The organism is Klenkia soli (assembly GCF_900103975.1).
Lineage (GTDB): Bacteria > Actinomycetota > Actinomycetes > Mycobacteriales > Geodermatophilaceae > Klenkia > Klenkia soli.
The window spans coordinates 1-57,671 of record NZ_FNIR01000009.1 but is presented as its reverse complement, the minus strand read 5'-3'; the positions used below and the strand labels follow the sequence as shown (position 1 = coordinate 57,671).

The 57,671-nt window shown below is 70.5% G+C and carries 46 protein-coding genes; 23 read left to right on the top strand and 23 right to left on the bottom strand.

Annotation, left to right across the window (positions count from 1 at the left end; all coding sequences use genetic code 11):
• Window positions 1-50: 50 nt before the first annotated feature.
• From BLS67_RS14645 to BLS67_RS14615, 7 genes are all read right to left on the bottom strand, one after another.
• Complete coding sequence (locus BLS67_RS14645) at window positions 51-1,031, bottom strand: glucosyl-3-phosphoglycerate synthase (protein WP_091246540.1); 981 nt, start codon at window positions 1,029-1,031, stop codon at window positions 51-53.
• A gap of 102 nt (window positions 1,032-1,133) precedes the next feature.
• Window positions 1,134-1,526 carry a hypothetical protein gene (locus BLS67_RS14640; protein WP_091246538.1) on the bottom strand — a complete coding sequence of 131 codons (393 nt, stop codon included), beginning with the start codon at window positions 1,524-1,526 and terminating at the stop codon, window positions 1,134-1,136.
• Window positions 1,523-3,718: a phage holin family protein gene (locus BLS67_RS14635; RefSeq protein WP_091246537.1), complete on the bottom strand. Its 2,196-nt coding sequence runs from the start codon at window positions 3,716-3,718 to the stop codon at window positions 1,523-1,525. Before BLS67_RS14635 ends, BLS67_RS14640 begins: the two co-directional genes overlap by 4 nt.
• Entirely contained in the window at window positions 3,715-4,314 is a 600-nt protein-coding gene (locus tag BLS67_RS14630) for a DedA family protein (RefSeq protein ID WP_091246535.1), read from the bottom strand. Before BLS67_RS14630 ends, BLS67_RS14635 begins: the two co-directional genes overlap by 4 nt.
• Window positions 4,311-5,093: an MBL fold metallo-hydrolase gene (locus BLS67_RS14625; RefSeq protein WP_207500610.1), complete on the bottom strand. Its 783-nt coding sequence runs from the start codon at window positions 5,091-5,093 to the stop codon at window positions 4,311-4,313. The genes BLS67_RS14630 and BLS67_RS14625 overlap by 4 nt, the downstream gene beginning before the upstream one ends.
• Window positions 5,090-7,651, bottom strand: a complete 2,562-nt coding sequence (locus BLS67_RS14620; protein WP_091246534.1) for a diguanylate cyclase domain-containing protein — start codon at window positions 7,649-7,651, stop codon at window positions 5,090-5,092. Before BLS67_RS14620 ends, BLS67_RS14625 begins: the two co-directional genes overlap by 4 nt.
• Entirely contained in the window at window positions 7,648-10,299 is a 2,652-nt protein-coding gene (locus tag BLS67_RS14615) for a putative bifunctional diguanylate cyclase/phosphodiesterase (protein WP_091246532.1), read from the bottom strand. The genes BLS67_RS14620 and BLS67_RS14615 overlap by 4 nt, the downstream gene beginning before the upstream one ends.
• A 165-nt stretch (window positions 10,300-10,464) precedes the next feature.
• Between BLS67_RS14615 and BLS67_RS23845 the strand changes: the two genes are divergently transcribed.
• A complete protein-coding gene (locus BLS67_RS23845; RefSeq protein WP_165617603.1) occupies window positions 10,465-10,611 on the top strand; it encodes a hypothetical protein in 147 nt (48 codons plus the stop codon).
• A gap of 46 nt (window positions 10,612-10,657) precedes the next feature.
• Here BLS67_RS23845 and BLS67_RS14610 read toward each other — a convergent pair whose 3' ends face one another.
• The 3 genes from BLS67_RS14610 to BLS67_RS14600 all read right to left on the bottom strand — a co-directional run bounded on the left by BLS67_RS14610 (window position 10,658) and on the right by BLS67_RS14600 (window position 13,108).
• A complete protein-coding gene (locus tag BLS67_RS14610) occupies window positions 10,658-11,401 on the bottom strand; it encodes a hypothetical protein (RefSeq protein WP_091246529.1) in 744 nt (247 codons plus the stop codon).
• A gap of 202 nt (window positions 11,402-11,603) precedes the next feature.
• Window positions 11,604-11,804, bottom strand: coding sequence for a hypothetical protein (locus BLS67_RS14605; protein ID WP_091246526.1), 201 nt, complete (start codon window positions 11,802-11,804; stop codon window positions 11,604-11,606).
• Between the two features lie 143 nt (window positions 11,805-11,947).
• Window positions 11,948-13,108, bottom strand: coding sequence for a hypothetical protein (locus BLS67_RS14600; RefSeq protein ID WP_091246524.1), 1,161 nt, complete (start codon window positions 13,106-13,108; stop codon window positions 11,948-11,950).
• A gap of 239 nt (window positions 13,109-13,347) precedes the next feature.
• Here BLS67_RS14600 and BLS67_RS14595 point away from each other — a divergent pair, with 239 nt between their 5' ends.
• From BLS67_RS14595 to nrfD, 5 genes are read left to right on the top strand one after another with little or no spacing between them, the layout of a single operon-like run.
• Complete coding sequence (locus tag BLS67_RS14595; protein ID WP_091246522.1) at window positions 13,348-13,557, top strand: hypothetical protein; 210 nt, start codon at window positions 13,348-13,350, stop codon at window positions 13,555-13,557.
• A 51-nt stretch (window positions 13,558-13,608) separates the two neighbouring features.
• Window positions 13,609-14,169 carry a dehydrogenase gene (locus BLS67_RS25060; RefSeq protein WP_091246520.1) on the top strand — a complete coding sequence of 187 codons (561 nt, stop codon included), beginning with the start codon at window positions 13,609-13,611 and terminating at the stop codon, window positions 14,167-14,169.
• A 12-nt stretch (window positions 14,170-14,181) separates the two neighbouring features.
• Window positions 14,182-16,875 (top strand): formate dehydrogenase, encoded by a 2,694-nt coding sequence (gene fdh, locus BLS67_RS14585; protein WP_091246519.1) that lies wholly within the window; start codon window positions 14,182-14,184, stop codon window positions 16,873-16,875.
• Window positions 16,872-17,957, top strand: coding sequence for a 4Fe-4S dicluster domain-containing protein (locus BLS67_RS14580; protein ID WP_207500608.1), 1,086 nt, complete (start codon window positions 16,872-16,874; stop codon window positions 17,955-17,957). Before fdh ends, BLS67_RS14580 begins: the two co-directional genes overlap by 4 nt.
• Window positions 17,954-19,141, top strand: a complete 1,188-nt coding sequence (nrfD, locus tag BLS67_RS14575) for an NrfD/PsrC family molybdoenzyme membrane anchor subunit (protein ID WP_242654098.1) — start codon at window positions 17,954-17,956, stop codon at window positions 19,139-19,141. The genes BLS67_RS14580 and nrfD overlap by 4 nt, the downstream gene beginning before the upstream one ends.
• A gap of 185 nt (window positions 19,142-19,326) precedes the next feature.
• Here nrfD and BLS67_RS14570 read toward each other — a convergent pair whose 3' ends face one another.
• Window positions 19,327-20,214, bottom strand: a complete 888-nt coding sequence (locus tag BLS67_RS14570; RefSeq protein ID WP_207500607.1) for an endonuclease domain-containing protein — start codon at window positions 20,212-20,214, stop codon at window positions 19,327-19,329.
• Window positions 20,215-20,370: 156 nt separating this feature from the next.
• Between BLS67_RS14570 and BLS67_RS14565 the strand changes: the two genes are divergently transcribed.
• Window positions 20,371-20,712, top strand: a complete 342-nt coding sequence (locus BLS67_RS14565) for a hypothetical protein (RefSeq protein WP_091246517.1) — start codon at window positions 20,371-20,373, stop codon at window positions 20,710-20,712.
• Window positions 20,713-20,729: 17 nt separating this feature from the next.
• Here BLS67_RS14565 and BLS67_RS14560 read toward each other — a convergent pair whose 3' ends face one another.
• Window positions 20,730-22,517, bottom strand: coding sequence for a hypothetical protein (locus BLS67_RS14560; RefSeq protein WP_091246515.1), 1,788 nt, complete (start codon window positions 22,515-22,517; stop codon window positions 20,730-20,732).
• A 2-nt stretch (window positions 22,518-22,519) separates the two neighbouring features.
• On the bottom strand, window positions 22,520-23,356 hold the full coding sequence (locus tag BLS67_RS14555) for a hypothetical protein (protein WP_091246514.1): 837 nt from the start codon (window positions 23,354-23,356) through the stop codon (window positions 22,520-22,522).
• A gap of 199 nt (window positions 23,357-23,555) precedes the next feature.
• Here BLS67_RS14555 and BLS67_RS14550 point away from each other — a divergent pair, with 199 nt between their 5' ends.
• The 5 genes from BLS67_RS14550 to BLS67_RS14535 all read left to right on the top strand — a co-directional run bounded on the left by BLS67_RS14550 (window position 23,556) and on the right by BLS67_RS14535 (window position 31,597).
• Window positions 23,556-23,960 (top strand): YbaB/EbfC family nucleoid-associated protein, encoded by a 405-nt coding sequence (locus BLS67_RS14550; RefSeq protein WP_091246512.1) that lies wholly within the window; start codon window positions 23,556-23,558, stop codon window positions 23,958-23,960.
• 2 nt (window positions 23,961-23,962) lie between these two features.
• Window positions 23,963-28,975 (top strand): WXG100-like domain-containing protein, encoded by a 5,013-nt coding sequence (locus tag BLS67_RS24760; protein WP_091246511.1) that lies wholly within the window; start codon window positions 23,963-23,965, stop codon window positions 28,973-28,975.
• Between the two features lie 203 nt (window positions 28,976-29,178).
• The gene (locus BLS67_RS24755) at window positions 29,179-29,952 is read left to right on the top strand and encodes an LPXTG cell wall anchor domain-containing protein (protein WP_091246509.1); all 774 of its coding nucleotides are present in this window, start codon (window positions 29,179-29,181) and stop codon (window positions 29,950-29,952) included.
• Between the two features lie 119 nt (window positions 29,953-30,071).
• Window positions 30,072-30,929, top strand: a complete 858-nt coding sequence (locus tag BLS67_RS24475; RefSeq protein WP_242654097.1) for a PhzF family phenazine biosynthesis protein — start codon at window positions 30,072-30,074, stop codon at window positions 30,927-30,929.
• A complete protein-coding gene (locus BLS67_RS14535; protein WP_242654096.1) occupies window positions 30,926-31,597 on the top strand; it encodes an NUDIX domain-containing protein in 672 nt (223 codons plus the stop codon). Before BLS67_RS24475 ends, BLS67_RS14535 begins: the two co-directional genes overlap by 4 nt.
• A gap of 77 nt (window positions 31,598-31,674) precedes the next feature.
• Here BLS67_RS14535 and BLS67_RS14530 read toward each other — a convergent pair whose 3' ends face one another.
• Window positions 31,675-32,484 (bottom strand): biosynthetic peptidoglycan transglycosylase, encoded by an 810-nt coding sequence (locus BLS67_RS14530; protein WP_165617602.1) that lies wholly within the window; start codon window positions 32,482-32,484, stop codon window positions 31,675-31,677.
• Between the two features lie 107 nt (window positions 32,485-32,591).
• A complete protein-coding gene (locus tag BLS67_RS14525) occupies window positions 32,592-33,584 on the bottom strand; it encodes a protein kinase domain-containing protein (protein ID WP_091246505.1) in 993 nt (330 codons plus the stop codon).
• A 225-nt stretch (window positions 33,585-33,809) separates the two neighbouring features.
• Here BLS67_RS14525 and BLS67_RS14520 point away from each other — a divergent pair, with 225 nt between their 5' ends.
• Complete coding sequence (locus BLS67_RS14520) at window positions 33,810-34,748, top strand: hypothetical protein (RefSeq protein WP_091246503.1); 939 nt, start codon at window positions 33,810-33,812, stop codon at window positions 34,746-34,748.
• On the opposite strand, the gene BLS67_RS14515 is transcribed toward BLS67_RS14520, so the two are convergent.
• The 3 genes from BLS67_RS14515 to BLS67_RS14505 are packed head-to-tail and all read right to left on the bottom strand — an operon-like array spanning window position 34,745 to window position 44,008.
• A complete protein-coding gene (locus BLS67_RS14515; RefSeq protein WP_131801742.1) occupies window positions 34,745-37,162 on the bottom strand; it encodes an ATP-binding protein in 2,418 nt (805 codons plus the stop codon). The two genes, BLS67_RS14520 and BLS67_RS14515, sit on opposite strands and share 4 nt — an antisense overlap.
• Window positions 37,163-37,173: 11 nt before the next feature.
• Window positions 37,174-40,392, bottom strand: a complete 3,219-nt coding sequence (locus tag BLS67_RS14510; RefSeq protein WP_091246499.1) for a phospholipase D-like domain-containing protein — start codon at window positions 40,390-40,392, stop codon at window positions 37,174-37,176.
• A 4-nt stretch (window positions 40,393-40,396) separates the two neighbouring features.
• Window positions 40,397-44,008 carry an AAA domain-containing protein gene (locus BLS67_RS14505; RefSeq protein WP_091246497.1) on the bottom strand — a complete coding sequence of 1,204 codons (3,612 nt, stop codon included), beginning with the start codon at window positions 44,006-44,008 and terminating at the stop codon, window positions 40,397-40,399.
• Between the two features lie 270 nt (window positions 44,009-44,278).
• Between BLS67_RS14505 and BLS67_RS14500 the strand changes: the two genes are divergently transcribed.
• The 4 genes from BLS67_RS14500 (at window position 44,279) to BLS67_RS14485 (ending at window position 46,861) form a co-directional block, all read left to right on the top strand.
• Window positions 44,279-44,530: an NUDIX hydrolase gene (locus BLS67_RS14500; RefSeq protein ID WP_207500606.1), complete on the top strand. Its 252-nt coding sequence runs from the start codon at window positions 44,279-44,281 to the stop codon at window positions 44,528-44,530.
• Window positions 44,531-44,646: 116 nt separating this feature from the next.
• Window positions 44,647-45,405 carry an SGNH/GDSL hydrolase family protein gene (locus BLS67_RS14495; protein ID WP_165617601.1) on the top strand — a complete coding sequence of 253 codons (759 nt, stop codon included), beginning with the start codon at window positions 44,647-44,649 and terminating at the stop codon, window positions 45,403-45,405.
• A 74-nt stretch (window positions 45,406-45,479) separates the two neighbouring features.
• Entirely contained in the window at window positions 45,480-46,601 is a 1,122-nt protein-coding gene (locus BLS67_RS14490; RefSeq protein ID WP_091246493.1) for a GGDEF domain-containing protein, read from the top strand.
• A 47-nt stretch (window positions 46,602-46,648) separates the two neighbouring features.
• A complete protein-coding gene (locus BLS67_RS14485; RefSeq protein WP_091246492.1) occupies window positions 46,649-46,861 on the top strand; it encodes a hypothetical protein in 213 nt (70 codons plus the stop codon).
• Here the strand turns inward: BLS67_RS14485 and BLS67_RS14480 are convergent.
• Window positions 46,843-47,799 (bottom strand): hypothetical protein, encoded by a 957-nt coding sequence (locus tag BLS67_RS14480; protein WP_091246490.1) that lies wholly within the window; start codon window positions 47,797-47,799, stop codon window positions 46,843-46,845. The two genes, BLS67_RS14485 and BLS67_RS14480, sit on opposite strands and share 19 nt — an antisense overlap.
• Window positions 47,800-48,020: 221 nt before the next feature.
• On the opposite strand from BLS67_RS14480, the gene BLS67_RS14475 reads away from it, so the two are divergent.
• The 4 genes from BLS67_RS14475 to BLS67_RS14460 all read left to right on the top strand — a co-directional run bounded on the left by BLS67_RS14475 (window position 48,021) and on the right by BLS67_RS14460 (window position 51,375).
• Window positions 48,021-48,821, top strand: coding sequence for a GDSL-type esterase/lipase family protein (locus tag BLS67_RS14475; RefSeq protein ID WP_131801741.1), 801 nt, complete (start codon window positions 48,021-48,023; stop codon window positions 48,819-48,821).
• A 142-nt stretch (window positions 48,822-48,963) separates the two neighbouring features.
• A complete protein-coding gene (locus tag BLS67_RS14470) occupies window positions 48,964-49,200 on the top strand; it encodes a hypothetical protein (RefSeq protein WP_091246485.1) in 237 nt (78 codons plus the stop codon).
• A gap of 78 nt (window positions 49,201-49,278) precedes the next feature.
• Entirely contained in the window at window positions 49,279-49,902 is a 624-nt protein-coding gene (locus BLS67_RS14465) for an arsenate reductase/protein-tyrosine-phosphatase family protein (protein ID WP_165617600.1), read from the top strand.
• A gap of 633 nt (window positions 49,903-50,535) precedes the next feature.
• Window positions 50,536-51,375, top strand: coding sequence for a glycosyltransferase family 2 protein (locus BLS67_RS14460; RefSeq protein ID WP_091246481.1), 840 nt, complete (start codon window positions 50,536-50,538; stop codon window positions 51,373-51,375).
• 66 nt (window positions 51,376-51,441) lie between these two features.
• Here BLS67_RS14460 and BLS67_RS14455 read toward each other — a convergent pair whose 3' ends face one another.
• Window positions 51,442-52,437 carry a glycosyltransferase gene (locus BLS67_RS14455; RefSeq protein WP_165617598.1) on the bottom strand — a complete coding sequence of 332 codons (996 nt, stop codon included), beginning with the start codon at window positions 52,435-52,437 and terminating at the stop codon, window positions 51,442-51,444.
• A gap of 137 nt (window positions 52,438-52,574) precedes the next feature.
• Here BLS67_RS14455 and BLS67_RS24980 point away from each other — a divergent pair, with 137 nt between their 5' ends.
• Both BLS67_RS24980 and BLS67_RS14445 read left to right on the top strand, forming a co-directional pair.
• On the top strand, window positions 52,575-53,543 hold the full coding sequence (locus tag BLS67_RS24980) for a glycosyltransferase family 2 protein (RefSeq protein ID WP_091246477.1): 969 nt from the start codon (window positions 52,575-52,577) through the stop codon (window positions 53,541-53,543).
• 36 nt (window positions 53,544-53,579) lie between these two features.
• Window positions 53,580-54,809 carry an O-antigen ligase family protein gene (locus BLS67_RS14445; protein ID WP_091246475.1) on the top strand — a complete coding sequence of 410 codons (1,230 nt, stop codon included), beginning with the start codon at window positions 53,580-53,582 and terminating at the stop codon, window positions 54,807-54,809.
• A gap of 18 nt (window positions 54,810-54,827) precedes the next feature.
• Here BLS67_RS14445 and BLS67_RS24975 read toward each other — a convergent pair whose 3' ends face one another.
• The 3 genes from BLS67_RS24975 to BLS67_RS14430 all read right to left on the bottom strand — a co-directional run.
• Window positions 54,828-56,030, bottom strand: a complete 1,203-nt coding sequence (locus BLS67_RS24975; RefSeq protein ID WP_091246471.1) for a glycosyltransferase family 4 protein — start codon at window positions 56,028-56,030, stop codon at window positions 54,828-54,830.
• Window position 56,031: 1 nt separating this feature from the next.
• The gene (locus BLS67_RS14435; RefSeq protein WP_242654122.1) at window positions 56,032-57,372 is read right to left on the bottom strand and encodes an oligosaccharide flippase family protein; all 1,341 of its coding nucleotides are present in this window, start codon (window positions 57,370-57,372) and stop codon (window positions 56,032-56,034) included.
• 88 nt (window positions 57,373-57,460) lie between these two features.
• On the bottom strand, window positions 57,461-57,671 hold a 211-nt coding region (locus tag BLS67_RS14430; protein ID WP_207500605.1), incomplete at its 5' end, for a GDP-mannose 4,6-dehydratase.

The following is a 57,671-nucleotide window of genomic DNA, read 5'->3' as shown; positions in this document are numbered from 1 at the left end:
TCACCCGACGATCCTGCCCCACGAGGGGGCCGGCCGCCGGGAGGGGAGGGTCAGGCGACGCGTTCGGCGTACTCGCGGACGGCGATCATCGGGGGGCGCTGGTCGACGGCCACCGGGATGCTGGTGGGCACGAAGCCCTCGCCGTCGTGCGCGAACTGGGTGAGCAGGCCCCCGGGCGCGGCCCGGTGCCGGTCGCTGCTGCCGCGCTTGGCCCGGGCCAGGACCGTCGACACGATCTGGCCGGCCATCACGCCGAGGGCCTCGTCGGTCTGGTGCGAGTGCACCCGGGTGCCGAGGTCGACCTGGGCGAGCCCGGGCAGGCCGCACACCTGCAGCAGGTCGACCAGCAACCCGACCTCGACGCCGTAGCCGGAGACGAACGGGACCTGCTCCAGGGCGCTGCGGCGTCCCGCGTACTCCCCGCCCAGCGGCTGCACGAACCCGGCCAGCTCGGGCCACAGCGCGTTGATCAGCGGGCGCGCGGTCAGCTCGGTGACCCGGCCCCCGCCGGCCGCCCGCACCTGGCCGTCGACGCTCAGCGGCCGGGTGTAGCAGCCCTTGACGTAGGAGACCCGGCGGTCGGTGAGCAGCGGGGTGAGCAGGCCGGGCACGTAGTGCGAGACGTCGTTGAGCAGGTCGGAGTCCAGGAACACCACGAGGTCACCGGTGGTGGCGGCCAGCGACTTCCACAGCGCCTCGCCCTTGCCGGGCCGGCTGCCCTGGGCGGGCAGCACGTCGGCGGTGGCCACGACCTCGGCGCCGGCGGCCCGGGCGATCGCCGCGGTGTCGTCGGTGGAGTCGGAGTCCATCACCACGACCTCGTCGACCAGCGGCACGTCGACCACCCAGCGGGCCACCAGGTCGGCGACCAGGCCCCCGACGGTGGCCGCCTCGTTGCGCGCGGGCAGGACGACGCTCACCCGGTGGCCGCCACGGCGCTTGGCCGCGAGCAGACCGGGGACGTCGATCTCCGCCAGCGAGGTGGCGGACGTGGTGCGGTGCTCGAACCAGGCTCCGGCGTCGGGTCGCATGCCGCCCACTGTCAGCCACGCCTGCGCCCCGTGTCGCCCCGGCGGGACCGGGTTCACACGATCTTCACGACCGGCCCGGTGGCGGAAACACGGCGGTGATGATCAGGGGTGCCGGACGACCCGGCTGCCCCCGCAGGACCAGGCGACACGGAGCCCGGCACGGGCCCGCCGCAGCACCTCGTCGTCGGTGCGGTCGCCCCCGACCAGGCACAGCCCGGCGGCGGCCGGGCGCCCGGTGGCCCGCTCGACCACGGTCAGCAGCCGGTCGGCCACGGCGTCCAGGTCGGCGGGGGAGGCGGTGACGTGGACGACGACGTCGTCTCCGTCCCGGGTGAGCAGGTCGCGGGCACGGGTCTCCCGGCGCAGGGCCGCGCCGGCCCGGTCCGGGTCGGTGGTGGCGATCAGCAGCAGCCAGGTGGGCGCGCTGCCGTCGGGCCGGGCACGCCGCGCGGGCGCGTCGGCGGGCGCCAGGGCGGGGTGCTCGAGCAGGGTCACCCCTCGGTGATCGACACCGCGTCCGCAGAGCTTGAGCGCGCGGCCCGGGGGTCGGGGTGGCCCAGGTCGGTCAGCCAGCCGTGCAGCACGCGGTGCAGGTGCTCGGCACCCACGATCTCGCCGGGGTCGGCGAAGGACGCCGGGTAGGTGAGGAACCCGTGCTGCTGGGGTCCGCCCAGCCCGCCGTGCGACCCGACGTGCGGCTCGAAGGCCGAGGCCTCCTCGGTGGCGGGGTCGATCCGGCTGTTGACCATCACGTCGGCGCAGTGCGGGAAGGTCGACGTGCGGGCCACCAGCCGGGCCGCGTGCTCGCCGTAGGGGGCCAGCGGGTCCTCGCCGATGACGACGCCGGAGTCCAGCCGGTGCAGGCCGTCGCGGCCGAGCACGACCGGCCCGAACTCCTCGGAGTGCACCAGCAGGAACCCGACGCCGGGGTGGTCGACCAGGGCGGGCAGCAGGGCCGGCCAGCGCCGCTCGATCTCCTCGATGGGCACCCGGCCGGGCAGGTCGGTGAACGAGACCATGGCGGTGTGGCCGCTGACCACGCAGACCACGCCGGGGGCCACGCGGGCGACCTTGCCCGGGGCGCCGGCGGTGTCGCGGGGGGTGTGCTCGGCGGACCCGGCCCGCTCGACCCGGTCGCGCAGTCGGCGGGCGACCATCCCCGGCCCGCTGGCGGCCTCGGCCAGTGCGGCCCCCACCTGCCACCCCTCGGTCGCCTTCTGCCGCTGCGGGGGCCCCGCCGTCCTCACCGATGGTGCGCCGTCCTCACCACCGTTGGTGTGGTCGGGACCCCGGTGATCAGGTGACCTGATCACCGGGGGGCGGGAGCAGAGGCGGCCGACCAGCTGCTCGACGGTCTCGCCGAACCGGTTGGCGAAGTTCTCGCCCTGGGTCTGGCCGTGGTCCGAGAGGCACACCAGGTGGTAGGGCCGGGGGGCCAGCTGCGTGGCCCGCCGGAGCCGGCCGATCTGCTGGTCGATCGAGCGCAGCACCTCGAGGGTGTCGAACCGCTCGATGCCCGAGTGGTGGGCGACCTCGTCGTAGCCCAGGAAGTCGGCGTAGGCCACGGGCCGTCCGGCCAGCATGTCCTCGAGGAGGGCGGCCACGACGACGTCGCGGGCGATCACCGTCGTCCCCGGGCGGGCCAGCGGGTACAGCCCGCCGCGGTCGATCCGCGGGCGGACGTCGGCCCGCCGCTGCTTGCCGGCCGCGCTGAGCTCGCGGCCGACGTCGACCAGGGAGGCCACCAGCGTGCGCAGGGCGTTCACCGGGTTGGCGAAGTAGGCGTAGTAGCCGGCGCCCACCCGGTCGCGCCCGCGCCGGTCCCGCCGCGCCCCCTTGGGGACGACGACGGCCAGGGAGCTCATGGTCAACGAGACGTGCCGGGCGTCGCCGGTGAACAGGTTGCCGCGGCCGGCGCCGTCCCCGGAGAGCAGGCCGTGGCCGTCGCTGTGCCGGGTCTCGACGAGGGCGGCGTCCTCCGGGTGGGAGACGGCCACGACCTTGTCGCGGTCCTTCTCGTACCAGCGGAACCCGATGATGTCGTGGTTGGAGCCGTGCAGGATGCCGCAGACGCTCGCCCCGGTCTGCGAGCTCCAGTCGGTGTGCCACGAGGTCAGCTCGTGGCTGCCCTCGCGCAGCCAGGCGGCCAGCGTGGGCATCGTGCCGTCGCGGACGGCGCGCTGCGCGGTGGCGAAGCCCAGGCCGTCGATCTGCAGGAACAGCACGCCGGGGACGTCCGAGGCGGCCGCGGCGACGTCCTTGCGGCGGGCGCGGCGGAAGAACAGCTCGTCCTCGTCGACGGCCAGCAGGCTGCTGATCACCGCGGCCACCCCGGCCATGGAGACCGCGACGACGACGCTGGTCCGGAAGGAGGTGACCACGACCCCGGGGATGGCGTAGAAGATGCCCAGCACCCCGGCGCCGAGCACGAGGAAGCCGCCCAGGCCGAGGGTGAAGAACGCCAGCGGCAGCGCGACCCGCATGAGCAGCGGCCAGACCACCCCGGCGAGCACGCCGAGCAGCAGGGCGGCCACCGGCGGCTGCCACCACCCGGTCATCGCGAACCCGGTCAGCCAGCGGTCCAGCAGCAGCAGGGCCCCGGTGGCCAGCCCCCAGACCAGCACCACCCGGGCGACCAGCCGGCCGCCGGTGAGGACCCGGCCGGCCGGGCGTTCGGGGTCGCTCACGACTTCTCCTGCTTGCTCTTCCGGCGCCGGGCGGCGACCAGGTTGGACACCAGCCCGACGACCAGCACGAGGCCGGTGGCCACCAGGGTGGCGACCAGCGGGTTGTCGAAGATGCCGCCGCTGACCACGCCGAGCAGCGCGTAGGCGACCGCCCACAGCGCGGCGGCGCCGAACGAGGCGGGCAGCAGCCGCCGCCACGGGTAGGCCAGCGCGCCGGCGGCCACCAGCACCGGGATGCGGCCGGCGGGCAGCAGCCGGCCGACCACGACGATCTGCCAGCCGTGCGCCCGGAACTGGTCGCGGACCTCCTCGAGCCGCCCCGCGTGCTGGCCGCGGGAGACCCACCGCACCGCGGCCGGGCCGCCGAACCGCGCGACCGAGAACGTGACGACGTCGCCGACGAAGGCGCCGAGGGTGGCCAGCAGCAGCACGACGGCGATGTCGAGCCGGTCGGTGGTCATCGCGACGGCGGCGGCGACCGAGAGCAGCGGACCGGTGGGCACGACCGGCACGATCGAGCCCAGCAGGACGCCGCCGAACAGCACCGGGTAGCCCAGGGAGCTGCTGTCGGTCCACCCCGAGGCGAGCACGCTCATCGCGTCGTCCAGGTCGACGGCAGGTCGACGGGGTGGCCGGGCTCGGTGACCAGCACGGTGGTGGGCAGGCCGGCGGCCGCGACGTCGGCGGCGAACCGGCGCGGCGGCTCGACCAGCAGCGAGCGCATGCGCCGCGTGCGGGCGACCCCGGGCAGCGCGAGCGTGCCCCAGTGCACCGGGACGGCGTAGCGGGGGTGCAGCAACGAGCAGGCCAGCGCCGCGCCCGCGGGGTCCATGTGGCCGGGGCCCAGCGTGGTGCCCCAGCCCCAGACCGGCAGCAGCGCGACGTCCACGGGGCCGAGGTCGGTCATGCCCGGGAAGACGTCGGTGTCGCCGGCGGCGTAGACGGTGACGCCGTCGCCGTTGATCAGGTGCCCCATGGCGGCGGCGTCGGGGCCGTGGGTGGAGCGCGGGCCCCAGCGGTGGCCGCTGTGCACGGCCGGGGTGCCGGTGACGGTCAGGCCGCCGTCGGTGTGCACCTCGCCGGGGGCCAGCTCCACGACCGCGGTGAACCCCGCGGCGCGCAGCCACGACCCGGCCCCGCGGGGGACGACGACCGTGGTGCCCCGGCCGAGCAGCCGCAGCGAGGGCAGGTGCAGGTGGTCGCCGTGCAGGTGGCTGAGCAGCACGAGGTCGACGCCGGCCCAGCTCTCGGGGGCCAGCGGTGGGGCCACCCGGCGCAGCGGGCCGACCCGGCCGGTGAGCAGGGGATCGGTGAGCACCGTCCGCCCGGCGAGCTCGACCCGGGCGGTGGAGTGCCCGAGGAACGACAGGGTCACCCGGTCAGTATCCGCACGTCGGCCGCCGGGGCCCCGAGCTCCTCCCTGGCGCGCTCGACGGGGACGTGCCGCAGGTCGGCGCGGGTGCGCACCATGCGGACCCCGCAGGCCAGGACGGCGTCCAGCAGCGGACCGGGGTCGACGCCGTGGGCGACGGTGGTGAGCCCGAGCACCTCGGCGCTGGCGACGATCGCCCGCACCACGGTGGTCGTCTGCTCGGTGTCGCCGCGGCCGCCGAGGGCGGAGACGTCGATCCGCACGCTGGTGAACGGCACCCGGGCGACGTGGGCGTACAGGGTCTGGCCGAGGCCGAAGTCGTCCAGGCACAGCCGCACCCCGTGGGCGCGCAGCTCGTGCAGGGCCGGCACGAGCTCGGCGGTGCCGGTGAGGATGGCCTCCTCGGTGAGGGCCAGCGAGAGCCGGGCGGCGGGCAGGCCGGAGGCGGCGAGCGCCCCGAGGACGTCGTCGACGAGCCGGTCGGCCTGCACGTGGCCGGCCGGCAGGTCGAGGGCCAGGAGGGCCAGCTCGGGCAGGTCGGCCAGCTGGCGGGTCGCCTCGGTCAGCACCCAGCTCTGCAGGGCTGCCGCGGCGCCCTGCCGGCCGGCCGCCGCCCACAGCTCGGCCGGGGGCAGCAGTGCACCCGACGGGTGCGCCCAGAACGCCTCGACGTGCACCGCGCGCAGCGGCTGGTCCTGCTGCCCGGCGATGCTGCAGCGCAGCACCACCTGCCCGGTGGCGAGGGCGGTGGTCACGGAGCCGCCGGCGTCCCCGGTGTCGGCGTCGTCCGCCCACACCCGGACGCAGCCCTTGCCGGCCCGCTTGGCCGCCCGCAGCGCCGTGTCGGCCTGGCGGAAGGCCAGCTGGCTGCCACCGGCGTGCACCTCGGCGAGGCCGACGCTGGCGCCGATGGCGAAGGTGAAGCCGCCGGTCCGGTGCGGCAGGGCCAGGATGTCGACCACCCGCTGGGCCGCCTCGCGGGCCTCGGTGAGCGTGCCCTCGACGACCACGGCGAACTCGTCGCCACCCAGCCGGCACACGACGTCCTGGTCGCGGACGACGGTGCGCAGCCGCCGGGCGACGTCGACCAGCAGCTGGTCGCCGGCCTCGTGGCCGGCGACGTCGTTGACCGCCTTGAACCCGTCCAGGTCGACGACCAGCAGGCAGCGCTCGGCGGCGGGTCCGGCGAGCTCCTGGAACAGCAGCGCGCGGTTGGGGAGCCGGGTGAGGTGGTCGGTGTAGGCCATCCGCTCGAGCTCCCGCTCGCGGCGCAGCCGGACGGTGACGTCGCGCAGGTGCAGCACCCGCCGGCCGTGGCTGCGGCGCTCGGGCTGGGTGACCTCGAGCTCGGTGGGCCGGTCGGTGCCCGGCACCCGCAGGTGCAGGGTGGCGGCACCGCCCTCGGCGAGCCGGCGGGCGACCTCGTCGCGGTCCTCGGCGAGGAGGAGGTCGAGCAGGCCGCGATCGACGCCGTCCGGGCCGGCGGGCAGGCCGAGCAGGCCCCGGGCAGCGGGGGAGGCGAAGCGCAGCCGGAGGTCCTCGTCGAGGATCACGACGCCGTCGGTGCTGCCCTCGACGAGGTCGCGGAAGTCCTCCTCGTTGCGCACCAGGTCCTCGACCAGCCGGGTGCTGGTGCGGATCCGCAGGGTGCTGCGCACGAGGAGCAGGACGACGACGGCGGACACCGCGAAGGTCGACCAGGGGCCGATCGCCTGACCCCGGGCCAGGGCCACCAGCAGCGCCACCGGCAGGCCGAACGTGGCCGCGACGGTGATCAGCAGGCCGGCCGGGTTGACCCGGGGGCTGCGGGCGACGACGTCGTCGGGGGCCGACGGGTGCCGCGGCGACAGCAGGACGGCGACGACGCCGGCCTCGAAGCAGAGCACGCAGGCCACGTCTCCCAGGGCCTGCCAGAGCAGGACCGGCCGGTCGATGCCCACGGCGAGCATCGCCACGGCCGCGGCGATCAGCACGGTCGCGCCCACCACGGCGGTCGCGGACCCCTGCAGCTCGCGGGTCGTGGCCGTGCACAGCGCCCCCGCGAGACCGACGGCGAGGACGGCGTACCCGGTGTAGCCCACGACCAGCGCGGTCGGCGGGTGCGTCAGACCGGGGGCGCTCAGCACGAACACGTCGGCGACCACCGAGAGCGCCAGCACCACCGTGCCGGCGTCCACCAGGAGCGTGGACCAGCCCGAGGTGCGCACCTGGCCGGCCAGCAGGGCGCAGACCAGCAGCGGGATGCACAGGACGGCGACCAGCAGCAGGTCGCCGACACCGGCGACGCCGAACGAACCGGCCGCACCGCTGCCGGTGATCAGGCTGGCGAGGGAGAACAGCGCCCCGGCCCCGGCCATCAGCCGCCAGGTCAGCGCCGTCCGGCCCGTCATGCCCCGGGTGGCCCGGAACCCGCGGACGGCGCCGACCCCGGCGAGCACCCCCAGCAGCAGGTTGTCGGGCTGGAACCCGGTGCCCGACGGCGGGGTGAGCGCCAGGGCCGGAACGAGGGCGAGCAGACCGACCAGCACGCTGAGCGCGCTGGTGCGGACGGCGCCCCTCACAGCGCGACCTCCCGGACGTCGTCGGCGGCCCCGGCGAGGAGGGCGACCGGGATGGTGTCCAGGGTCGCCTCCAGCCGCTCGAGCTCGGTGGGCCGGGCGAGGAGGAAGCCTTGCACGAACCGGTGCCCCATGTCGCGCAGCAGCTGGAGCTCGCGCGCGGTCTCCACGCCCTCGACGACGACGTCCATGTCCAGGCTGGTGCCCAGGTGCAGGACCGAGCGGCACAGCGCCTGGTGGCGGGGACCGGACTCGACCGACGCCAGGAACTGGCGGTCCATCTTGAGGACGTCGATGGGCAGGCCCACCAGGTAGGCCAGCGAGGACCACCCGGTGCCGAAGTCGTCGACCGCGATGCGGACGCCGAGCCGGCGCAGCGCCTCGAGGTCGTCGGTCACGTGCGCCTCGTCCAGCAGCACCGACTCGGTGAGCTCCAGGACCAGCCGGTCGCCGGGCAGACCGCTGGCGGCGAGGGCGTCGCGGACGTCGGCGAGCAGCTGGCCGCTGCGCACGTGCCGGGCAGCCACGTTGACCGCCACGGACAGGTCGGGCCGGTCCAGCGCGGCGATCGCCGCGGTGGCGGTGTGCAGGATCCAGCGGCCCAGGGTGGTGACCAGGGTCGATTCCTCGGCCAGCGGGATGAACTCGGCCGGGGAGATGGCGCCCCACACGGGGTGCTGCCAGCGCAGCAGCGCCTCGACCGACCCGGCGCGCTGCAGGGCGAGGTCGACGACCGGTTGGTAGACCAGCCGCAGCTCACCCCGGTCCAGGGCGCGGGACAGGTCGGCGCGCAGCGCCTCCTGCCGGTTGGCGGCGATGAGGGCGGCCACCGAGTGCCGGCGGACCCGACCGGGGCCGGCCGTGCGGGCGCTGGCCATGGCCATCGCCGCGCGGCGGAGCACCTGGACCGGCTCGTGGTCCTCGGCCTCGACGGCGGTGGCGCCGGCGGACGCCGACAGCCGCAGACCCAGGACCGGGACGTCGGCGCCGACGGTGGACACCAGCCGGTGGGCCAGCGTCTCGGCGTCGCTGATCGTGCCCTCCAGCAGCACGGCGAACTCCTGCGGCCCGGTGCGGAACAGCCGGTCGCCGGTGCGCAGCACGCGGGAGAAGCGCCCGGCGACCTCGGCCACGACGTCCGCCGGCGCTGCGGTGCCGCGGTGGGCGTCGGCCAGCCCGGTGACCCAGACCTTGACCACAGCGGAGCGGGCGCCGGCCGCGACGACCCCGGCGAGGTCGGCGACCAGGGCGCTGCGGTCGGGCAGTCCGGTGTCGGGGTCGGTTCCCCCGACGGCGGCGCGGAGACCGGCGTCGGCCTGCGCCGGCGGGTCGGTGCGGGTGATGTCGCGGCAGTAGAGCACCAGGGCCCCGACGTCGGGGTCCTGGCGCAGGTCGCGGACGACGCCCTGCACGAGCCGCCACGTGCCGTCCTCCCGGCGCACCCGGGCGGTGGTCGTGCGGTCGCCGCGGTCGGTCTGCGGGGTGAGCAGGGCGGCGGTGAGCGCGGCCCGGTCGTCGGGGTGGACGGCGACCCGGACGTCCCGGCCGGTCAGCCGCCCGGGCTCGCGGCCCAGGATGTCGCCCATGCCCGGGGAGGTCCAGGTGATGGTGAGCTGGCCGTCCAGGATGACCACCGGGTCGACGGCGGAGCGGACGACCGCGCGGAAGTAGGCCTCGCTGCGCTGCAGCCGGCGGGTGAGGTCACGCCCGTCGCGCCAGGAGACGGTCTGCAGGACGACGAGGAGCACCAGGCCCAGACCGGCCAGCGCGGTCTGGGTCAGACCGAGCCGGTCGTGGACCAGGACGCCGAGCAGGAGCAGCAACCCGCCGCCCAGGGCGGTGAGGTGGGGGAGCAGGGCGGCCACCAGCGAGGGCGGGGTGTCCGCCGGCGACGCGGTGGGCGGTGCGGTGTCCAGCAGGGCCGCCGACAGCAGCAGGCTCAGCCCGACGGTGGCGCAGACCGCGGTCATCACCAGCGGGGGTGTGGTGCCGTGGGCCTCGTCGGAGAAGGCCATCAGCACCAGGGCCAGGTTGATCGCGACCTGGCCGAACAGGGCCAGCACGGCGACCCGGCGCAGCTCGCCGGCGGTGCTGGACACGACCAGCAGCCCCATCGCGATCAGCAGGGCGAGGGTGATCCCGGTGGTCACCAGGGTCGCGTCGAAGGCGGTGTCCAGGGTCAGCTCGCGCCCGCTGACCAGCTCGAAGGCCGCCAGCGCGCAGAGCAGGCAGGAGACCAGGAACAGCAGGAGCGAGCTGACCAGCTGGCCCCGCAGCTGCCGCCAGGTGCCGACGGGGATGAGCCTGAGCAGCGGCAGCACCGTGAGCAGCAGACCCGGCAGCGCGCCCATGGTCATGGGGACGACGGAGCCGGGCACGTGCAGGGCCAGTGCGGCCCCCGCGCCGGCGACGACCAACCCGACGACGTACCAGCCCCACACGGCGGGGTGGCTGCTGCGCCGGGCCGCCGGGAGGGCCCAGGCCGCTGCGCCGAGGAAGGCCACGACCGCGCAGGCCGCCACCCCGATGTCGCTCGCGGGGGCCGGCCAGGTCGCCGAGACGGCGATGCCCAGGCACAGCAGCACCGCCCCGACGGCGACGCGACGGGGCGTCGCGCGCATCGGGGGGGCGCCGGGGACCTCGGGGTTCACACGGTGCTGGTCGGTCGCCGCGGCGCCGGTGTTGAGGGCGCCGGTCGGAACTCACCCCATGGAGGAGATCGGGTCCCGGCGTTTCGCGGGCAGGGGGGTGGGGAACCGTGCGTTCACCAGTACGTTGCCTGCACTGTCCCAGCAGTTCCCGGCGAGGTCCCGATGATGTGGCTCTGGCTCCCCTTCGTGTGGTTGGCCCTCGCGTGCGTGGCGGGGCTGTGGATCGGCGGCGCGCTGCGCACGGCCGAGCGGAACGACCGCGTACGGGTCGAGGTGGACACCGCGCTGCAGCGCGAGCTCGCCGACCGCTGACGGCGCGGTTCCCGCAGGCGTTCCCGGGCCCGTGCCCGGGCGGTCGTCAGGGGGTGACGGCGTCCTGCGCGGCGAGCCCGGGGTTGGCGGCCTCGGCCGGCGGCTCCTCGACCACGGGCTCGGGGGCCGGTGAGCTGCTGACCGGGGCGGGGCTGTCGCTGGTCGGCTTGCTGCTGGTGGGCTTGCTGCTGGTGGAGGCCGCGGCGACGTTGCCCCCGCCGCCGACGGGGACGACCGCGGTGCCGGCGGAGGAGGCCGCGGCGGGGGTGCCCCCCGTGACGGCGGTGCCGGGCACCACCACCTGGCCCTGGACCACCTCGGCGGCGGGATCGCCGGGGTCGACCGCACCGGCGACCGCGGGGTCGTCCTGGTGGCCGCTGCCGGCCGAGGTGGCGTGGGCGCCGGGCGCGGCGGGGTCGGCGGCGGGCTGACCGGCGTCGCCGGCGGCGGGTGCGCTGCCGGTGCCGCTCTCGTCGTGGGTCTCGCCGGCCTCGACGACCGGGGTGTCGTCACCGGTCACGGCCTCGTGCACCAGGACGGCGGCCGGGACGGCGAGGAAGCTGGCGATCCAGATGGCCAGCGCGATGGGCACCCAGTGCCGGCGACGCCCGGGCGCCCGCCGGGAGCCGGTGGCCGGGCCGCGCGAGCCGGTGGCCGGGCCGCGGGAGCCGGTCGCGGGACCCCGGGAGCCGGTGGCGGGGCCGGTGCGCGGCGTGCGCGGGACGGGCAGCACGGGGGCGTCGACCAGGGGCCGCTCGACCGTCTCGTGCTCGGCGTGCCGGCCGCCCACGGCCTCGTGCCGATGTCCGCCCACTGTCGTCCCCCGTGAATTGCATGCGTGTCATTCGCTGCTGACGGAGATGGAACGTAGTGACCGCAGTGCGTGACGGACCAGTCCAAATCGGCGTGTCCACTCCGACACGCCGTAAATGATTGCGCTCACATGGGTTGTGGAACAACTACGGACAGCGAAGGCGGCACGAGGGCGACCGTCAGCGGGCCGGGCCCGTCCGGGGCGTGCAGCAGCAGCTGACCGTGGTGGCGGTGGGGTCCGCAGCGATCCGGTCGGCCGCGGCACGGCCGGTGTGCAGCCGCCGGCGGTCGCGCAGCAGCTGCCGACGGTCCACCAGGAGGGCGGCCTGGGCCAGCCCGAGCAGCGCGGCGACCAGCCAGCCCGCGGCCTCCGGGTTCACCCGGTCACCGCCGGCGCGTGGGGGTGGGGCATGCGGCACTCCGGGGACGGCGGCGGTGGACCCGCTCAGCCTCCGGGGCGCGACTGCTCCGTCTCCAGACCTGCGCCGCCCACGTCACCCGCTCTGGTGACGGGCGGTCTCGCTCAGCCGGTGGTGGTGGTGCTCCCGCCCGCCTCGGTGCCGGTGGACTCGGTGGTCGTCGTCGGCGCGGTCGTGGGCACCGTGGTCGAGGCGGTGAGGGTGGCCGGGGTGGTGGCCGTGCTGCCGCCGCCGGTGCCGGTGTTCCCGCTGCTGCCGGTGCCGCTCCCCGTGCCGGTGCCGGAGCCGCTGCCGGACACCGCCGGGGCGCTGGAGCTCGTGCGGGCCGCCGGCGGGGCGGCCACCTGGGGCTGGACGGCGGCCGTGCTGCGTGCGGTGCTCGCCGTGGGCTGGCCGGCGTCCTCGGTGTCGACGACCACCGGTCCGGAGAGGTCGATCGTGCCCATGCCCGAGGTGGGCTGCGCCGGGGTGGTCGCGGCCGGGGTGGCGGACCCGGTGCTGCTGGTGCCGGTGCGGGCCGCCTCGTCGGTGCTGGTGGAGCTGGCATCGGCCCCGAAACCGCTGGTCAGCAGCACGGCGCCGACGATGGCGACCACGCCCACGCCGACCCCCGCGGGGATCCAGCGGCGGCCGGAGGAGCGGGTCACGACGGTGCGGTGGGTCAGCGGGGTGCCGGTCCCGGTGGCGTCCTCGTGGTCGTCGTCGGCCTGGACGGCGAGGTGCCGGCCGGTGTCGGGGACCGGTGCGTAGCGGGTGCTGTCGTACTCCCACCCGTCGTCCACGGACGCGTGCCGGCCGGTCTCGACCAGGTCGTCGTGCCGGGCGAACTCGGCGGAGACGTCGAGCACCGGCTCGACGGTCTCGGCGACGACCGTCTCCGCCGGGGTGGGGACGGCGACCGGCGCGGAGGCGACCACCGCGGCGGGCGACGCAACGGTGGTCGGGGGCAGGGCGACCGCGGGGGTCTCGGCGGTGACCGGGACGGCGATGGTGACCGCGCGTCGGGCCGCGGCGGCCTTGGCGGCGGCGTCGAGCGCCTCGAGCAGGGCCTGGTCGAGCACCGGCTGCCGGCCGGACTCGCGGATCAGGTCGCGGGCGGCCTTGGCGGCGGTGCCGTCGTCCAGCGGGTCCAGGACCGTCAGGCCGGTGTGCACCGCGGAGTCGTTCATCGGGTCCAGCGGGTCGAACCAGCTCGTGTGGTCCAGCGCGGGCGGCGCCGGGGGTGTCAGCGTGGCCGTCCCGGACTGCCGGCCCGGAGGCGGCACCGGTGGCAACGCGCGGCGAGGCGTGATCGAGTGATCGTCCACCGTGGTCCCTTCCCCGTGCGGGTGCCTCCGACGACACCCAGTCGGCGGAGATGGTGACACTCCGGAGGCGACTGGGAACAGTCCGTCCGGGCGTGTCGCGCCGACACGCGGCAGGAGGGGCGCGTGGTGACTCGTGGGGCGACGAGGGACCGGTGCCCCGACCCCCGACGGACGCGGATCGGACGTACCGTGCGGCGATGCGGACCTGGGTGTGTGCCGGTGTCGTCGCCCTGGTGCTCACGGTCTTCGCGGTGCAGCTGGTGACTGGGCCCTACGAGACGGACGGTCCCGTCGTCCTCCCGGTGACCTACAGCCACGGTCTGCACGCCGGCGACGTCCCGGTGCTGGTCGGGTGGGTGCTGGCGATGGTGGCCCTGGTCCTGCTGGCCCGCCGTCCCGCCCGCTGATCCGCCGGGCCGGGAGGGCGCCGGGCGTGCAGCGGTGGCACCATCGGCCGGGTGAAGACCTGGCTCGACTCCTGGCCGGTGTTCCGGCAGCTCACCGGCAGCGATCCGCTCGGCCGGGGGCAGGCTGCCCGGAGCAGGAAGACGGAGCAGGTGACCAGCCGCACGGCGACCGCCGACCGCGTGGTCAAGTCCATCTGCCCGTACTGCGCGGTGGGCTGCGGGCAGCGGGTGTTCGTCAAGGACGAGCAGATCGTGCAGATCGAGGGCGACCCGGACTCGCCGATCAGCCGCGGCCGGCTGTGCCCGAAGGGCAGCGCGAGCAAGTCGCTGGTCACCTCGCCGAGCCGGGTGACGACGGTGAAGTACCGCCGTCCGCACGGCACCGAGTGGGAGGACCTCGCCCTCGACGAGGCGATGGAGATGATCGCCGACCGGGTCATGGCCGCCCGCGAGAAGGGCTGGCAGGAGTTCGACGGCGACCAGCGCGTCAACCGCACGATGGGGATCGCCAGCCTCGGCGGCGCGACGCTGGACAACGAAGAGAACTACCTGATGAAGAAGCTGTACAGCGCCATGGGCGCGATCCAGATCGAGAACCAGGCGCGCATATAGCACTCCGCCACGGTGCCCGGTCTGGGTGCCACGTACGGCCGCGGCGGGGCCACCGGGTTCCAGCAGGACCTGGTCAACGCCGACTGCATCGTCATCGAGGGCTCGAACATGGCCGAGTGCCATCCGGTCGGGTTCCAGTGGGTGATGGAGGCGAAGGCGCGCGGGGCGAAGGTCATCCACATCGACCCGCGCTTCACGCGCACCTCGGCGGTGGCCGACACCCACGTGCCGCTGCGCGCGGGCACCGACATCGCGTTCCTCGGCGGGCTGATCAGCTACGTCCTGGACAACGAGCTCGACTTCCGCGACTACGTGCTGGCCTACACCAACGCGTCGTCCCTGGTCGGCGAGGACTTCGTCGACACCGAGGACCTGGACGGCCTGTTCTCCGGCTGGGACGCCGACTCCAAGAGCTACGACGACGCGTCGTGGCAGTTCGAGGGGGCGTTCGAACCCAGCGCGACGGGTGAGGCCGACGTCGAGCACCCCGAGCGCATCGGCCAGCCGGCCACCGACCCGACGCTGCAGCACCCGCGCAGCGTCTACCAGGTGATGAAGCGGCACTTCGCCCGCTACACCCCGCAGATGGTCGCCGACATCTGCGGCATCGAGCCCGAGGTGTTCCTCGACGTCGCCCGCGCGGTGACCGCCAACAGCAACCGCGAGCGGACGACGGCCTGGGTCTACTCGGTCGGCTGGACCCACCACACGGTCGGCGTCCAGTACATCCGCACGGCCGGCATCCTCCAGGCGCTGCTGGGCAACATGGGCCGGCCCGGCGGCGGCATCCTCGCCCTGCGCGGGCACGCCTCCATCCAGGGCTCCACCGACATCCCGACGCTGTACAACCTGCTGCCGGGCTACCTGCCGATGCCGCACGCCGGCCAGCACACCTCGCTGGACGAGTTCTGCGAGGTCGGCGACCAGATGGTCGGTTTCTGGGGCGGCACCCGCGCCTACATGGTCAGCCTGCTCAAGGCCTGGTTCGGCGACGCCGCGACGGCGGAGAACGACTTCTGCTTCGACCTCCTGCCCAAGATCAACGGTGACCACGGCTCCTACCGCCAGGTCGCCGACATGATCCAGGGCAAGATCCCGGGCTACTTCCTGGTCGGCGAGAACCCGGCGGTCGGGCACGCCAACGGCAAGATGCAGCGCCTGGGTCTGGCCAACCTGGACTGGCTCGTCGTCCGCGACCTGCAGATGATCGAGTCGGCCACCTTCTGGAAGACCGCGCCCGAGATCGAGACCGGCGAGCTGGTCACCGAGGACATCGGCACCGAGGTCTTCTTCATGCCGGCGGCCACGCACACGGAGAAGGAAGGCACCTTCACCAACACCCAGCGCGTGCTGCAGTGGCACCGCCAGGCGATCGAGCCGCCGGACGACGCCCGCAGCGACCTGTGGTTCTACTTCCACCTGGGCCGGATCCTGCGCGACCGGCTGCGTGACTCCACCGACCCGCGTGATGCCGGCCTGCAGGCGCTGACCTGGGACTACCCCACCCACGGGCCCCTGGTCGAGCCGTCGGCCGAGGCGGTGCTGCGCGAGATCAACGGCGTCGGCCCCGACGGCAAGGCCCTGAGCAGCTACACCGAGCTCAAGGACGACGGGACGACGACCGCCGGCTGCTGGATCTACACCGGCGTCTACGCCGACGAGGTCAACCAGTCAGACCGCCGCAAGTCCGGGCGCGAGCAGAACTGGGTGGCCCCGGAGTGGGGCTGGGCGTGGCCGGCGAACCGCCGCACGCTCTACAACCGCGCGTCCGCGGATCCCGAGGGCAAGCCGTGGAGCGAGCGCAAGGCCTACGTCTGGTGGGACGAGGACGCGCAGAGGTGGACGGGTCACGACGTCCCGGACTTCGAGGCGACCAAGCCGCCGTCCTACCGTCCCGAGCCCGGCGCGAAGGGTCCCGACGGCATCAGCGGTGCCGACGCGTTCATCATGCAGAACGACGGCAAGGCCTGGCTGTTCGCGCCGTCCGGCCTGGCCGACGGTCCGCTGCCGACGCACTACGAGCCCGACGAGTCCCCGGTGCCCAACCTGCTCTACCGGCAGCAGGCCAACCCCGGGCGCGAGGTCATCGAGGCGGCCTGGAACCGGAGCAACCCGCCGACCAGCGACGTCTACCCGTACGCGTTCACCACGTACCGGCTGACCGAGCACCACACGGCCGGCGGCATGAGCCGCACGCTGCCCTACCTGGCCGAGCTGCAGCCCGAGTTCTTCGTCGAGGTCAGCCCCCAGCTGGCCGAGGAGCGCGGGCTGGAGAACGGCGGCTGGGCCACGCTGGTCAGCGCCCGCACGGCGATCGAGGCCAAGGTGCTGGTCACCGAACGCATGCGTCCCCTCAAGGTCGGCGGCGGCAAGGTCGTGCACCAGATCGGCGTCCCGTACCACTGGGGCGAGCAGGGCATCTCCACCGGCGACAGCGGCAACGACCTGTTCGGCGTGGTGATGGACCCCAACGTGCACATCCAGGAGTCCAAGGTCGCCACCTGCGACATCCAGCCCGGCCGCCGCGCGCGGGGTCCGGCGCTGGTCGACTTCGTGGAGTCCTACCGGCAGCGCGCCGGGGTACCCAGCGGACGGGTGCCGGTCGGCGGGCGCTCGCCGGTCGAGGAGACGAACATGACCGGTGAGGACTCCGGCGCCGACACCACCCAGAGCGCACCGGACCACACCGCGGAGGGCACCTCGTGATCAGCTCCGCCAGCCCGGCCTTCACCGGCAACGACCCCGAGAACCGGCTGTTCGGGCCGCTGCCCGACGTCACCGGCGAGGCCGGCTACGAGCCCGACCACCCGGCACGGGTCGGGTTCTTCACCGACACCAGCGTCTGCATCGGGTGCAAGGCCTGCGAGGTGGCCTGCAAGGAGTGGAACACGCTCCCGATGGACGACGCCGACGGCACCGTCGACGCCCTCGGCCTGTCCGGGATGAGCTACGACAACACCGGCATGCTCGGGGCGAACTCGTGGCGGCACGTGGCCTTCGTCGAGCAGTCCCGGCCGGTCGACCTGCCGCTGCCCTCGATCGGCGCACCGGCCGCGCCGGGCCAGGGCGTCGGTTCCGGCGGCGGCTGCGGGGGTTCGTGCGGGTCCGGTGAGTCGCCGTCGCACGCGAACGCCGACGGCGTCACGATCGACCAGGCCAGCGTGCTGAACGCGCAGGCGTTGTCGAGCTTCGACCCGCAGACGGCGCAGTCGGGCGACCGCGAGATCCGCTGGCTGATGTCGTCGGACGTCTGCAAGCACTGCACGCACGCCGGCTGCCTCGACGTCTGCCCGACCGGTGCGCTGTTCCGCACCGAGTTCGGCACCGTCGTGGTGCAGGACGACATCTGCAACGGCTGCGGCTACTGCGTGCCGGCCTGTCCGTACGGCGTGATCGACCAGCGCAAGGACGACGGCAAGGTCTTCAAGTGCACGATGTGCTACGACCGCCTCACCGACGGTCTGCAGCCCGCCTGCGCCACCGCGTGCCCCACCCAGTCGATCCAGTTCGGTGACCTCGACGAGCTGCAGGCCCGCGCCGACGCGCGCCTCGCGACGCTGACCGAGCAGGGCGTGACCACGGCACGGCTCTACGGCCGGGACGAGGACGACGGCGTCGGCGGCGCGGGGGCGTTCTTCCTGCTGCTCGACGAGCCCGAGGTCTACGGCCTGCCGCCGGACCCGGTGGTCACCACCCGCGACCTGCCCTCGATGTGGCGGCACGCGGCGGGCGCAGCCGCGATGCTGGTGGGCGTGGCGCTGAGCGGCTTCCTGGGACGGCGACGGTGAGCGGCCGGCACGCATCCGAGGTCCCCGCGGACGAGACGCCCGAGATGGGCCGCACCGGGGTGCCGGCCGAGGCCGTCGACGCCCCGCTGGACCACCGGCCCGGCACCTCGGGCATCGCAACCCCGGGCGGTGGTTGGCGGAGGGCGCAGGGTCCGTCGGCGCAGAAGCGCGAGAAGCGCAAGCGTCGCCGGGGTGGTGCGCGCGACGGCGACCCGACCGTGGGTGACGCGGAGTTCCAGAGCTACTACGGCCGGCAGATCGTGAAGTCTGCCGTCTGGAAGACCCCCGACGTCCCGCTGTACCTGTTCCTCGGCGGCGCCGCGGGCTCCTCGGCCGTGCTGGGTGCGGGTGCGGAGTTCACCGGCCGTCCTGCGCTCGCCCGCGCCGCGCACCTGATCGCCGGTGGCGGGGCGATCGCCAGCGTCGGGTTCCTCATCCACGACCTGGGCCGGCCCGAGCGGTTCCTGCACATGCTGCGGGTGTTCAAGCCGACCTCGCCGCTGAGCGTGGGCTCCTACATCCTGTCGCCGTTCAGCACCGCAGCCGGCGGTGCGGCGGCGTTGTCGCTGCTGGGCCAGGTGCCGGCGGTCCGGCGAGGGCGTGGCTGGCTGCCGAAGCTGGTGCGCTCCACGGGCCTGCGCCGCACGGCGAGCGTCGGCGCGGCCGCGTTCGGCGGACCGATGGCGGCGTACACCGCGGTGCTGCTGGCCAACACCGCCACACCTTCGTGGCACGAGCCGGGCAATCAGCTGCCGTTCGTGTTCACCGGGTCGGCGCTGGCTGCCGGGGGTGGGCTCTGCATGGTCTTCACCCCGGTCGACCAGGCGTCGCCGGCGCGGAAGGCCGCCGTGGTGGGTGCCGCGGTCGAGCTGGCCGCGATGCACAAGGTGGAGCACGACCACGGCGTCGTCAGCGAGCCCTTCCACATCGGCCGGGCCGGCACGCTGCTGCGCATCGCCAAGGCCTGCACCTCGGCGGGGGCGGTCGGCGCAACGGTGCTCGGCGGCAAGCGCTGGGGAGCCGTGGGTTCCGGGGTGCTGCTGGCAGTCGGTTCGCTGCTCACGCGCTTCGGTGTCTTCGACGCCGGGATGGCGTCGTCCAAGGACCCCAAGTACGTGGTCATCCCCCAGCGCGCCCGCATGGCCGCCCGCGAAGCCGCCGCCACGACCGCGAGTGGCGCCTGAGGGTTCGGGATGGGCTGGATCTCAGCCCCGAGACGCCACTCGGTGCGCGCGGCCGCGGGTGGGCGCGGTGAGTGGCGTCTGAGGGTTCGGGATGGGCTGGATCTGAGCCCTGAGACGCCATTCGGTGTGTGCGGCCCGGGCTGGGCTCTGCGAGTGGCGTCTGGGGGTTCGGGATGGGCTGGATCTCAGCCCTGAGACGCCAGTCGGTGGGCGAGGCAGGCCTCGTAGGCGCGGGTGATCGCGGCGACCAGTGCGGGGATGTCCCGCATGTCCGCTCTGGTGACGTAGAAGACCCGCCAGCCCAGCTCCTGCAGCTCGTTGAGCCGGGCCCGGTCCTCGGGCAGGCGGGTGGCGTGGTGCTCCCCGTCGTACTCCACCGCGAACCGGATGTCTGGCCATGCAAAATCGAGCCGCCGCTTCCGGCCGCCCCTCGTCCGGATCCTGTGCTGGGCCTCCGGCTTGGGCAGCTCAGAGGCGTGCAGCGGCAGTCGGAGCCGGGTCTCCTGCGGTGACTCGGCGAGGAAGTCCGCGTCGGCCAGGGCGGCGAGCAGCTGCTGCCGTCCCCTTCCACGGAAGGCTCCGGCGAAGAGCTCCAGCGCCGCCGGACCGGCCACCCGGTGGTGCGCGACCTGGTCCAGCACCACGACGGCCTCCATGTGCGGACGGCGCTCGGCCGCCACCTCGACCGCAGCGGCCGCGGGGTGCAGCCGCAAGAACCCACGCAGGTCCGCGAACACCTGCCCGTCGGGCAACGCACGCCGTCGGACGCGGAGCCCGGGGACCGCGACCCCGCGGTGCCCGGGCGGCACGGTCACCTCGACGCGGTCGCCGGGTAGCGCGCACGGCACCCCGGCGACCTCGAGCGCGCTCACCCCGCTGACCACCGCGCCCGGCAGCAGCACGGTGGCCGCTGCGGCCAGCACCGCGTGCGTGACCTGGACCCCGGCCGCGACGTAGACATCGGGGTAGAGCCGCTTGAACCGACGCGAGCGCAGGACGCCCCGGGTGAGCAGTCCCTCCTGCACCGCGGTCGACCCGCGGAACGGGTGCAGCCCGAGCTGCGCGGTGAGCACGTCGAGCAGGATGCCGCGCCGGGACGGCCGACGACCGAGTTGTCCACAGGCCTGGTCGGGGCGATTGCGACCCCCGTTCCGCGGGTGGCAGCGTGCCGGTACGACGGCGAGGGAACTGCCCGCCGCGTGTCCGAGCCAGCCGCGAGCGGGGGAGCCATGGCGTACGAGTCGGTCCACATCGATCCGGAGGCGGCCGACGCCGCGCTGCGGAACTGGCAGGCCTCGGTCGAGGCGTTGCGGCAGACGGTGACGCAGCGCTCGACCGCGATCGAGGCGGCGGAGGCCGCGCAACCCTGGGGTGGCGACGCCGACGGTCGGCGCTTCGGCGGGGTCTACGCGGAGGGCGCGACGCCGTCCCGCAGCGCTGCGCACTCGGTGGCGAGCCGGTTCGAGAACCTCGGCACGACCGTCCGGACCGCCGTGCAGGCGTCGCTGGCCTCCGACGAGGTGCAGGCCGCTGCCCTCGCCCCGGCGCAGCAGGCCCTCCACCCCCGCTGACCGGTCGGCCGGCCTGATCAGGGGGTGAGCGGGGGGCGGTGCTGGCGCCGGGCGGCGTCCCACTCGGCCCGACGCCGGGCGCGGTCAGCGTCGCGCCGCTCAGCCGGTGTGGGCGAGGGGGCGGGGTGTGGCGGACGCGCCCCCAGGTCAGGGGCGGGTGCCAGCAGTCCAGGATCGAGCCCTCCGGGACGTAGTTGCTGCACGCGCGGTCCGTTGCCGGACCGGTCCCACCGACGTGGCGCGCGGTGCGCCCCGGACGTGGGGGGACTCACGGGCCCGCGGCCGGGCAGCTGCGCCCGGCCGGCCGGGCCACCGCCCGGTGAGTCGGTCGCGACGGTGCGCGTCGTCCGCCCCCCGAGCTGGGGGGAGGTGCTCGCCGGACGCCGGGGCGCAGGCGGTGGCGGGGTGCCCGGTCCGCCCGTCCGGCCGGGTAGGCGGGGGACCGGCGTCGATGCCGCCCCGCGCGGGTTGCCGGGCCCTCGTGCCGCACCCGGTGGCGGTGTCGCCCCGCGTGGGCCGCTGGGCTCTCGTGCCGCACCCGGCGATCCCGGAAGTGCCGGGGAGCGCGGGGCACCCGGAGCTGCCTCGGCACCGTGACCACCGGAAACCCCGTGACCACCGAGAACCCCTGGAGCACCGGGAATGCCGCGAGCTCCGGGAACCCGGGGGAGGCCGGGCGGAGGCTGGGCGCCGGGCGCCCGGACGACGCCCGGGACTCCCGGTGCGCTGGGGAGCCACGCCGCAGCCGGAGCCGCACCAGCCGCGGCCAGGACCGGCGCACCACCGACCGGGCCGGCCTGCCGCCCCGGCAGCGCCGCGAGACCGACCGGGAGGGCGCCGGGTGCCGATGCACCACGGCCGCCCGGACGCCCGGGCTGCTGGCTGATGCCGACGACGCCCCGCGCGTCGGACACGGTGGCCAGGACGGCAGCCGGGGACCGGAATTGGGGGACCGGCGCGACGGCCGGGGTCGGGAACAGCGGGACCGGAGCAGCGGCCGGGGTCGGGAACGGCAGGAGCGCCGCGGCGGCCGCCTGGGCCGGCGCGGGCACGGCGGGCACGGCCGGTGCCGATCGGGTCGTCGGCGCTGCGGGGACGGCGGGGACCGGGGGAGCGGTGGCGCCGTCCGGCAGCCAGCTCCCGTTCGTCAGCGCGACGAGCGCGGCGTCGGACGGGACGGCGGCGTTCGTCGGGCCGGCGTAGACCGGGCCGGTGACCGTGAACGACAGCGCCGCCTCGGAGAACCGGTTGGCGAGCGGGTTGACCACCTCGTCGAGCACCTGCTGGGTGTAGGTGCGGACGTTGACCTCGACGGCGGGTGCGCCGGCGACCTGGGACCGCCACTCCTGGCGCTGCTCGGCGGTGAGGTCGGGCGGCGGGGTGAGCAGCTCCCCGGTCGCGTGGTGGAACTCGGCCCACAGCTGCTGGAGGCGGGACTTGCCGGAGCGCAGCGCGGTGGCGAGGTCGGACACCTCGTGGGCCCGGTCGACCGCGACGTAGCCCCACGCGTCGAACGACGTGGCCGCGGCGGTGACCCGGTCGACCAAGGCGGTGGCGGCGTCGGACTGCCAGGCGTCGGCGAGCGCGGTCGAGCCGGACCGGAGGGCGGACGCGCCCCCGAAGAACCGCTGGCCGAGGGCCTGCCAACCGGCGGCGGCCTGGTCGAGGGCGGCGTCGTCCTCGAGCATGAGCCGCTGGTAGATGTCGCGGATGTCGAGCAACCGGAAGTCGCCGCCGGGGTCGGCGTCGTACTCGACCGGGGCCACCGGGTAGCCCCCGGTCTGGTCGGTGCGGACGGGCGGCACGCTCAGCCACCGCCGCCGGCGTAGGGGTAGGTGACCACCGGGGACGACGTCGCCTCGGTGTAGTCGGTGGGGGCGACGTGGGGGACGTCGTCGGGATCGGCCTGCACCACCTCGCTGTTCCCGTGCTCGTCGACGTCGACCACGTAGCGGATGCCATCGCGCCGGGTGAGCCGCTCGGCGTCGGCCACGGCCTCGTCGAACTCCGCGCGGGGGTCGTAGTAGTCCTCGGCGGAGCCGCCGTGCCCGCCGGCGGAGACGAAGGCGTCGTGGGAGTCCACCTCGTCGACGTACCGCCCGATCCGGGTGTTCGCCGGTTCCTGGGGGTCCCCGGGCCCGTGGTCGACGGTGCTCCCGCCCGTCGCACGTGGGCCGACCTGCGCGGTGACCGACGGTGCCGCGCCGTCCAGCAGACCGGTGAGCACGGCCACGGCGCCGTCGGCGGCCTGGCGCACGGCGGCCTCCGCGTTGCGGGAGGCGATGCTCGGCTGCCCCGGCGGTGGGGTGAACGCGGCGGTGACGGCGGCCATCTGGTCGGCCTGCTCGGCGTCGCCGGCGCGGTAGGTCTCGGCCACCTGGCCGGCGACGTAGGCGAGGGCGAGCAGGCCGTCGCACGTGTCGCGCAGGAACTGCCCGGCGGCGTCGGCGGACGCGGCGTAGCTGCTGCCGGCGTAGGCGATCTCCCGCATCCCGCTGATACCGGGCGAGGCGGCGGTGACGTCGGCCTGGGCCTGGGCGGTGGCCGCGCCGTAGCCCTCGCCCCGACCGCCGACCAGGTAGGTCACGAGGTGGTTGCCGAAGGCGAGGAGGGCGTCGGTGTCGACGTGCGTGCTGTCGCTCATGGTCGTCGTCCTCCCTCGGTCCGGTTGGCTGCGGTGGCGACTGTAGGGGCTGTCGAGCACCTCCACCGGAGGCCTGTGGACAACCGCATACCCGCAGCTCCACGCCGCTTTCCTGGCCGGCGACGGCGGGCCCGGTCCGACGGCGGGCTCTACGGTGGCGCCCCATCCGCCACCCCCGGCCGAGGAGGAGACAGCAGCCATGACCGAGCCCGCCCGCCGTCGGCTGGACGACGTCCGCGCGTACGCCGACCAGCTGCAGGTCGACCTGGCGGCGCTGGTCGAGCAGGGGCCCGAGCTGGCCCGGCGCGCCCGCGCGGTGGTGGCCACCGAGACCTCCCCGGACGGCCTCGTGTCGGTGACGGTCGGCCCGCAGGGGCGAGTGGTCCGGCTCGACCTGGACCCCCGCGTCTTCCGCGACCGGGACGCCCGCCGGCTCGCGGACCTCATCACCGAGACCATCGAGCACGCCGTCTGGACGGCCGAGGACCGCGTGGTCGAGCTGCTGTCCGGCGTGGCCGACCGGGAGCAGGTGCGGGCCGTGCTGAACGGGGACGACGAGCGGGTGGTCGACGTGATGCACGACCAGCTCCTCGGCCGGCGCTGAACGTGCAGAACCCGGACGACGTCGTCAGCCCCTTCGTGTGGCTGGACGGCGACGGGTTCTGGAACGACCTGCTCGCCGTCGTCTTCTCGGGTTCGACGTGGCCCGAGGGCAGCGAGAGCGCCGTCCGGGAGCTGGCGGAGGAGTGGTCCGGGCTCGCCCAGGGCCTCGCGGACGCCGCGGACACGCTGCAGACCGCCGCGGTCGACCTGCTCGCGGCGTGGGACGCCCCGGCGTCCGGGACCTTCGACGACCTGGCCCGGAGCCTGCTGGGCTCGCCGGACGTCGGGCTGCCCGGGCACGTGCAGAACGCTGCGGCCGTCGCCGGGCAGGTCGCCGGGTTCGGGGTCGACCTGCAGTACGCCAAGGTCTCGGTCAACATCGCGGTCGCGGTCGCCGCCGCGGCCGTGGTGATCGCCCTGGTCATGGCCCCCGTCGGGGGTCTGTCGCTGACCACGCTGGGGCCGGCCGCGCAGCTCGGGCGGCAGGCCGTGCTGCGGGCGCTGGAGCAGCTGGCCACCGCCGCCGGGCGCCGGGCGGTCGTGCGGGACATGGGCCGGGCCGTCGCGGACGCCGCCCTGACCGGGGTGGGCCGGGGAGCGGGTCACTCCGCCACCCACCACCTCGCCCACGAGGCCGTCGAGGAGGTGCTCGAGGAGCTCGTCGTCGACGTCGGCACGCAGACGTACCAGGTGTCCGACGGCACCCGCCCCGACTGGAACGGCCTGTCGACCGTGATGGCCGCAGTGGGGGGAGGCGTCGGCGGCGCGGTCGGGGCCGGTGCGGTCGCACCAGTGTTCACCCGGCTGCGCTCGACCCGACGGTTCACCGCGATCGCCGGGCTGGGCGCGGACGGGCGGTTCCTGGCGCGCAGCGGGAACGTCGGCCTCCGGCTCACCGGCGGGCTGGCCGCCACCGCGAGCACGAACGCGGTGGCCTCGCCGGTGGGTGGCGTGGCGGCGAGCCTGCTGACCGGCCAGGGGTTCCCGGCGCTGGACGCGTCGACCTTCGGCATGGCCGCGATGGCTGCGCTCGGGCGGTACGGCACGGTGAGCCCGACCAACCCGGCGGTCCTGACCGCTGCGGTGCACCCGGCGCAGACCTTGGCGCGGGTGCACGTCGACGCCCTCGCCGGGCACACGCTGCAGCAGGCCCTCCGGCCGGCTGCGGACCCGGTGGAAGGCAAGGCCCTGCGCGGGACGGCGGCGCACGCCGTCCCCGACCGGGCGAGCACAGGCACCCCGCCCGCACCCGTCAGGACGACGGTGCCGCCCGCCGGTGGAGGTCCCCAGGTCGCGGCGCCGGGACCGGCCGGGACCCCGTCCGCGACGGCCCTATCAGCGACCGTCACCGTGGGGCCGACGTCGGGTGGCTCCCCGGCCGGTCCCACCTCCCTGGGCACCCAGGCCGCTACCCCTGCAGGCACGACACCCTCGGACGTCGGCCCCTTGGACGTCGGCCCCTCCGACATCAGGCCCACGGATCTCAGGCCCACGGATCTCAGGCCCACGGACGTCAGGCCCACGGATCCGGCGCCCCTGCAGTCGTCCACCCCGCAGTCCGTGCATGCCGACCAGCCCGGACCGCCAGCCACCACGACCAACGGCTCTTCCCCGCCCCGTGGTGCAGGCCCGGCCAGCTCGGACACCTCCTCGCCGGATCTGGCCGACCGTGCGGGTGGAGCACCCGGGGGGAGCACCCCGGCCTCCCCGCCAGCGTCTGCTGAACGACCCACCGCGCCGGGTTGGGTTGCCGCCGACCCGGCGCCACCGCCGGGTCCGGCAGCCGCCGTAGCGGGCGGGGCGTCGGCAGGAGACGCGGCGGCCGAGGTCGTCGGCAACGGGCGTGGGCCGGAGGCTGCAGTTGGACAGGACGGCGGTCAGCCACCGGGGGGTCCGCCATCGGCGGAGCAGGCGCTCTACGACGGCATGCCCGAGGCGCTGCGGCGGTACCTGGTGGAGGCGGTCGCGCACGGTCAGGTGTGGGCCGACCTCGTGCAGGACCAGCTCGTCGAGGTCGTCGGCCACCTGGCTGCGCAGGGACTGCCCGTGGCGGAGGCCGTCGGGCTGGCCAACGCGGTCAAGAGCCTGCAGTCGGCGGCCCGCAAGATCCAGCCCTCCATCCAGGGTGGGTCGACGTTCGCCTCGACCATCTGGTCGATGGACGACCTCGTCCGGTTCTCCCTGCAGATCGAGCCCGAGCGCTACGGCGAGTCGGTGCTGGAGGCGCTGGCGGTGTTCCGGACCCTGGGGTGGTCGGTGCCTGCGGTCCCCGCGCCGGGGCAGCAGCACGACGACTGGCGCAACACCTGGGCGATCGGCAACCGGCACCACGGCCTGCTGGTCGTCATGACCCACGCCGTGACCGGCCAGCGGGTGGAGATGCAGTTCCCCACCCCGCAGTCCTGGACCGTGGGAAAGCAGACGCACGAGCTCTACGAGACGATGCGATTCCCCAAGGGCGATCCATTCGACCGGGTCGTAGCGCTGGGCAGAATCCTCGACATCGTCCGGCGTGAGGCTGTCGAGGACCGCTTTCCCTTGGGGCTGGACCTTTTGGGGCCCGCGAAGCCGAACGGGCCCGAACGGATCTTCGCGAAGGAGCCGCAACTGGCGATCAAGTTCAGGGGGTTGACGCATCGCAAGTACGGGTCGCCGCTGAACGCCCTGCTCCACGCCAAGATCACTCCCGCAAGTGCGGGGCTCATCGTTGCTGCTTTGAACAGTGAATCGGCCCAGGCGCCGTCAGTAGAAGGAGAGGTCAGTGATGACGGACCCCAACCACCCCGGATGGCCGCTATGGGAGAGGGCGAGGGCGAAGGATCGGGCCAGCTGGGAGAAGTTCCGGGCGATAGATCAGATTCACGGGCGATCGACGGCCCCGTACACCGAGCTCCCGGAGGACCCGGGACAGGAACGACTGGATCTGCTGGTGCAATACGAGGCCCAGGAGCGCGAAGAGGAGAAGGTCTTCGACTACCAGATCGCGACCTGGCGAAAGCTCGGGACGAAGCAGATCCTGGCCAGCCACTGGGTGGTGGACGGGGGACAGGAGACGATCCTGTTCGACGTCCCGAGTGGCACCTGGATCTGGGACCCGATGAGCGCCAGCGAGATCGCGCACCAGGCGGACGAGGACCCGTACGTCCTGCTGGAGCCGGCGACCCGGGAGGAAGCGGAAGAACTGGCCCGGCTGAAGGGGACGACGCTGCCCACCCCGGAACGACTCCTGGAGATGTGCCGCAACCAGGAAGGCCGCGCGCTCGGCATGTCGGCGACCCCGGACGACCGGCAGAGGCTCCGCGACCAGCAAGGCTGAACGGTCCGCTGGCGGTCGGCGCCGATGCCGCACTCGCGCTCGAGCACGTGCTGGCGGAGTCCCGGGCCGACGTGCTCTGGGAGGGCCTCGAGGGCACCCTGCCGGGTCGGGTCCTGCTGCTGGCCGACGGCTCGACGGTCCGGGTGAGCACCGGCCCCAACCCGTGGGCCCGCACCGATCCCGACCGGCCCCTGCAGATGTGGACCGTCGGCGCCTTCCACCTCGACGACGGACCCCTCACCCCCGCGGCGTCGGCGTTCCTCGGCGACCTGGTCACCGCCTTGACGCGGCCCGGTGGCGGCGGACCGTCGTCGCACTGGCTGGCCCAGCGGGCAACGCTGGACGCGCGCACCCACCGGATCACCGAGCCGGGGGTGGCCCGGCCGATCGCCGCGGGCTCCGCCGTCCTCGTCTGGGACGCGGCCCAGGGCTGGGTCGAGGCACCCCGCGCCGGTGGCCTCGCCCGGGTGGTCGACGAAGGCCTGGTCGCCGCGTCGCTGTTCACCCACCGGGCGGACGTCGTCGAGGGCGCCGCCCACGTCCTCGAGCTGATCCAGCGGACCGAAGCCGCCGATCACCACGAGACCAGGGCGCGGCGCCGGGCAGAGCTGCGCTGGGCGGGCGAGGAGTGGGTCGCCACGGCGGTCGCCCCGACCCTGGCCGAGCACCTGGGCCAGGCGGTGCGGGTGCTGGCGGGGTCCGAGGACCGGCAGCTGGTCGAGCTGGCGGACGGCCGGCTCGCCGTCGTCACGGTGGCCGGTGCCGAGAACGACGCGCTGAGCGGGAGCCGCCCCGGGCTCCAGCAGGCCGGCACGACCGCCGACATCGGCCAGCTGCGCAACGAGCTCGCCGATCGGGGAGGGCACGGGCGCGAGGTGCTGCAGCTGACCCGGCAGCTGCAGCTGGGCGTCGTCCGGCACTTCCGCGTGCAGGGCGTCCTCTCCGCCGACGGCTTCGTGGGCATGCGGGTCACCGAGTTCGAGGTGACCCGCCCGGCGCACGACGCACCCGGCGTCCTGCGCACGCGGGTCGAGCCGCACCGGCACGTGGACCCCGGCCTGTCCGCGCGGGAGGCGATGCGGCGTGCGGTGGCCGGCTGGACCCCCACCTCGGTCACCGAGGCGATCACGAACGCGCTCCGGTGGTTGCCCTTCGTCAACCCGCACCACGACCGCTACCCGGTCACCGCGCGGATGCCGTGGAGCAACAACTGCGGCGACTGCTCCCGCGCGGTGGCCGACCTGCTGCACGGTCGCGACGCCCGGGCCGCGTTCGGCGACAACGGGGCGCGGGTGCTAGACGACCACCGGTTCTGGGGCACGAAACCGGGTGAGCTGGACGAGATGTGGCGCTGGGCCGGGGTGCGGCCCGGCTGGCGCGCGTGGGACCACGAGGCCCCGGTCTTCTCCCCGCAGTTCACGGCGTCCGCGAACGAGCGCATCGGACGTGCCCTGCAGGTCCTCCCCGAGGGGACGGTGGCGATCGTGCTCGTCAACTGGGCCGACGAGCAGGGCCGGCCGACGGGCGGTCACTGGTTCAACGCCGCCGTCACCGAGCACGGGGTGGAGTGGCTCGACGGCCAGACCGCTGGGCACGGCGCCTGGCCGCCGCCCGTCACTCGCCCCTACGCCGGCTTCGCCGTCATCACCCGCGCGGCCGGGACGGCCCCGTGGGTCGACCTCGGGCAGCAGAACCCCTGAGGGTTCGTGCACGAATCGTCACGCTGCGATCAGGCTCGCTGGTGCGGACGGTCCCGTCACAGGACTCCGGCACCGAACACCCCTGGAACCCTCAGCCAACTGTGAGCCTCCCCGAGGACGTCCCGCCGGAGGACGTCACCGGCCTGCCGCAGCGGCGGGCCCCGGCGCTGGGAGCAAGTGTGCGAGTTCGGCAGTGTGCAGTGGTGGGTGCGGCCCTGATCGCGGCGTGGACCGGTGGGACCGGGATCGCGTCGGCGACCGAGGACACGTCGCCCGTCGACACCGGCTCCGGCTGTGAAGCCCCGATCCTGGCGGCCGCCGAGGGTGACCTCACCGACGTCGAGGGCACCTCGGACGACGAGGGCACCGTCGAGGGCGACCCGATCCACCCCGAGCCCTGCGACACCGGCACCGACCCCGACGCCGAGGTGTGGGTCGACGTGCTGCCCGACGGCGACTGCGCCGACCCCGAGACCTTCACCTTCGTCGTCAACGCCACGGGCCTCGAGGCCGGCGTCACCTACACCCTGCTGCTGGGCTCCGAGGACATCGACTTCACCTACCCCGACGGCCAGCCGGTCTTCGTCGAGGACATCGAGGCCGACGCGCAGGGCGCCATCAAGGGCTACTCGTTCACCGAGACCGAGGGCGCCGACTTCTCCGCGCCGTCCACGGGGATCAGCTTCGCGTTCGCCCTCGCCGAGGGCTTCGGCACCGACGACGGGGAGTTCCTCGGCTTCGGCGAGGCCGGCTTGAAGGCCTGCGAGACCGAGCCCGTCGTCGTCCCGGCCGAGCCGACCCACCCCGTCGCGACCCCGGTCGCGGCCGCTCCGGTCGTCGTGACGCACCCGGCCGCCGCGCAGCCCGCCGTGCTGGCCAACACCGGTTCCCCGGTGACCACCGCGGCGCTGCTCGGCGGTGGCCTGCTGGTCGCCGGCACCGGCGCCCTCGTCGCCACCCGGCGCCGCGCCTCCTGATCCACCAGCACCGCCCACCGGCCGTCGTCCCCCCTCGGGACGGCGGCCGGTGTCGTCGTGACCCCCGGACCGCGCTGAACCGGGGCGGTGGTCGGCGACCGGCCCCTAGGCTGCCGGCCGTGACCGAGGTGCTGCGCATGACGGCGTTCCCCGACGGCGACGAGGGCGGCAACCCGGCCGGGGTGGTGCTCGACGCCCGGGGTCTGGACGACGCCGCGATGCTCGCCCTCGCAGCAGAGGTGGGGTTCTCCGAGACCGCCTTCGTGGTCGACCCGGCCGCCGTGGGTGACCCGCGGCACCTGGTGGTCCGCTACTTCTCGCCCCACGCCGAGGTGCCCTTCTGCGGCCACGCGACCATCGCGACCGCCGTGGCGGTGGCCGGCCGGGCGGGCGCCGGTCCGCTGCGCTTCGACACCCCGGCCGGCACCGTGCACATCGGGACGACGGAGCAGGACGGCGCCGTGGTGGCTGCATTCACCAGCGTGCCGCCGGCCGTCCGCGAGCTCGACGCCCCGGTCCGCGACGAGCTGCTGGGCCTGCTCGGGCTGACCCCGGCCGACGTGGCCGAGGGCCGACCGGTGCTGGAGGCGTTCGCCGGCAACTGGCACCCGGTGGTGGTCGTGGCCGACCGGGCCCGCTTCCACGGCTTCGGCTTCGACCCCGCCGCCGTCCGGGCGCTGATGGACGCGCAGGGATGGACGGGCACGGTGACCGTCGTCCACGAGCGGGGGGACGGCGTGGTCGAGGCGCGCAACCTCTTCCCGGTCGGCGCCATCACCGAGGACCCCGCGACCGGTTCGGCGGCGGCGAGCCTGGGCGCCTACCTGCGGCACCTGGGCGCGGTGGCACCGCCGGCGCGGTTCACCGTGCACCAGGGCCGGCACGTGGGCCGGCCGAGCGTGCTGCTGGTCGACGTCCCCGCCGAGGGCGGCATCACCGTCAGCGGGACGGCGACCGTGCTGGGGGCCGGCTCGTGAGCCAGCCGGGCGCCGACGTCCCCGACCACCGCGGTCGTACGGGTCTGCACCTGACGGGGCGGGAGCTGGACCGCAATCCCGACGTGGTGGTGCGCGACGTGGAGCTGCTGTGCGCGGGCTGGCACGTGCTGCGGAAGACGACGTTCGACCACCGGCGGGCCGACGGCACGTGGAGCACCCAGCAGCGCGAGACCTACGACCGCGGGGACGGCGCGGCGGTGCTGCCCTACGACGTGGAGCGCGGCACGGTGCTGCTGACCCGGCAGTTCCGGTGGCCGGTGTACGTCAACGGGCACCCCGACGGTCTGCTGGTGGAGGCCGCGGCCGGTCTGCTGGACGACGAAGACCCGGTCGCGGCGATCAAGCGGGAGGCGGCGGAGGAGCTGGGGGTGCAGCTGCGCGACGTGGAGCTGGTGATGGCGCCGTGGATGAGCCCGGGGTCGGTGACCGAGCGGCTGCACCTGTTCGCCGCGGCCTACTCGGCGGCCGACCGGTCGGGTGCCGGTGGTGGGCTGGTGGAGGAGGGGGAGGACATCGAGGTGCTCGAGCTCCCGTTCACCGAGGCGCTGGCCCAGGTTCGCGAGGGCTGCATCGACGACGCGAAGACCGTCCTGCTCCTCCAGTGGGCCGCTCTGTCGGGTCCGTTCAGCTCAGCCGCCGACGTGTGAGATGCCCTGCCGCGGCAGGGCATCTCACACCCGGTGCGAGTTGCGGGTACTCAGCCGGCCCTGACCGGGGGCCCGGATCACGGCACGGCGTAGCCCTCATCCACGAGACGGTCTCGCACGACGAGCGGCATCTCGGAGCAGTCGTTGTCGCTGGGCGGCTGCTCGTGGGCGAGTCCCACAACTCCGAGGTCTTCGCTCAGCTGGTAGCCGCCGTTCCGCGCGAACCACTCCGGGGCGAGGGCCACAGCTCGGTTGTAGGTGCTGTAGCTGGTGTCTTCCCCTGCGGCCAGCGCCTCCGTGAAGTCCATGCCTCCTTCCATCCCGCGACGGACGTGGGAGGGTGACGGGAGCAGACCGACGAGCATCGCCGCCTGGTCCAACTCGAGGTAGCTGGGAGGCTGGGAGAACCAGTACCAGCTGGCGGCGCAGATCCCGAACAGCTGCGGCCCGAACTGCGCGTAGTTCAGATATAGCTCCAGGATTCGGGCGTCGGTCAGCAGGAACGACAGGTGCGCGGCGAGGAACGCCTCGACGCCCTTGCGCCACGATGTCTGCTCACCGTCCAGGAAGAGGTTCTTGGCCAGCTGCTGCGGGATGGTCGAGCCGCTCGGGTCCTCCCCACCCTCCAGGTAGACTTGTGCCCGGTCGATGAAGTCGGACACGTCGAAGGGGCCGTTGCGGTAAGGCAACTGGGCGTCCTCCTGGCTCACTGCCACGACGATCAGGTTGCGGCTGATGTGCTCGATGTCCACGAACCCGCCGTACGTGTAACCAGGGGACTCGTCCATGTACGAGCTAGACGCCGGGTTCGACGACTGGAGTCCTTCCACCGCGACCACTGTGGGTGCCTCGACGGCGACGACCAACGCGGCGAGCACCTTGAGCATCAGCCGGGTGCGTCGCAGCCGGCGACGCCGCGGCCTGGTCGTGGTCTGCCGTGCCTGGTCGGCGTCCGAGCTAGGCCGCGTCGGGTCTAGCTCGGTATGAATCTTCGTCATGAGATCTCCTCGGTGTCGTATCGCCTGACCGTCGTGGTAGGGGCGCAGTCGGGGGTGGGCGGGAACACGGGACGGCGCCCGGGGTCGAGGAGTGCGAGTAGTCCCGCTGCCGCGCCACGCGCATCGGGCTCCGGGTGCAGCGACCGCTCCACCGCGGTCCGCAGAGCACCGGTCAGCGGCCAGAGGTCCCGGGCACCGGTCGTGAGGGCGCGGTAATATGCGCGGTCGTCGAGCAGCAACGTGGGGTCCACCGGGTGCCGGCCCGACGCGGACCGAGCAACCACGAGCCCCCAAGCGAAGACGTCGCTTGCACTGCTGAGTGCGGTGTCGACGCGGAAGTGCTCGGGGCTGGAGTAGTGCTTGGTTCCGCGCTGGACCAGGAGCCCGGTGTCGTCCTCGCCGGTCATGCGCCCGAGCCCGAAGTCGATCAGCCACAGGCGGGCGTCGTCCACAACCAGGTTTCCGGGCTTGACGTCACCGTGGATGATCCCCTGGGCGTGCACGTCCGCCAGGGCTCGGAGTAGCTCGATCGCCACCGTCTCGGTGTCCTTCGAACCGAGACGCCCGCCGCCGATGGACAACAGTTCCGAGAGCGGAAGTCCCGGGACCAATTCCTGTGCGTAGTACGGGGTCGTGCAGCGCAGATCGGCCGCCAACACCTCGGGGACAAGCTTGCTCCGCACAGACGTTGCGACAGCAACCTCCTGCGAGAACAGTCGGCGGGCCGTCCGGTCGGCCGAGGCAGGCAGCACCTTGACGACGGCGCAACCAGCCGTTCGACCGGAGCCCGGGCTGGTCTTCCCCACGAAGACGTCACAGCCCTGCCCGCCCGGTGGCAGCCGGTGAATCAGCCGGATCCCGCCGATGAAGGCGGGATCGTCCGCGACCAGTGGCAGGATGCGCCGACCCCTGATTGCACGGTCCGGTATGGACGACGGCCCGGCGGCGCGGGTCTCGGAGTGTGCATGTAGTGCAAACCGCGGTGCCATGCGTAACCTCCCTGAACGGTCGGTGCTGTGGCAACGACGATCCCGGCGGAGCGCTGACCTGCGAGGGAGCTGTACTGACTTATGCCTGACACTGAGCAGCCGGACGGTCAGCGGCGAGTACCGACTCAGCCCGGGGCGCCACCGGCCGTTCTAGAGTTCTTTGGTGCCGCCACCTCGGTTACCCGCGATGGCCAACGCACGGACTTGGCGCCTCAAGTCGCGTGCGTGCTGGCGGTCCTCGCCCTCCGGGCGCCGGACCGCGTCCGGCAGGAACTGCTGCGAAGCTCCGTCATGCGCCCGGACGTCGCACACGGCGCGCTGCAGACCGCCGTCACGAGGGCTCGGAGGGTTGTGGCGATCACCGACGACCCGTACGGCTTCGCCGAGCAGGTCACGTCGGACCTCGTCCGGTTCCGCGACGCCTATCAAGAGGCGATCACCGACCCGTCTCCGGAATCCGTTCAGCGAGCTCTGGCCCTTTGGGGTGCCGGGCCCCTACCCAGGTTGCGGGCTGTCCCAGAGGTCAGAGAACTGGTGGGTTTGCAGGAGGAACTCGTCCGCCTGCAGTTGAGGATCCGGCGCCGGCGTCTGCTCATCGTGGACGACCAGATCGGTGACCGGCTCCGCGCCCTCTTCGGGGAGCACGACGCAACGGTGATCAGCTCGCTGCAGCAGTTCTGGGATCTGAAGGACGACCTTGGGATCTTCGATCTAGCGCTCGTCGACCTTCACCTGCAGGTGGACAACGTCGACCAAGAAGGTCTGGTGATCGTCGACCACCTGGCCCGAGAGACGTCTCTGCCGGCCATCCTGATGACCGTCCAACCTGCACCGGGAACCGACCTGCAGAAGGTGATGCGCGACTACCACCTGGTCAGCTACGTGGTTAAGGGAGCTGCGAACACCGCTCTGCGCGATGCCGTCGGAGATGCGCTCAGCACTGATCCCGACGCCGCACTCCTGAAGCGATTGGGAGACGGGCTCCCTGACCGTGTGCGCAAAGCCGAGAAGCGGCTGACGGCCCGCGGAGCAGCTCGCGCGGAGTTCGCCAAACTGGAGATGGACGTCGAGCGATTGTGGTCAGTGTTCACCAAGGGGTCACTGCCCCTGGTTCAGGAGACAGTCCGAGCTTTCGACAGCCTGTATGGAGACCCGCGGGTCTAGTGCGCCAGGGGTAGTGTGATGCGTAGGTGAGCCCCCTTCCACGTGGGTGATCTGCCGAGGATCTCCAAGTCCCCCTGCATGGCTCGCAGCCAGTAGGCGGCCCCCAGCAGGCCGATGCCGTGGCCGTGTTCCTTGGTGGTCATGGGTAGGTCGGCTGCGAAGCTGCGCCGGACCACCTCTGGCACGCCCTCGCCGTCGTCCTCGATGTCGATGAACGCGGACGCGCCATCGGGGCTGGGCCCGTAGCTCACCACCACCGTTCCCGCTCCGGCACTGGCGGGCCGCGCACCGGCCGATTCCGCTGCGTTGCCGATGAGCGCGGTCAGCGCCTGGAGCAGCTTGTTTAGGCCCCCGCGCACCTCGAGTCCGGCCACATTCTTACCCGTCAGTATGTCGCACGAGGCCGCCTGACGGACCTGGCGCATGGCGCTTTCGCAGACGCGGCCGAGGGACAGCGTTTCGCTCTCCTCGTCCCATGCCCGCTTGGTCTGATCCGCGCGGGCTGCCACCTCCTTCTCGGCTGCTGCGTCCGGAACGTCCGTGAGGTGTCTGGTCAGGTTGTCCCAGTTATGCCAGGCGAGTTGCAGAGCTACTTGGGCTAGTCGGGCATCCGCAGCGTCGACCACCTCGGCCCTGGCCGACGCCACCAGCTCGCGCAGTGACGATGCGGCGATGTTCTGAGGTGCCCGCCGGGCCAGGAGCCGCTCGACTCCACACGAGCACCAATTCAGTCGGCCGACACCAGCCGGCGGTCGGCCCAGCAGGTGTCCAGCACGCTCCAGCTCTCGGAACACACGCGAGAGGTCGATGATCCCCGTGCTTGTCATGATCTCGACGATCCCGGGCAGTCCGGCTTCATCCTCGACCGCAAGCAGGCCGATCTGCAGGGTGGTCTCGTCCAGGACGTCATCAGGCCAGGTGAGCATGGTGAAGAGGACGAGGCGCGCTGCCGGCGTGAGAGAGTTGTGCACTGTCCGTTCGACGTCGTCCCGGTGTGCCGGGCTGGTCATCAGCGTCGAGGTGTCAAAGTCTGAATGCTCGGCCCGCGCCCGGGCAGCCTCGCGCACCATGGTCAGGCGCAGCACCCCCGGGTGGTTGCCGCAGCGCTCGAGCAATGCGGCGACCTGGCTCTGCCGCGGCCTGAAGCCAAGGAGGTACAGCGCCCACCACACGTGGACCTCGACGTCCTGGTGGGTGTCGCCGTCGAAGATGCCCTCGCTGAGGAGCTCCTCGGGGTCCGCCTGGCTGGCTATCGTCCGTAGGAACGCCAGCCGACGTCCCTCCTGGCTCAGCGGATATCCCTGCTCGTCGTGGACCAGAAGAGCGAGCACGGAGCTGATGTCCAGAACAGGTTCGGCCCGCCCCGAGGGCGCAGTCAGCCGCATGGACACCCGAACATCCATCGCACCGGGTGCTGCGTCCGGCGCGGTGTCGGCCGTTCGGAGCATCACTGAGCCGCTTCGGCCGACGAACGTCAACTCTGGGAGTTGTGGGTCCTGAGCCAAGCGGATCCGGCACGCCGCGTCTCCTGAGTCCTCGGTCCGTTCTGTCAGGAGGTGGCCGCCGACAAGACCTGTCACGGCGTGCAGCCAACGCAGTCGTGCGCCGGACTCCTCGGCGAATAAGGCTTGGAGGGCATCCACCACCTCCCGCGCCGCTCGGTCACCCGGCGCGGGGATGTACGCCGAGAACTGCGCGGGGCGGGAGGACGCCGCAGTGTCCCCGCGGAACCAATAGCCAATCTGCGCTCGCGTGGAGCTGGGCCACGGCCAGCTCTGATCGACGAGTCCGAGCGGCAGCGTTGGGGTGAAAGTCGTGGGGTCCATCTGGAGTGCGCGGCGAGCGGCGAGGTACTCACCCACGTCGAGCAACTCCTCCACGTGTCGCACCCAGCGGTCCCCGGCCGGCCGGCCCGCCGTTGCGAGATCTCTCCGGAGGACGTCGTCCACCGCGCGCTCGTGGACGACAAGGGCGGTCTCGTGGTCGGCCAACTGCGCTTCTGCGGCAGCCAGGGAAATCTGACCGTGCGGTACGACAGACTCCGCACCGTCGACGGGATGACCCACTCTGTCGCCACGGTCGACGAGGGCCTGCACCCGGGCCGCGAGCCCGTCCACGGCGGCATCGCGAGCTCGGAGGACGATCCCCAACAACTCCGCCTCCCGACCTTCGTCGAGCATGCGTCGGTCAGCCAGGACCTCCACCAGCCGGCTAGCTGCCTGGAACTCGCCGGTCATGACCAGATAGAGCACGGCCTCCTCGGGGCCGAACGACTCGGTGAGGCCGACCAGGAGCCGCGGGGCCAGCCTCCCCAAAGCTTCGTCGTCATCCACCTGTGCCGCAGCGACGGCCTGGCAATGGTCGGGGAAAAGGTCTGGGTGCTGCCAGGGGACCTTGGTCAGAAGGTCGCTCACGACGCCATCACTCACAGGATTCCCTCCAGGGCAGCCGCCATCGACCGTGCGGTCGCCTGCGTCAGGTGGCCGTTGATGGAGTCCGGCGCCCGAATCGCAAGCTTCGTGATCAGTGGTCCGGCCTTTGCCAGGAACTGCCCGACCTCCGGGCTCTCGCCTGTTGGCTGGGTCGACCCGCCGATCTCGGCCACGTTGTTTACAGCGCCCAGGATGGCCGCCACCTTGGCCACCATCGACGTGCGCCGGTTGCCGACGATCTCCCGAGCCCCGGCTCGGTCAGCGCACCACGCCAACCACCCGTGCGGATCCGATGTCACCTGAGCTGCCCGCCACCGGCCAACCCCCTCGACGTCGTGACCGTGCGCCAGCAGCTCGAGCTGTGCCAGCGGACCACCGTCGCCGAAGGCCCAGGTCTTCAGCAGGTCGCCACTGATGAAGCCGGGCGGGAAGTTGCGCAACCGCTGCAATGCGCCGTGCAGCACTTCCCAGGCTGTGTCGGCCTCTTCCTGGGTGCGCGCGGCCGCGGCAGCAGCCCGCAGTCTGCTCACCGGCAGAGGCGCCGATGCCGCTCGGGACAGCGCCAAGGCGGCCCGCGCGAGCTCCCCCACGTCCCCCTCAAGCTGGGGCGACCACGAGTCCAGAACCTCGTGCGCTGCGACGTGCCCACGGAGCACCAGATCAGAGACCGCCACGGTGGCCAGGGCGTCCCGCTCGGCACCGTCGAGACCGTCCTCAATCGCGGCGTTCATAAGCTGCTCCGAGCTGTCCCCGGCCGCCCATGCGGCTGCTGCTCGCACCAACGCCCGCCGCGGACGGACACCGTCGTCGTCGACCACAGCCCGGATGGCTAACGCGGCCAAGAAGTCGTGTCGCATCCAGACCAGCTCCAGTAGTCGCTGCCACCAGGGGACGGGCACGTCAGTTCCGGCCAACAGGACTGCTGCGCAGAGCCGCTCCTGGTCACCGGCGGAGGCGCCGACGTGCTCCAGGGCGTCGAGGACTGCCGTGGCTGTGGTGCCGCGGGCGGCCAGGGCAGCGAGCCGGCCGCCGACGAGACGCTCACCGGGCTTCGCGAGTACCTCCAGCGCAGCCTGAGCGAGCACCAGATCGCCGCTGGCCACGCTGCTGCGGTTGATGGCCGTTGCCATGCCGGCCACGGGTGGGAACACCCCGAACGTTGTGAGCATCGTCGCGGCCAGGCTGGGGTTGGTGACCCGGAGGCTGAGTTCGCCTCGGTTCCGGTGCCGGCTGCGCCCGCTGCGGTGACCGGAGTGGGAGAGGTGGTCGAAGCTGCCGAGCGCGACTTCGTCGTCCCACAACAACACGCGCGCACGGTTGTTGTGGTCGTGCATAAGCTCGAGTCGGCCCAGGCCGGGCTCCCTGGGGCGGGAGAGCTTCATCAGGGCTGTCCGCGCTGACCGGGAGTCGTCGGCCAGGTCTCCGTAGACGATCGTGACGTCGGCGCCTCGCTGCAGACAGGTTGTGATCGCGGTGAGGATCGTTGCGTCGACCACCCGACCGGACAACCGCGGCGCGGCCACGAGGACGTGCCTCTCCGCAGTGTCGAGGGCCCGCCGGAGCAACACCTGATGCTCAGCGTCCGTCACCGTGGACGCAGTCGCGGGAAGGTCCTCCACCAGCCGGGCCAGCTCCTCCACCGCCGCGGCCCAAGCCCCTGCCCAGATCGCGACCTGCGCAGAAGCAGGCGAGCCCGCATCCAGGGACGAGTGGAACGCCGGCACCGCGATGTCTGCTGCCAGCACTGCAGGCTCGCTCCGTCGGCCGAACGCTGCGTTATCCCGAATAATGGCCTGGGCGAGGTCGAGGTCCGGGAAAAGGGTGCAAGTCCAGCTGAGCAACGATTCCACGATCTCCGACCGGTGGTCCCGAACAGCTGAGACGAGCAGCCCGAGGTCGGAGTTGGTCCCTCCGCCCAGGAAGTCATGGCTCGTCACGAGTGCTTGCCGGTCGTCCGAGACGACCAACCTGGCGTTAACCTGAGCGGGTACCCGGGTTTTGACCAGGACGCGATCGGCTGCGGGACCGCCACGACGTTGCAGATTGTGGACGGCGTTGATGATCGGCTGATCCAGCGTGTCATCCACCCGTGCGCCCCACAACAGGACGACCTGCACGCCCCTATCGATTGCTCGCTCGAGGTGCGGCAAGAACCGGCTGACGCCGTTGTAGCGCAGCCAAGTTGCGCAAAGCACCACCTGGGTCATAGCTCCATCGATGAGACGCCCGACCACCTGCTCGTGATCCTGGGGGCTGTCGACGAGAACCACCTCGGTTTGCGCCGTCCATGCCCGGGACGCCTGATGCACAACGTCGTAGAACGCCAGCCGCATCCGATCGTGCTCGTGCTGGCGCGTACCCGTGACGACCTCCGGGAGGGTGGACACCTGCTTCCGCAGTGCCGAGACCAGGGCCAGCAAGGGGGCTACTGCTACCGACGGGGCGGCGGTTGCCAGGCCAGCCAGGGCTCGGACGAAAGACCCGCGCGGATCGTCGTCGATCAGTCGTTGCAAGCGACGCGTGGCGCGGTCGCGCTCTGCGCGCGTGAGGAGTTGGTCGGTCGCCGTCACCCGCAGCCCCAGGTCGGCATCCTCGACCACGGACACGACCAGCGGGACATATCCCGCGGTCACCGTCTCCCGGACCTGCTCCGGGTCGAGGTAGGCATCCAGTACCCGCAGCGCCCCCTCGGTGGTGACCACGTCACCACCGTCGATCCACCGGGTCAGGTCACGCTCCACAGCAGCAGCCAGCGCAGCAGCGCCCAGGTCGAGCGGCCCTGGGTCATCGGGCATCCGCGGCACTCGGACGTTGTGCGGAACGCGCCGTGACGTCGCCCGCGTCGGGACGATCCGACCAACCAGGCTGTCAAAGGCCATCTCGCGGACATCAGAGGTCTCGTAGGTGCTCCGGATGGCACCGACGTCACCAGCGCTGACCTGCCTCTCTGTCTCCTCCGTGAGCGTGATGGATTCGCGGTCGTCGAGAAAGTCCAGGTGCACATGCCCGGCCCGCCACAGATCCCCCAAGCAGTCCGTGATGATGCGGGGCGAAAGCTCCAGGGTGTTGGTGAGCTCGGTGACCGTCGTGGCGCCGCCCGAGCGGATCGCGCGGAGCACGAATTGCTCGACGATGGACACGTCGCCGGCGAGCCCCATCCGCACTCGGATCCGAAGCAGGCGGCAGGGCACGTAAACCTCCGTGACCGTCACGACGTCAGCGCTCTACGGGCACGACGGCGCCGAATGTCTTGACTTCTCGGCACACCGACTCCCATGCAGGCACCCCACTCGTCGCGAAGTGGTCGAACCTGCCCACGATCACCAGCAGGTCACGTGCCCGACTCAGGGCGACATTGACGCGAGGGGCATCAGCCAGGTGGCCCAGGCTGCCGAGTGGGGAACCCCCGGCGCGGGGCGTGTCACGCACCAGCGACACCACGACGACATCAGCCTCCCGCCCCTGGAAGGAATCGATCGTCCAGATTTCCTTGGCCCTCTCCGGCATCCTTTGCTGGAGCAATTCCACCTGAGCCCGGTAAGGAGTGAGGACGGCGAGGTCATAACCCTCCGCCGGCATGCCTGCCGGGCGCGGCTCCGGACGCAGCGACCGGACGAGTTGCGCCACGACGCGTGCTTCAGCGTCGTTCGACCAGTAGCCCCGGTCCTGGTGCACCCCCTGGGTGTCCAGCCACACCAGCGCCCGGCCGGCCAGGGTTCTGGGGAACTCGACGAGATGGTCCGTGTCTGCTCGCCTGGTGACGAGCGTCCCGGTCCCGGAGAGGTTGACTCCGTCAACTGCCCCGGGCTGTTCTCCCGCCGCGGTACGTGGGTAGAAGCTCCGGCTGACGACCTCGGCGATCGCGGGACGCATCCGGTACTGCTCGGTCAGCTGGCGGGTGGCGCCACCGACCCTCGCCGGGTCGAACAACCCGGCGAACAGTTCGAAGGCCGTCGAGTACGACTCCCGCCGTTCCCAGTGTGCACGGATCTCCGCGTCGGGATCGGCCTCGCAACTGTCGAGGAAACGATGCACGTCTTGCCGCGCGTAAGCCCCGATCTGTGCTTGATCACCCACCAGTGTCCATCGGAGGCCGCGGACCAACGGCAAGGCCAGCTCCGTGGGCCAGGCCTTCGCCGCTTCCTCGACAACCACCCAGTCGAAGGGTTCAGCCGTCCCTTCGTCCACCAGCGTTCTACGGGTGGAACCCCCGCAGGTGGCGAAGACCAGGTTGGCGCTGCGCCGCAGGCGTCGCCTCATCTCGAATGGCGTCCGCGCTACGCTCTCGCGCCACTGCACAAGGAGTTCCAGCCTTCCAGGCTGGGTAATGATCGAATTGAGCCGCTCGTCCAGCCGGCGGGAGATCCCGACGATGTATCGATCGGTCACCTCGTCGATCCCGAACTGGGCAGTTCGTGGATCCACCCGATCGCGGCCCTTGCCCTGCGCGACGCGGACGGCTACCCAGTCGCGCTCGACGGGTCTGTCCCGCTCGTCCAGGACACCGAGCTTGCGCAACACCCGGAGCGCAAGGTTGTCCAGCGCGTCGTGCGACTGGGCTGACACGAGAATGCGATTCACGGGCTCGCGTTGGAGATATGTGACCACCGCCTCGGAGCTAACCTCCGTCTTTCCGGTCCCCGGTGGTCCCTGCACGGCGAACAGGGACTCCTGCGTGAGTATGTCGAGGACCGCCTCTCGCCCCTCACCCTTGAGCGTGCCCTGGACCAGCGGCTCCCAACGCCGCCGCCGCCCGGTGATCGAGCGTCCTCCGATCAGCTGGTCCAGCAGGATGCGGTTGTCGCCGAGCTCGATTCGTGCCTCGGCCTGCCGGAGAAGTGCGGCGCGGGAGGGAGCGTCCTCCGCGAGGCGAATCCAGCCCGTGGCAGGGACTCGCTCCCCCTTGGGAGTGGACAACACGACTTGGTCCCCGAGCCGCACGTCTTTCAGCGGGAGCTGCGCGAGTACTTCCCCGGGACGGCCGCGGTCATCCGCCAACACCTGGGTCATGATTCGGCCGGACGCGTCGTCCCCGGCAGCCGAGAAGAAGTCGGCGAAACCGGGGCGCAAGCGCTCGCTCGACAGGTATTTAGCCTCCAGCGCCGTCAGCTTGTTGGCCCGGTCCCGGTCCCGGTCCTGGTCCCAACGCACGACGACCTGCGACTGAGTACCCTCCGGTTCGCTGGAGAAGGCATAGCACCGGCTCGTGAGGCGTGCCCACTGGTAAGCCAGGAGCCAGTCCACAGCACGGAGGAAGTCGAGCTCTCTACGGCGCCGGGGGAGCGCCTCAGGAGCATCTCCCAACACGAGCGACCACAGCGGTCGGCCATCGAGCGCCCGCGCCCAGGCAGTCTCTCCGAGATCGTCGGGCACGACGTCGACCATGGGCAAGGTCCGTGCAAACGGGCTCCGCGCGCGCAGGTCCGTGAGATCAAAGCCTGCTTCAGCGCGGCGCAGGACGTACTTGATGACCTGAGCCTCTTCGAAGAACTTTTTGCTGCCGAATCCGCGGACTCGCCAGTACTTCTCGCAAAACCAGACGTACTCGGCCCCGAAGATCACGGTGGTCGCGCGTCGACGGTCTTCGGGATCACCTACTTGGACGTACTTGAGGGCGCCATCCCGAGAAGTGATCACAGCGGCGCCGGCCAGGTCGCGTTGGATCAGGGCCGTGACTTCCTCCCGGCCCTCCGGACTGGTCGCGGGGTCCTGGATGCTTCCCCAAGCGTGCAGGGTCCGGTCGGTATAGCTCGGTTGGAACACCACAAGGAAGGGAAGATCGGCGATGCGTTGGTCAAACCGCGACACGCTGCCGTCGTACAGCCGGCCCAGCCGCTGCAGGACGTCACCCATCTTGGGCCGTCCACGGGCGACGTCGTCCACCATGTCGCCCAACAGTCGAGCGAGCTCGCTCGGAACTGAGGCTGACACATTCAGCCGTGCGCGCACCCCGCGCTGGAAGTTTCGAATGGTGATCTCGTCGGGGTCCTCCGGGAACTGCTCGTCGTAGGGCCCGAGGAACCACTCCGCCACCGTCATCCCGAGGCTGAAGACGTCCCCCTCCTGGCCGCCGAGATCTCCGCCGGTTCCTGGGCCCCCGAAGATCAAGGGCAGCCTCTCCGGGGGCGCATAGGCCGTCGCACGCAAACCCTGGGCTCGTAGGAGGTCCCTGATCTGGTCCCGGAAAGAGGGATCCCGTCCGTGTAAAAGGCTGTTGACCATGGCGCTGAGCTCGAAGCGACCAAGCTGCAACCGTGGCGCTTCGCCACCCCGGCGAACCACCTGCAATGTCCCGGGCCAGACGTTGCGATGAACGATGCGAGCGTCATGGAGGATGGCTAGGGCATCGGCCAGCAGCCAGAAGTACCGGAGGGCCTCGGCCGGACGCTGCGTCATATGGTCTACCAGGGTTGCAATCCCGCCGTCCTCGATGGCCGAGGGAGCGGCCACGGTTCGGACGTAACCAAATCCGTCGTTCATCCCCGCGGCGGCAAGCTTGCCGTCCGGCTCGACGAAGCCACCGTCCACGATCGCGGGGAGCGCCGGGTGCCCGAGCCCGCCCACGCGGAGGAGCACCTTTACCTCCTGCTCCCACAGCTGCAGTCCGAGGTTCCCCAACCCCAGGTATAGCTGGAGATTTACGTCGTCGGTTCCGAGCACCTGCGGGTATTGGTAGATGAGCCCTTCCACGACGGCGTGGCCCTGGAGCTGGTCCGGTTGACGGCTGCGCGGGAGGTGTCCTCCGACTTGGTTCTCGGAGTCCGTCAGATAGGTGCGGACGAGGTCGTCCACCAGCCGTTGATCCACTGGGTGCATGTACTTCGACATCTGACCTCACAGGTGACGACGACACAGCAGGCCCACTGAACGTTTCCCCGCTCTGTAGCGCCGAGGAGCATCGTGCCCCATACCAGCCACGATCAGTACCGCATGACCGCTGGGGACCGTTTCTCGACCACCGTGGTTTGACGGGTTTGCACCTGACGGGTGGGAGCTGGACCGCAACCCCGACGTGGTGGTGCGGGACGTGGAGCTGCGGTGCGCGGGCTGGCACGTGCTGCGGAAGACCACGTTCGACCACCGGCGGGCCGACGGCACGTGGAGCTGGTGATGGCGCCGTGGATGAGCCCGGGGTCGGTGACCGAGCGGCTGCACCTGTTCGCCGCGGCCTACTCGGCGGCCGACCGGTCGGGTGCCGGTGGTGGGCTGGTGGAGGAGGGGGAGGACATCGAGGTGCTCGAGCTCCCGTTCACCGAGGCGCTGGCCCAGGTCCGGGAGGGCCGCATCGACGACGCGAAGACCGTCCTGCTCCTGCAGTGGGCCGCCCTCTGGGGACCCTTCGCCCGCTGAGGGCGGTCCTGCGCGGACCGTCACCCGTTCGTGCGGTCCGAGGCCGTCCGTCCGCCTGTGGGTTGGCTCATCGGTACTACCCGGGTCACTATCGACCGGTGATACGGAACCGCAGGGTGCTGCCTGTCCTGGTAGTAGTCGTCGTCTGCCTGGTGTCGATCGGCCTGGCGGCGGTTGCGCTCTTCCGCGTGCCGGTGGCTCCACCCGGCGAGTTCCGCGCGAGCGCTGCGACGGACGACGGTGCGGGCGACCGCCGCCCGGTGGCCCTGTTCGTGGGGGACAGCTTCACCGCCGGTGTGGGAGCCAGTGCCAGCAACCGCGCCTGGAGCTGCGTCGCGGCGCAGACCCTGGACTGGGTCTGCAACCGGGATGCCGAGGGCGGCACCGGCTTCGTCAACGACGGCCGGAGCAACCAGCCCGACTTCTCCCCGCTGCCCGACCGCCTCGACGCGACCGCGGCGACCTACCTCGCCGACGTCGTCGTGATCGATGCCGGCAGGAACGACATGCAGGTGGACCCCACCGAGGTCGGGGCTGTGGCCGACGCCTACCTGGCCAGGGTTCGGGAGCGGTGGCCCGACGCCGCCCTGGTGCTCATCCGGCCAGCGTTCCTCGGGCAGGTCAGTGGTCCCGACGACGTGTGGGGCCAGACCATCCTGGCGCAGTGGGACGAGCTGGCCGCCCGGTACGGCGGGGTCGTGCTGGACCCGATCGCGGAGCAGTGGGTCGCGCCGGAGGAGGTCGACGGATTCCTGTCCGAGGACGGCGTCCACCCGAACGACGCCGGTCATGAACGGCTGGCCGAGCGCTTCGTGGCTGATGTACGACGCATGGGGCTCGCCGACCCACCGGTGACCGACCGGGGGCCTGCCTGACCCGGATCACCCCTCGGGGTCGGGCCACGCTGCGGAAGCTGCACTTACGACCCGGGACGGCCGATGCGCCCGGTGTGTCGCCGACGACCACCCGCCGTCCCGGGGCCCCCGGGGCCACCAGTGCTGCCCGCGAGCGCCTGGCCCGCCGCAGCCGGATCGCGGCGCTGTGGCTGACGGTGGCCAGCGCACTGGTCGTGCCGGCGTGGACCGTGGTGGACCACGTGGTGGAGGGCCCCGACGTGGGGCGCGCCTTCCTCGGGCCGCGGTTGCTGTGCGCCGTACCTCTGCTGGCCGTGGCCTGGGTGGTCTGGCGGCGGACGCCGGGCCGCCGTCGCACGACCACCCTGACCGTCGCCGCGGTGGTGCCGGTGGAGGTCATGATCGGCTGGATGGTGCCGCAGGTCGGCCACCCGGAGCTGTATGTGCTGGGCGGGACGCTGATGCTGTATGCGGCCGGCGCCGTCCTGGTCGGCGGTGCGGGGTGGACCGCGGTGCTGGGCGCCGCGGTGGCCTGCGGCTTCCCGCTGGGGGTGCTCGACGCCGGCCGTGACCCGAGCCTGCAGGAGATCGTGTCCTGGCCGCTGTACCTGGGGACGGCGACGCTGGCCGCCGTGGTGGGTCACGCGCTGCGCTACCGGGCGGTGCTGGCCGAGATGCGGTGGGTGACGGCGCTGGAGGCCGAGCAGGAGCACACCCGGCAGCTGGTGCGCGACCTCGAGCGGCTGAGCAGCGAGGACCCGCTGACCGGGCTGGCCAACCGTCGCCGGTGGGACGAGGCGCTGGGCGCAGCCCCCGGCGGCGGTTCGTTGGCCGTGCTCCTGGTCGACGTGGACCACTTCAAGACCATCAACGACACCGGTGGTCACCCGGCGGGCGACCACGCGCTCCAGCAGGTGGCCGCCGTCCTGTGGGGTGCGGTGCGCGCCGGGGACCTGGTCGCCCGGTTGGGCGGCGACGAATTCGGCGTGCTGCTGCGCGACGTACCGGCGGCGGAGGCCCGCGAGGTCGCCGAGGCGGTGCGTGCCCGGGTGGAGGGGCTGGTCTGGGAGGGCCTGTCGGCTCCGGTGACGCTGTCCGTCGGGCTGGCCGCGGGGGAGGCGACCGACGTCCAGGCACTGGCCCGCACGGCCGACCGACTGCTCTACGAGGCCAAGGGCACCCGAAACGCCGTGGCCTGCGAGCTCGCAGCTCTTTGACAGCTCGCCGTCACCTGCAGGTCACCCGGGCCGACCAGCCTGACCGCGTGCGGATCCGCGAGACCCTCGGTGCGGTCGACGGGCCATGCCTGCTCTGCGGCAGTGCCGACGTCGTCGCGGTGCGCACCCGGCTCGCGCGACGGGGCTTGGCCAGGCTGAAGCCCGGGTTCGACCCGGACGAGCACCGCTACGAGCTGTGCCGCGGGTGCGGCGCCAAGAACCTCGAGACACCTCCGGTCGGCTACTCGCAGGTGCCGTAGGTCTCGGATTCCTGGCGGCCGCCGCAGGTGCTGCCCAGCCACTCGTACAGGCTGCCGACCTCGGTCTCGGAGTAGAGGTCGTCGCAGGCGCCGAGGTCGCCGTCGTAGCAGTCCTGGGCGTCGGCGTCGTACTGCGACTCGTAGAACGGGTCGGAGCTGGAGGGCGGCTGCACGGGGTCGCCGCCGTCGTACAGGGAGGACCACTCCGAGTCCGTCCCGTAGACCCCGGCGGGGGTGTCGGTGGCGCCGTAGTAGTCGAACTGGTCCTCGGCGTTGGCCAGCACCACGACGGTCGCGACCAGGAGCAGGGCGACCGGTGCCATGAGCGCGACCACGACCCCGGCCCCGGACCGCGGCGCGACCCACTGCTGGTTCTCCGCTGACCAGACCGGGGCGGCCGGCGGCCGGTTCTGCAGCCACGTGCCGACGGTGGGCTGCGCGACGAGGGCCAGCCGGACGACGGGCATGGCGAACCCGACCATCAGGACGGCGAGCAGCGCCACGACCACGGCTGTGTCGGGGCCGGAGTTGGAGGGGGACCCCTGGTAGTCGTAGTAGACCGGGGAGGCCATCACCGACGAGTAGTCGGCCACCGCCCACACGCCGAGCCCGAGCACGATGACGATCTCGGCGATCGTGGCGCCGATGAGCAGCCGCCGCCCCGAGCGGCGCGCCAGGAACAGGCTGCCGAGCAGCGTCAGTCCGCTGATCACGATCACCCCGACGAGGACGGCGACCGCGCCGCCGTCGTCCGCACCGGCACCCAGGGTGGCGAAGGTGAACAGCACGTAGGCGACGAGCGTGAGTCCCAGGCCGGCCTCGACGAACCCGAGGACGGCGGCCGCGGCGCCGATGCCCGGCATGCGGTGGTCCGGCGCGGGCTGGACCGGCGTGGAGTAGCCGTAGCCCGGCAGCGGGGTCTGGGCGTCGTAGGTCATCGGTGGCTCCCCGCGTGGTCGGACCGCCCGGCCGACGTGCCCAGCGACCCGGCGATTGTGGGGACGACGCCGACCCCGGTCAACGCGCCCCGCCGCCACACTCGGGCCTATGGCGACCGAGTGCCCGTAGAGGGCGATGCAGTGGCCCCATGATCGCTACCCGTGACGAACCGCCGACGACGGTCGATGGGGTGGACCGGGTTCTCTAGGTTGGGGGAGTGATGGCCCTCGAGCGCCCTCCGCGGTGGGGTCTGATCGCGATCGTCGTCCTGCTGCTGGCCAACGTGGGGTTGGTCCTGCTGCTGGTGCAGCGGCAGAACGCCGCCCCGGACCCGACGACGCCGGTCGCGGCGGCGACCGCCACCCCCACGACCAGCGCCCGGACGACGACCTCCGCGCCCACGACGACGAGCGGGCCGGCCACCACGAGTTCGGCGGCACCGACAAGCACCGACGCCGGGGGCCTGGCGGTCTACGGCGACGGGTACTCCTCCGGCAACTCCGAGGGCGGTATCGGCGCGGCCGGGTGGCCGGCGCAGGTGGCTCAGCAGCTCGGCATGCAGCTGCAGCTGACCGCGGCGACCCTCGCCGGCTATGTCCGCCCGGGGTCGACCGGCCAGACGTACCCGCAGCTCGTGCAGGCGCAGCCGCCGGCCGACGCCGCGGTCACGGTGGTGTTCGGCAGCCGCAACGACGAAGCTGCCACCCCGGCCGAGGTGCAGGCGGCCGCCGCCCAGACGTTCCAGGAGATCCTGGCGGCCGACCCCACCACCAAGCTGGTGGTGATCGGCCCGTGCTGGAGCAGTTCGGCCGCACCCGCGGAGCTGACCGCTGTGTCGGCAGCTGTGCAGGCCGCGGCGGAGGCCGCCGGAGCCACGTACGTGGACCCGCTGACCCAGGGTTGGTTCGCCGACCCGACCGGTCTGGTGTCCACCGCCGACGGCATCTCACTGCTGGACGCCGGGCACACCTACCTGACCGGCCTGATCGCACCGCTGGTGGACACCGCACGCAGCCGCTGACAACTCGGTGGTGCCCGTGGGACACGCGAGACCTCGGGTGGGCGACACCTGCACCGATGACGGCGTGTAGCCGTCTGATCACGCTACCGTCGTGCCCGCCGGACGACTCCACGCCGGCGCGGTGTGGTGAGGGGTGCCAACGATGGGCGCAGAAGCGCGACAGATCCTGCAGCGCGGCTGGTGGCTGCTGGTCATCGGTCTGCTGACCGGCCTGGCCGTGGCGCTGAGCGTCGGCCTGGTGCTCGGCTCGACCGGCGCCGACCTCGTGGTCACCGCCGTGGCCGGCCTGCTCGCCGGCAACGCCGGGGGAGTGGTCGCCGCCGTCGTCGGCATGCGCGGCGCGCCGGTGCGTCGCTCCGAGCTGTCGACTGCTGCCTAGCCCACGCTGCCCATAATGTCGACAATGAGTAAGCGTGTCGACCTCCTCCGTGACTGAACGGTCCCTAACGTCATGGCCATGCGCATCGTCTTCGTCTGCACCACCAACGTGTGGGGCTCGGCCATGGCCGAGCTGATGACGCGACAGCTCCTGTCGGAGTGGGATCCGGATCGCAAGCTGGTTCAGGTATTCAGCGCCGGTGTGCGCGCGCATGTCGGTGCGCCCATACCGGCCTCGGCACAGCAGGTGCTGGGCGAGCGCGGCATCGACGGCAGTGCCCACCGAGCCCGATGGATGAGCCCCGAGGTGTTAGCCGCTGCGGACCTCACTCTGACGATGGGCGAGGTGCAGCGAAACGCGGCCCTGGCTCTCAATCCGCGGGGCTTGCGCAGTACATTCTCGCTCAAGGAGGCGGCCGGACTGCTGCAGAAGGCTTCGGTAGTGCCGCCGCTGGCCCCAGATGGCAATTCTCACGCACCCGCGGTGGTCGCGGCGATGGCTGCAGCTCGACGCTTCCGCAAAGTTCCTCCGGGCTCCGATGACCTCCCCGATCTGATCGATGGGGTGATCCCAGCGCGGGCTCTAGGTGATCAGCTCCAGGCTGCGGTGCGGTCCGTGGTTCGAATGTTGATACTGCCGGAAGTCAGCATCCGTCGGTTTGAGCCGTCCTCGACGGTCTCCGTCTCCCCGGCTGTGGCCTGAGCTGAAGGGCCGACAACACCGACAACTTGGCCACGGCCGGCCTGCCGGTTGCACCGACCGGTGGCACGTATCCCCTTGTGGTGACAACCGTGGATCTGCTTGTTCATGGGCCGAATCTGCTGCCTGGCGTGACGCCGTAACATCGCTAGTTCAGTAGTTGCGGTGCGCCCGGGCGCGGGAACGCGAAGTTCAAGAGGCGGCGCGGGAGTCGCATCATCTAGTCGGAAGCGATGTCCTGGGAACCTGACAGGTCCGCCATTACAAATCCGTCTGCGGCAAGGGCGCCGTTCAGTACTAGCCGCCGCTGCAGGGCTGCGGGGCGCTGCATGCACGGCGACGCCGCTCAGCCGTGCCCGTGCCGTAGTGCGGCCAGAGCGCGGGCCTCTACTCCAGCCGTTAGACCCACGGAAAAGACTAAGACTCGTCATCCTCGTTCGCCCGACTGCGCGGAATGCCGCCGAATGCCATCAAGGCCCCATGGGTCCCGGACTCGACCAAACTACGGTGGGCTAGAGAGGTGGATGAGCCTCGCTCGATGGGACAGGGAACGCCGGCGGTCACCGGGCTTGCATGCTGCCGCGCTAGTCTCAGGTACCCGTTCTAGATCTTGCGGCCGCGAGGGAGTATGCAACTATGCAAAGCATCGGAATTATAATTCTAGCATTGAACGAAGAGGAAGCAATCCGCACGTGTATTGAAAGCGCGAAGCTGCTAACTTCGAACGTGACGGTGCTCGATTCCGGAAGCAAGGATCAAACTGGGCGGATTGCCGTTGCAGCCGGGGCCCAGGTTGTGCAATTTCGATGGAACGGTGCGTACCCGAAGAAGAAGCAGTGGTCTTTGGACAACCTGTACCTTGACACTGACTGGGTTCTTTTGATGGACGCTGACGAGCGCCTGAGTCCTGCGCTAGCTAGCGAAATCAAAGAAGTCCTTGCAGGCAGCCCCGTGTCGGCGTTCGAAATACCTGTTCAGTACCATTGGCGAGGAGAGGTGCTGCGCCACGGGCAAACTGTTTACAAGCGAACAATGCTGAGGCGTGGCGCGTGTAAGTTCCCTGAGATCGATGATCTTGATGCGCCAGGAAGCACGGAGGTCGAGGGTCACTATCAGCCCCTCGTGAGAGGCGCTATCGGCCGGCTTCAAAGCAGGTTGATACACGATGACCCTGATCCAATTCATGATTGGTTCGCTCGCCATAATCGCTACTCAGACTGGGAGGCATTCATTCAGATACGTCCCGAGGTGCGTGCCGCAACGCGTGCCGCGAAGTCGTCGCAGGGCAGAATTTTTGACAGAATGCCACTTAAACCTGTGGTCATATTCATATACAACTACTTTATAAAGCAGGGCTTCCGCGACGGCCGCCCTGGTTTTGAATTCGCATTCTCGTTGATGTTTTATCATGCTCAGATTCAGATGAAAATCCGTGAAGCCGCAGCGAAATCGCAGGAACAGTATCGGAGCAACTAGCGATCGGGATGGCTGGCGAGTGAACTTTGTTGACGCCCATCGACCCGCCTCTGAGCCTGGCGCGCGTCAAACCTCGTATACATCCAGTACGTCGTTGCTCATGCGGCCTAAGGTAAACTCTTCCAAGAATCGCCTCCGCGAGTTCGCGCCAAAGGTCCGATGCCGCTCTTCTGCAACCACGAGAGATTCGACAAATCCCGCAAGGCTGGCTGCGTTGCCCAGATCATCGACTAAGTATCCATTATGGTTGTGGAAAACGATGTCTCGAATGCTACCTACATCTGTTGCAACAATGGGCAGCCCAACCGAGGCGGCCTCAATCGCAGTTAGAGGCAGGCCCTCGTGTCGCGATGTCAGCAACAATAGGTGGGACTTTGCCAGTTCACTGTGGACGTTAGATATCGGGCCGGGGAACGAGACCTGCGACTCCAAGCCACGTCGAGCAATCTGCTGACGAACGATCGGCAGTAGATCGCCGTCCCCATACCATGTCCCCCTGACGTCAAGCTGTCGCGAGACAAGCTGGGCGAGAACTTCTACAAACAGTAGAGGATTTTTCTGCTCTACAACACGCGCAGCATTGACTACCTCAAAAGTGCCACCTTCCCATTGGACGGCGCGCTGCCCAGTGTCAGCGACACCGTTCTTTACAAGAAATATTCTCGATTCATCGCGGCCGTAATCTTTGGCTAGCATCTCAGCCACACTTGATCCACATGCAATCAGTTTCCGAGCGCGAAACGATGTCCATTTGTGGTCCATCCCCGGAAAGACGTTGTGAACGTGTTCAACGTGTTGCACCTTCGCCCCATAGCCTACCAGGGCGACAAATGTAGACAGGCTTCGCTGGTGAACATGCACCACATCCCACCTTCGGGATCGAACCCCAATCATTAGGGTTGCGATAAGGGCACGTCTAGTGCTTACTGTGACCTTAACAATCTTCGGGTCAAGCCTATCCAGCATGGCCCCGCTCATACTAAGCACGCCAACCGAGTGCCCCGAGCTGACCTGCTCATTCGCCAAATTTGCCAGAACGGTTTCAGTGCCGCCTGAGTTCATCGCTTGTATCACGTGCAAAACTCGCATGACGCTTCCACTTCTCTTCTGTTCGGAGCTGGGACACCCATCCCACCCATCAAACTGTTCCCGACACTACTCAAAGCCGTGATAGCGTCTGTCCAGTATCTGCAAAGAAGATGATCGAGGATAACATGTCCGGTGAACGAATCGCATCATTCCGGAACGGCGACGAACATGCCTCTATATCGGTCGTGATCCCAACTCGTGGCCGACCTGAGTTGGTAGTTCGCGCCATAGAATCTGTAATCGCCCAGTCGGTTTCACCAGTCGAGACCATTGTAGTAGTTGACGGACCCGACCCCGCGTCACTTCGTGCTCTAGGCGCGCTGCAACTTCCGTCATTGACGATATTGCAGCAGCTCGCCTCTGGGGGTGCCAGCGCCGCAAGAAATCGAGGGGTCCGAGCGGCATCAGGGGAGTTTATTGCCTTCCTTGACGATGACGATGAATGGACCCCGGACAAGTTGGAGGTTCAACTCGCCCAGATCGCGAGAGTGGAGAATGCCGAGCGACACTTCTTCTTCACCGCGGCGACGATCAAAAGTGACGGGCGTGAGTATCAATGGCCTAGGCGTGATTTGCGCCCAGGTGAGAAGATTGGTCACTACCTATTTGACCGTAGGCGACCTGGCGAGGGCTACGTACCTTTTCCGAGTGTGATGATTAAGCGCGATCTTGCGCTCGAATATCCTCTCCCAGAAGCAAGTCGCATTCACGAGGACTGGGAGTGGATGCTCAACCTTGAGTCTGCAGGTATTACTGGCCGGTGCACCTTGAGACCATTGGTCGTCGTCAACGATGCCAGTTCGCGGGTCTCGCTAAGTCGAAGTGAGGCATCCTGGGAGAATTCTTTGTCATGGGCGCTTCGCATGAGGTCGACCATGGGGGACGATGTGTTCGCGTCATTTGTGGCCACTGAAGTGTGTCGAGGTCTGCCGGGGCCCAACTGGGGAATTCGGCTGGGACTCGTCCTACTCGCGGGGGCGGGAAACTTCCGTGGGCGAGTTCTTGTGGAGTATGTTGCGAAGGCCGTCCTGCCGCGATTTGGGCAACGTTGGGTAGCGTCCAGGCGGGCCGGTGTCTAGTGGCAACAGCGAGAGTTGCATGAAGGAGGAATTAGGATGAAGCCCAATGCAGCATTAACTCCTTCACGCCTTGGTAAGACAAAGATGGGTCCACGTTCGGTAATGCCCCGCCGGACTCCCTTGAAAATCGGACTGGTGGCATTACTAACGGCGTCCGCTCTCCCCCTCGATGGAGCCTCTTCAATTGTCTTTTTGCTCGCTTGCGCAGTAACTTTAGTCTGCGTCTTCGAGTGGAGGGCCTTCAAGCTTCCAGCTGTTGTAGTTTTGTTGTTGTCTTGGCTTCTGCTTTCTGCGTTTTGGTCAGCTGATCGATCTGCTACGTTGGAAGCTGTCGCTCTATCTGGGGCACTTTTGGTCGCCGGATTTGCTGCTGGGCGACTTGCCGGGGCTAGATTCTTGCTCAACGCAGTAGTTGCGGCAGGAGACGTATTGCTGGCGCTCTCTGCGGTGACGTTCTTTGTCCTGCCGAATGTTGGCCGAACCGCTGAGGCTAGTCATGCGGGAGCCTTGAAGGGTGTCTTCATCGATCGTAATACGGCTGCGTTCGTCTTCGTGGTCATGCTGTCTGCCTATTTGTGTCATAAGCAATCGCCTTTAGCTCGCGTTTGTCGCGTTATTGCAGTGTGCGTGGCGATCGTTGCAACCGAGAGCGGGACGGGGCACGCGTTTATCATTATTGTCTTCGTAATTTTTTACTTGCTGCCGCGTGGAAGCCGCCGTCCACTCAATCAGCGGAAGGTTGCCATGTTCGTCGGTATGTCGGTGCTCCTGTCTGCGGTGGCTTTTGTCATGTCGCACCTCGATGTGGTCGCGCCGTTGCTGGGGCGCGACAGCACATTGACAGGTCGGACCGTCATCTGGGCGTCGGTCGATTCCGTGATAGGGGAACAGCCCTATGTTGGATTTGGATGGGGCGCTCTATGGCATGCAGGTGTTCCTGTCACCGAGCAGTTATGGGCGGTGGGAGGATTTCGCTTCTATCACGCCCATCAAGCCTACCTGGACGTTTTGCTTCAGGTGGGCCTCATTGGCCTCGTGCTACTTCTGTCAGTTTTCCTTGGTGCCATGTGGAGGCAACTCAGTCGGCAAGACGCGATGAATCACCCAGGACATCGTTTTGCAATGTTAACTATTGTAACCTTGGCTCTCTACGGCTTGGTCGAGCAGGCGTTCATGTCAAGCTTCGGATTTTGTGTATTGAGTCTTGTTCTAAGCATATCTTGGTTGCGCATCTCACCGAGCCTCGCTCAGAAAGTCCATGGCTGATGGCCGATGACAGTGCTGTTAATTAGAATGGCGCTGCTCGGGGTACATAGCCGATAGAGATAGGCGCTCGATCCAAGCAGGCTGGTTGACATCGCTGTCAAGCCAGTGTCGTACCAGCTGACCCCACTTCAGTGATATCTGAATGTCTCGCCACGTTTGTTCAGACGAGTTGCTGAGCTTGCCCCACAGTTGCTCGTCATCAATAAGTCGGCGTAGTTGAGTGGCGAGCTCGCGCGAGCTCCCCGCTGGAAAGATCAGCGCGTTTCGGTCATGGCGAAGATAATGTATCAGCATCGGGTGGTCAGACGCTATAATTGGAGTTCGCGATTGCAGTGCTTCGTAGACGGTCAGTGGTAAGCCCTCGGGGTATCTGTGGTGACTCGGGATAACGACGGCATCGGCCTGGCCCATCTCGCGCTTAACCGCCGCGTTAGAGAGTTTGCCAACAAAGTCAATTTTTGACGATGCTAGCTGTTGTTCCGCGAAGTGACGCAAGTAGTCCGGGACTGGTCCGCCAACCACCCTGAGGGTCACGTTTGCGCTTGTTTTGGCTAAGATCTTGGTGGCGGCAACGGCATCTGCGACGCCTTTGGTGACGTCCAAGCTTCCAACAAAAAGGCACACGAAGGGTGTTCCCTTTCGCCTTGTGCGGTGCGGTCCGACGTTCTCGGCGTGAGGCCAATCCCAGGGAACGATTCTCGTGGCAGCGACGCCGAGTGTTCGCGTAGAGAGGCATGCTGCCACATTGTGGTTAGCGATGAACTCAATGCTTGGGGAAGCAGCTACGCGGGCCAGGCGACCGAACTTGACTAGCCTCCGTAAGCGGTTGGTCCCGAAAGAGTCGGCCCATATGCATGCAAGGCGGAATTGTTCGGACACCAGTTGGGACAGTAAGGGTTCGACCGGGGCATGCAGGATCACATGAGTCGGAGCGAACTCTCTAGCCAGGCGAACTATTTGATCAGGGTCGCGGTTTGGGTCAGTGTCGGCACCAACGACTGTTATGCCATTGGGCAACTTTTCGACATAGCGGCCGTTGGAGATGCAGCAGATTATTTCGACGCTGTACTGATCGCGTGAAGCTATCTCGGAGAGTGTCTGCAAGACATACGCGTGGCCATAATAGGATTCAGTGCCGTACTCGGTCCACTGCCGATAGGCGTCTCGGTAGTCGCCTGCATATTGAATGATGAGTAGCCGACGCTGTTGCCCCGTGGTCATTTCAGAGTCCTGTCCAGGGATATCCTAGTCCAAGAAGGTATCGTAAAGTACAGCCAATAAGAATTGTGGCGGTAAATGCAGAAGCCGTAAGAAAATCTTGTCTAAGTGTGTGCAACTTTAGTCGCCAGAGGCCGTATGCAGTCACGAGGTACCTGCCAGCTTCGGCCGCAATTATAGCCACTCCAGCACCAGCTAGGCCCCACGCGGTATACAACGGATAGAGCATGAGGCAGATTAAAACAAGCCGCGCAAGGTTTCCCGTCGTGAGGTAGATTGGTCTGTCGCGCCCAAGGAACGCAGCTTCGCTAAGTGTGGAATTTATGGAGAACCACGTAGCAAGAAGAATGATGCTAAGAAGCGGTCCAGCTTGACTGTATCGCTGATCGTACACTAGAGAAACTGCGAAATCTGCTGTCGACGCGAGAATTCCGGACGCGACGCTAATCAGCAGAAGGAGACGATGTCGGAGCTTCATAGCCGATGCTGTTTCGCGCGCCGCGGAACTTTCAGCTGCGATAGCGGGGAAGAGAATTTGGTGCGTCAGTCGGCTCGCAAAAGCGCTCGGAATGTCGGAGACAATTCGAGCAATTCCGTAAATCCCGAGGGCGGCGAGAGGAGCCACGGCCCCGAGCGTGAGGCGGTCGATATTGGCCGCGGCATAAACGAAAAGTGATGATGCTGTGATCCACTTGCCGAAGCTAATGATCTCTTTGGCGTGCGCGCGCCTGAGGCGTAGGCGTTGCTGTGCGTGGGGCAACCTGTAGCTCAGGGCCGACCTCAGGGCTATGGATATGAGCGTGGAAAGTATTACCGCATAAACGCTATGCCAGAGACTAGCGGTGGTGATCACGACAGCAAAGGCGAGAATCTCGCACCGAAGCTCGAACCAGTTGCGTTCTCGAACTTGGAGGGTTCTGGAGAGGACGAATATTGCACTTGAGTGGAGGGATGTAAGCAACGGCGCGAGCGACATCAGGTATAGCGTCGCCGGCGGAACTGCGAACAGGGTGCTCAGGGGGCTTGCCAGAGACGCGAATATTGCGGAAAGGATGAAGCCGCGCACAACTTGAACTGTCCACGCGGAGTTCAGAAAATCGCGGTCTAACTGCCCCTTTCGTCTGACAATGTTCTGCTCGATACCGACATCGCTCAACAGTTCGACGCCAAAACGTATTGTGTTAACGATGATAACTATGCCGAACAACTCCGGGGACAGGAGGCGGGACAAGATAACATTGCTGACAAACCGAAGCCCGAAAGAAATGACGAAGGAGCCCGTCGTCCACGAGATGCGACGGCCATGGGTCGAACTGGTCTGCTGTGGCTCGTCTTGGAGTCGCATCATTTTGTCCCGCATTGGATGACCTTAGTGCCCGACCCCTGTATGTACGTGCAAAGCGCGGTCGATCGGACTGAGAGGGGTGGAGTCATCATGAGTCGACGCGGACCGCTCGGCCGGAGAGCTGGTCGTCCAACTGCTTGATGTCGGCGTCGACCATGATCTTGACCAGGTCGGGGGTGAGGACCTTGGGTTCCCACCCGAGGATGGTCTTGGCCTTGGTGTAGTCACCGACGAGGGCGTCGACTTCGCTGGGGCGTTCGTAGCGCTGGTCGTAGGCGACGTGCTGCTCCCATTCGAGG

Coding starts and splice junctions, on each gene's coding strand:
- BLS67_RS14645 (WP_091246540.1), bottom strand. CDS start 1,031: ATGCGACCCGACGCCGGAGCCTGGTTCGAGCACCGCACCACGTCCGCC.
- BLS67_RS14630 (WP_091246535.1), bottom strand. CDS start 4,314: ATGAGCGTGCTCGCCTCGGGGTGGACCGACAGCAGCTCCCTGGGCTAC.
- BLS67_RS23845 (WP_165617603.1), top strand. CDS start 10,465: ATGTGGCTCTGGCTCCCCTTCGTGTGGTTGGCCCTCGCGTGCGTGGCG.
- BLS67_RS14595 (WP_091246522.1), top strand. CDS start 13,348: ATGCGGACCTGGGTGTGTGCCGGTGTCGTCGCCCTGGTGCTCACGGTC.
- BLS67_RS14565 (WP_091246517.1), top strand. CDS start 20,371: ATGGCGTACGAGTCGGTCCACATCGATCCGGAGGCGGCCGACGCCGCG.
- BLS67_RS14555 (WP_091246514.1), bottom strand. CDS start 23,356: ATGAGCGACAGCACGCACGTCGACACCGACGCCCTCCTCGCCTTCGGC.
- BLS67_RS14550 (WP_091246512.1), top strand. CDS start 23,556: ATGACCGAGCCCGCCCGCCGTCGGCTGGACGACGTCCGCGCGTACGCC.
- BLS67_RS14530 (WP_165617602.1), bottom strand. CDS start 32,484: ATGCTCAAGGTGCTCGCCGCGTTGGTCGTCGCCGTCGAGGCACCCACA.
- BLS67_RS14525 (WP_091246505.1), bottom strand. CDS start 33,584: ATGGCACCGCGGTTTGCACTACATGCACACTCCGAGACCCGCGCCGCC.
- BLS67_RS14505 (WP_091246497.1), bottom strand. CDS start 44,008: ATGTCGAAGTACATGCACCCAGTGGATCAACGGCTGGTGGACGACCTC.
- BLS67_RS14480 (WP_091246490.1), bottom strand. CDS start 47,799: ATGACCTACGACGCCCAGACCCCGCTGCCGGGCTACGGCTACTCCACG.
- BLS67_RS14475 (WP_131801741.1), top strand. CDS start 48,021: ATGGCCCTCGAGCGCCCTCCGCGGTGGGGTCTGATCGCGATCGTCGTC.
- BLS67_RS14470 (WP_091246485.1), top strand. CDS start 48,964: ATGGGCGCAGAAGCGCGACAGATCCTGCAGCGCGGCTGGTGGCTGCTG.
- BLS67_RS14465 (WP_165617600.1), top strand. CDS start 49,279: ATGCGCATCGTCTTCGTCTGCACCACCAACGTGTGGGGCTCGGCCATG.
- BLS67_RS14460 (WP_091246481.1), top strand. CDS start 50,536: ATGCAAAGCATCGGAATTATAATTCTAGCATTGAACGAAGAGGAAGCA.
- BLS67_RS14455 (WP_165617598.1), bottom strand. CDS start 52,437: ATGAACTCAGGCGGCACTGAAACCGTTCTGGCAAATTTGGCGAATGAG.
- BLS67_RS24980 (WP_091246477.1), top strand. CDS start 52,575: ATGATCGAGGATAACATGTCCGGTGAACGAATCGCATCATTCCGGAAC.
- BLS67_RS14445 (WP_091246475.1), top strand. CDS start 53,580: ATGAAGCCCAATGCAGCATTAACTCCTTCACGCCTTGGTAAGACAAAG.
- BLS67_RS24975 (WP_091246471.1), bottom strand. CDS start 56,030: ATGACCACGGGGCAACAGCGTCGGCTACTCATCATTCAATATGCAGGC.
- BLS67_RS14435 (WP_242654122.1), bottom strand. CDS start 57,372: ATGCGACTCCAAGACGAGCCACAGCAGACCAGTTCGACCCATGGCCGT.